Origin of the sequence: Mycobacterium sp. 1245805.9 (assembly GCF_001672915.1) — a bacterium.
Taxonomy (GTDB): Bacteria; Actinomycetota; Actinomycetes; order Mycobacteriales; family Mycobacteriaceae; genus Mycobacterium.
Window position 1 is genome coordinate 1 of the sequence record NZ_LZKR01000121.1, and the last position, 49807, is coordinate 49807.

General features: G+C 69.1%; 45 protein-coding genes, 3 tRNA genes and 1 pseudogene. 21 read left to right on the plus strand and 28 right to left on the minus strand.

Annotated features, from left to right (window positions below; translation table 11 throughout):
- Positions 1-347 precede the first annotated feature (347 nt).
- From A9X00_RS16630 to A9X00_RS16675, 11 genes and pseudogenes are all read right to left on the minus strand, one after another.
- Positions 348-1430: an alkaline phosphatase family protein gene (locus A9X00_RS16630; RefSeq protein WP_232006851.1), complete on the minus strand. Its 1083-nt coding sequence runs from the start codon at positions 1428-1430 to the stop codon at positions 348-350.
- A gap of 36 nt (positions 1431-1466) precedes the next feature.
- Positions 1467-1934, minus strand: a pseudogene (locus tag A9X00_RS31970) (transcription termination/antitermination NusG family protein); the annotation flags it as partial.
- Positions 1935-1963: 29 nt separating this feature from the next.
- Positions 1964-2428: a preprotein translocase subunit SecE gene (gene secE / locus A9X00_RS16635; protein ID WP_067155486.1), complete on the minus strand. Its 465-nt coding sequence runs from the start codon at positions 2426-2428 to the stop codon at positions 1964-1966.
- Between the two features lie 95 nt (positions 2429-2523).
- A tRNA-Trp gene (locus A9X00_RS16640) sits at positions 2524-2596 on the minus strand.
- Between the two features lie 155 nt (positions 2597-2751).
- The gene (gene hadC / locus A9X00_RS16645; RefSeq protein ID WP_067155488.1) at positions 2752-3252 is read right to left on the minus strand and encodes a (3R)-hydroxyacyl-ACP dehydratase subunit HadC; all 501 of its coding nucleotides are present in this window, start codon (positions 3250-3252) and stop codon (positions 2752-2754) included.
- Between the two features lie 24 nt (positions 3253-3276).
- A complete protein-coding gene (gene hadB / locus A9X00_RS16650; protein WP_067155491.1) occupies positions 3277-3705 on the minus strand; it encodes a (3R)-hydroxyacyl-ACP dehydratase subunit HadB in 429 nt (142 codons plus the stop codon).
- Complete coding sequence (gene hadA, locus A9X00_RS16655) at positions 3692-4171, minus strand: (3R)-hydroxyacyl-ACP dehydratase subunit HadA (protein ID WP_067155493.1); 480 nt, start codon at positions 4169-4171, stop codon at positions 3692-3694. The genes hadB and hadA overlap by 14 nt, the downstream gene beginning before the upstream one ends.
- 44 nt (positions 4172-4215) lie before the next feature.
- A complete protein-coding gene (gene rpmG / locus A9X00_RS16660; RefSeq protein WP_066907182.1) occupies positions 4216-4383 on the minus strand; it encodes a 50S ribosomal protein L33 in 168 nt (55 codons plus the stop codon).
- 41 nt (positions 4384-4424) lie between these two features.
- Positions 4425-4498: transfer RNA gene (locus tag A9X00_RS16665), tRNA-Met, on the minus strand.
- 53 nt (positions 4499-4551) lie between these two features.
- Positions 4552-4624 (minus strand) — tRNA-Thr (locus A9X00_RS16670).
- Between the two features lie 95 nt (positions 4625-4719).
- The gene (locus A9X00_RS16675; protein ID WP_067155495.1) at positions 4720-4926 is read right to left on the minus strand and encodes a type II toxin-antitoxin system VapB family antitoxin; all 207 of its coding nucleotides are present in this window, start codon (positions 4924-4926) and stop codon (positions 4720-4722) included.
- A 240-nt stretch (positions 4927-5166) separates the two neighbouring features.
- Between A9X00_RS16675 and A9X00_RS16680 the strand changes: the two genes are divergently transcribed.
- The 3 genes from A9X00_RS16680 (at position 5167) to A9X00_RS16690 (ending at position 7557) form a co-directional block, all read left to right on the plus strand.
- Positions 5167-5880 (plus strand): MBL fold metallo-hydrolase, encoded by a 714-nt coding sequence (locus A9X00_RS16680; protein WP_067155498.1) that lies wholly within the window; start codon positions 5167-5169, stop codon positions 5878-5880.
- Between the two features lie 125 nt (positions 5881-6005).
- Complete coding sequence (locus A9X00_RS16685; protein ID WP_067155500.1) at positions 6006-6839, plus strand: hypothetical protein; 834 nt, start codon at positions 6006-6008, stop codon at positions 6837-6839.
- A 22-nt stretch (positions 6840-6861) separates the two neighbouring features.
- Positions 6862-7557 carry a crotonase/enoyl-CoA hydratase family protein gene (locus A9X00_RS16690; RefSeq protein ID WP_067155503.1) on the plus strand — a complete coding sequence of 232 codons (696 nt, stop codon included), beginning with the start codon at positions 6862-6864 and terminating at the stop codon, positions 7555-7557.
- A gap of 131 nt (positions 7558-7688) precedes the next feature.
- Here A9X00_RS16690 and cynS read toward each other — a convergent pair whose 3' ends face one another.
- The 3 genes from cynS to A9X00_RS16705 all read right to left on the minus strand — a co-directional run bounded on the left by cynS (position 7689) and on the right by A9X00_RS16705 (position 9533).
- The gene (gene cynS, locus A9X00_RS16695; protein ID WP_067155598.1) at positions 7689-8156 is read right to left on the minus strand and encodes a cyanase; all 468 of its coding nucleotides are present in this window, start codon (positions 8154-8156) and stop codon (positions 7689-7691) included.
- A gap of 83 nt (positions 8157-8239) precedes the next feature.
- Complete coding sequence (locus A9X00_RS16700) at positions 8240-8989, minus strand: class I SAM-dependent methyltransferase (RefSeq protein ID WP_067155601.1); 750 nt, start codon at positions 8987-8989, stop codon at positions 8240-8242.
- A gap of 28 nt (positions 8990-9017) precedes the next feature.
- Positions 9018-9533, minus strand: coding sequence for a nitroreductase family protein (locus A9X00_RS16705; RefSeq protein ID WP_067155506.1), 516 nt, complete (start codon positions 9531-9533; stop codon positions 9018-9020).
- Positions 9534-9605: 72 nt separating this feature from the next.
- Between A9X00_RS16705 and recC the strand changes: the two genes are divergently transcribed.
- The 4 genes from recC (at position 9606) to A9X00_RS16725 (ending at position 18638) form a co-directional block, all read left to right on the plus strand.
- On the plus strand, positions 9606-12890 hold the full coding sequence (gene recC / locus A9X00_RS16710) for an exodeoxyribonuclease V subunit gamma (protein WP_067155509.1): 3285 nt from the start codon (positions 9606-9608) through the stop codon (positions 12888-12890).
- Positions 12891-16157 (plus strand): exodeoxyribonuclease V subunit beta, encoded by a 3267-nt coding sequence (recB, locus tag A9X00_RS16715; protein ID WP_067155512.1) that lies wholly within the window; start codon positions 12891-12893, stop codon positions 16155-16157. It abuts the gene before it with no gap.
- On the plus strand, positions 16154-17872 hold the full coding sequence (gene recD, locus A9X00_RS16720) for an exodeoxyribonuclease V subunit alpha (RefSeq protein ID WP_067155514.1): 1719 nt from the start codon (positions 16154-16156) through the stop codon (positions 17870-17872). Before recB ends, recD begins: the two co-directional genes overlap by 4 nt.
- Before the next feature lie 64 nt (positions 17873-17936).
- On the plus strand, positions 17937-18638 hold the full coding sequence (locus tag A9X00_RS16725; protein ID WP_067155517.1) for a TVP38/TMEM64 family protein: 702 nt from the start codon (positions 17937-17939) through the stop codon (positions 18636-18638).
- Positions 18639-18766: 128 nt separating this feature from the next.
- On the opposite strand, the gene A9X00_RS16730 is transcribed toward A9X00_RS16725, so the two are convergent.
- Both A9X00_RS16730 and A9X00_RS16735 read right to left on the minus strand, forming a co-directional pair.
- The gene (locus tag A9X00_RS16730; RefSeq protein ID WP_067155604.1) at positions 18767-19708 is read right to left on the minus strand and encodes a class I SAM-dependent methyltransferase; all 942 of its coding nucleotides are present in this window, start codon (positions 19706-19708) and stop codon (positions 18767-18769) included.
- A 2-nt stretch (positions 19709-19710) separates the two neighbouring features.
- Positions 19711-20661 carry a class I SAM-dependent methyltransferase gene (locus tag A9X00_RS16735; RefSeq protein WP_067155520.1) on the minus strand — a complete coding sequence of 317 codons (951 nt, stop codon included), beginning with the start codon at positions 20659-20661 and terminating at the stop codon, positions 19711-19713.
- Positions 20662-20791: 130 nt separating this feature from the next.
- Here A9X00_RS16735 and A9X00_RS16740 point away from each other — a divergent pair, with 130 nt between their 5' ends.
- On the plus strand, positions 20792-23179 hold the full coding sequence (locus tag A9X00_RS16740) for a lysylphosphatidylglycerol synthase transmembrane domain-containing protein (RefSeq protein WP_067155522.1): 2388 nt from the start codon (positions 20792-20794) through the stop codon (positions 23177-23179).
- A gap of 7 nt (positions 23180-23186) precedes the next feature.
- Here the strand turns inward: A9X00_RS16740 and A9X00_RS16745 are convergent, their stop codons facing one another.
- Positions 23187-25817: a GH92 family glycosyl hydrolase gene (locus A9X00_RS16745; protein WP_067155525.1), complete on the minus strand. Its 2631-nt coding sequence runs from the start codon at positions 25815-25817 to the stop codon at positions 23187-23189.
- Between the two features lie 156 nt (positions 25818-25973).
- Between A9X00_RS16745 and A9X00_RS16750 the strand changes: the two genes are divergently transcribed.
- Both A9X00_RS16750 and A9X00_RS16755 read left to right on the plus strand, forming a co-directional pair.
- A complete protein-coding gene (locus A9X00_RS16750) occupies positions 25974-26648 on the plus strand; it encodes an LpqN/LpqT family lipoprotein (RefSeq protein ID WP_067155530.1) in 675 nt (224 codons plus the stop codon).
- A 76-nt stretch (positions 26649-26724) separates the two neighbouring features.
- Entirely contained in the window at positions 26725-27210 is a 486-nt protein-coding gene (locus A9X00_RS16755; RefSeq protein ID WP_067155533.1) for a hypothetical protein, read from the plus strand.
- On the opposite strand, the gene A9X00_RS16760 is transcribed toward A9X00_RS16755, so the two are convergent.
- The 4 genes from A9X00_RS16760 to galT form a co-directional block, all read right to left on the minus strand.
- The gene (locus tag A9X00_RS16760) at positions 27194-27874 is read right to left on the minus strand and encodes a PAS and ANTAR domain-containing protein (RefSeq protein WP_067155537.1); all 681 of its coding nucleotides are present in this window, start codon (positions 27872-27874) and stop codon (positions 27194-27196) included. The genes A9X00_RS16755 and A9X00_RS16760 overlap by 17 nt on opposite strands.
- A 351-nt stretch (positions 27875-28225) precedes the next feature.
- On the minus strand, positions 28226-28987 hold the full coding sequence (locus A9X00_RS16765) for an enoyl-CoA hydratase (protein ID WP_067155539.1): 762 nt from the start codon (positions 28985-28987) through the stop codon (positions 28226-28228).
- Positions 28987-30081: a galactokinase gene (locus A9X00_RS16770; RefSeq protein WP_067155541.1), complete on the minus strand. Its 1095-nt coding sequence runs from the start codon at positions 30079-30081 to the stop codon at positions 28987-28989. Before A9X00_RS16770 ends, A9X00_RS16765 begins: the two co-directional genes overlap by 1 nt.
- Entirely contained in the window at positions 30078-31172 is a 1095-nt protein-coding gene (gene galT, locus A9X00_RS16775; protein WP_067155544.1) for a galactose-1-phosphate uridylyltransferase, read from the minus strand. Before galT ends, A9X00_RS16770 begins: the two co-directional genes overlap by 4 nt.
- A 134-nt stretch (positions 31173-31306) precedes the next feature.
- Here galT and A9X00_RS16780 point away from each other — a divergent pair, with 134 nt between their 5' ends.
- Positions 31307-33427 (plus strand): FUSC family protein, encoded by a 2121-nt coding sequence (locus tag A9X00_RS16780; RefSeq protein WP_067155545.1) that lies wholly within the window; start codon positions 31307-31309, stop codon positions 33425-33427.
- Positions 33428-33430: 3 nt separating this feature from the next.
- On the opposite strand, the gene A9X00_RS16785 is transcribed toward A9X00_RS16780, so the two are convergent.
- The 3 genes from A9X00_RS16785 to A9X00_RS30815 form a co-directional block, all read right to left on the minus strand.
- Positions 33431-33778 carry a hypothetical protein gene (locus A9X00_RS16785; RefSeq protein WP_156772130.1) on the minus strand — a complete coding sequence of 116 codons (348 nt, stop codon included), beginning with the start codon at positions 33776-33778 and terminating at the stop codon, positions 33431-33433.
- A gap of 99 nt (positions 33779-33877) precedes the next feature.
- Entirely contained in the window at positions 33878-34213 is a 336-nt protein-coding gene (locus A9X00_RS16790; RefSeq protein ID WP_156772131.1) for a hypothetical protein, read from the minus strand.
- Between the two features lie 94 nt (positions 34214-34307).
- Positions 34308-34661, minus strand: a complete 354-nt coding sequence (locus tag A9X00_RS30815; RefSeq protein ID WP_156772132.1) for a hypothetical protein — start codon at positions 34659-34661, stop codon at positions 34308-34310.
- A 107-nt stretch (positions 34662-34768) separates the two neighbouring features.
- Here A9X00_RS30815 and A9X00_RS16800 point away from each other — a divergent pair, with 107 nt between their 5' ends.
- The 3 genes from A9X00_RS16800 to A9X00_RS16810 all read left to right on the plus strand — a co-directional run bounded on the left by A9X00_RS16800 (position 34769) and on the right by A9X00_RS16810 (position 38237).
- The gene (locus tag A9X00_RS16800; protein WP_067155557.1) at positions 34769-35659 is read left to right on the plus strand and encodes an NYN domain-containing protein; all 891 of its coding nucleotides are present in this window, start codon (positions 34769-34771) and stop codon (positions 35657-35659) included.
- A 23-nt stretch (positions 35660-35682) separates the two neighbouring features.
- Complete coding sequence (locus A9X00_RS16805; RefSeq protein WP_232006850.1) at positions 35683-36885, plus strand: MFS transporter; 1203 nt, start codon at positions 35683-35685, stop codon at positions 36883-36885.
- A gap of 122 nt (positions 36886-37007) precedes the next feature.
- Positions 37008-38237: a cytochrome P450 gene (locus A9X00_RS16810; protein WP_067155560.1), complete on the plus strand. Its 1230-nt coding sequence runs from the start codon at positions 37008-37010 to the stop codon at positions 38235-38237.
- A gap of 78 nt (positions 38238-38315) precedes the next feature.
- On the opposite strand, the gene A9X00_RS16815 is transcribed toward A9X00_RS16810, so the two are convergent.
- Positions 38316-39758, minus strand: a complete 1443-nt coding sequence (locus A9X00_RS16815; protein WP_067155562.1) for an amidase — start codon at positions 39756-39758, stop codon at positions 38316-38318.
- A 130-nt stretch (positions 39759-39888) separates the two neighbouring features.
- Here A9X00_RS16815 and A9X00_RS16820 point away from each other — a divergent pair, with 130 nt between their 5' ends.
- Positions 39889-41223, plus strand: coding sequence for a hypothetical protein (locus A9X00_RS16820; RefSeq protein ID WP_067155565.1), 1335 nt, complete (start codon positions 39889-39891; stop codon positions 41221-41223).
- A gap of 6 nt (positions 41224-41229) precedes the next feature.
- On the opposite strand, the gene A9X00_RS16825 is transcribed toward A9X00_RS16820, so the two are convergent.
- Entirely contained in the window at positions 41230-42261 is a 1032-nt protein-coding gene (locus A9X00_RS16825) for a fused (3R)-hydroxyacyl-ACP dehydratase subunits HadA/HadB (protein ID WP_067155568.1), read from the minus strand.
- Between the two features lie 512 nt (positions 42262-42773).
- Here A9X00_RS16825 and A9X00_RS16830 point away from each other — a divergent pair.
- The 3 genes from A9X00_RS16830 to chrA all read left to right on the plus strand — a co-directional run bounded on the left by A9X00_RS16830 (position 42774) and on the right by chrA (position 44706).
- Entirely contained in the window at positions 42774-43067 is a 294-nt protein-coding gene (locus A9X00_RS16830; protein ID WP_197515193.1) for a PepSY domain-containing protein, read from the plus strand.
- The gene (locus tag A9X00_RS16835) at positions 43064-43462 is read left to right on the plus strand and encodes a hypothetical protein (protein WP_156772133.1); all 399 of its coding nucleotides are present in this window, start codon (positions 43064-43066) and stop codon (positions 43460-43462) included. The genes A9X00_RS16830 and A9X00_RS16835 overlap by 4 nt, the downstream gene beginning before the upstream one ends.
- Before the next feature lie 65 nt (positions 43463-43527).
- Complete coding sequence (gene chrA / locus A9X00_RS16840) at positions 43528-44706, plus strand: chromate efflux transporter (RefSeq protein WP_067155578.1); 1179 nt, start codon at positions 43528-43530, stop codon at positions 44704-44706.
- Between the two features lie 10 nt (positions 44707-44716).
- Here chrA and A9X00_RS16845 read toward each other — a convergent pair whose 3' ends face one another.
- On the minus strand, positions 44717-45688 hold the full coding sequence (locus A9X00_RS16845; RefSeq protein ID WP_067155581.1) for a DUF1259 domain-containing protein: 972 nt from the start codon (positions 45686-45688) through the stop codon (positions 44717-44719).
- 146 nt (positions 45689-45834) lie between these two features.
- Here A9X00_RS16845 and A9X00_RS16850 point away from each other — a divergent pair, with 146 nt between their 5' ends.
- From A9X00_RS16850 to A9X00_RS16860, 3 genes are read left to right on the plus strand one after another with little or no spacing between them, the layout of a single operon-like run.
- Positions 45835-46539 (plus strand): response regulator transcription factor, encoded by a 705-nt coding sequence (locus tag A9X00_RS16850; protein ID WP_369830761.1) that lies wholly within the window; start codon positions 45835-45837, stop codon positions 46537-46539.
- Positions 46536-47870 carry an ATP-binding protein gene (locus A9X00_RS32525; RefSeq protein WP_082975340.1) on the plus strand — a complete coding sequence of 445 codons (1335 nt, stop codon included), beginning with the start codon at positions 46536-46538 and terminating at the stop codon, positions 47868-47870. The genes A9X00_RS16850 and A9X00_RS32525 overlap by 4 nt, the downstream gene beginning before the upstream one ends.
- Before the next feature lie 14 nt (positions 47871-47884).
- Positions 47885-48877, plus strand: coding sequence for a cation diffusion facilitator family transporter (locus A9X00_RS16860; RefSeq protein WP_067155587.1), 993 nt, complete (start codon positions 47885-47887; stop codon positions 48875-48877).
- On the opposite strand, the gene A9X00_RS16865 is transcribed toward A9X00_RS16860, so the two are convergent.
- Positions 48874-49807: NRAMP family divalent metal transporter (locus A9X00_RS16865; RefSeq protein WP_067155589.1), on the minus strand; the 934-nt coding region annotated here is incomplete at its 5' end. The genes A9X00_RS16860 and A9X00_RS16865 overlap by 4 nt on opposite strands.

The following is a 49807-nucleotide window of genomic DNA, read 5'->3' on the forward strand; positions in this document are numbered from 1 at the left end:
ATACATCTGCTGGACGTGCTCGGCAGGGGCTCCGGTTTCAGATACGCATACACATACACAGGGTTTATCTGCGCACCATGGGACGATGCCATGTCCTATCCGCAGATGCAGCGGCTCCATCGTGTGTCCGCCGATGTTGATTCGGCCGTTGCAGCGATCGCCGCAGGCATGCGCGACGGTCGTGCGATTGCCGAGCGGTGCTTCCCGGCGTTCCTTGAAGGGGGGGCAGACGGAGCCGCAGACGCCCCCCATCTGACAGCTTGGCGCATGCCCTCAGCCACCGAGGGCATCTCGCCGCAGCCTTTTTGGCCGGCCCGATGTCGATCGAGACGGCGTCGCGGGAAAGATCAGCGCGCGGCGCTGTACACGTCGCTGCCAAAGCCCTGCAGGCCGTTCATGCCGGCATAGCCAAGATGCGATAACCCGAAAACGTCCTCGATGCTCTTGAGCAGGGCATAGTGGTTGTAGGGCGTATTGCTGACCGTGCCCGGCTTGACGAAGGGGGAGAGCACCACCGCGCCGACGCGGCCACCGCCAGGGCCGGTCAGGCCCGGCGCGACCGAGTTTGGCCCGGTCGGCTCACCGCAGCAGGCCGAGGTGTCATTCGTATCCGCTTCGTCGAACGTGATGATCAGCAGGCCATCGGACTGGAACGCCGGTGAGTTGATGATCTGCGGCACCCAGGCCTGCAGGAACCGGTTGACCGCCGGCAGTCCGCCTGCGCTCTTGCCGTCCGCGCAGGTGGGCTCGTCGTGACCATCGTTGCACAGGTTTGGCACGATGAAGGAGAACGCGGGCGTGGTTGCAACGCTGTTCAGATCGGTGGCCAGCGAATCGAGCCGCACCACATGACTGTCGCAATACGACTGGTTGTCGATCACTGAGTGGAAATACATGAACGGGTTGTGGCGCGTCGCGTATCCGTCCGTCGCGATGGCGGAGTGCGTGACGTCCTTGCCATCGAGGGCGGGGTGGGAGCAGGTCGATCTGCCGTCGCGCGTCAGATCGTTGCCCATGTCTTCCATATAGCCGCGCCAAGCCAACCCTTTGGCATCCAGTTGGCTGGCGATCGTGCCGATGGCGGCAGGGTAGACACAGCCGGTTCCAGTCACCTGCCCGTTGGCATCGGGGCTCATGGTGCCCAACCAGTCGGTGTAGTACTGGCAGTCAGCCTGGGTCTGCGCATTGGGTGCCTGACCGCTGATCATGGTCAGGTAGTTATCGTTGCTGTTGTGGCCGGTACCGTAGTACTGAGTCAGCAACGCGCCTTGGCTCGTCAGCGTGTTTGCGAGGTAAGGCGCTTGGCTGCCAGAACCGAAAGTCTGGGTATAGCCCTTGTTCTCCAGCACGATGACGAACACATGGCCGATCCGGCTTGCGGTTGGCGTCACCGGGCCCTGCGCGGGTGGCGAGACCGGAGCCGGCGACACTGCTGCCGAAGGCCCACCTGTCGAGTTGGCTGCATCGCTCGCGCCGCCGAAGCCCGTGACGCCCGGGGTGTTGCGCACCGCGGCCCACGAGTCGTCGGTCAGGTCCATGCGCACCAGGATGTAGCCGGGCAGCACCTTGCGGTTGACCTGCTTGCGCTGGCCGTTCTTGATCTCGGTGACCTCTTCGGTGGGCACCTCGACCTGGAAGATGTAGTCGCCGACATCCAGGTTCTGCACGCGGGTTTCCAGGTTGGCCTTCACCTTGTTCTCGTATCCCGCGTACGAGTGGATGACGTACCAGTCGCCCGGCTTGCTGCGCAGGTCCGCCTTGAGCGCGGCGGCGGGGTCGTCCTCGACCTCCTCGGCCGGCTCGGCGTGAGCCTCCTCGCCGGGCGTCTCGGTGGTCTCTAGGGTCTCGCTGGCCTCGGCGGCCTCGGTGGTCTCGGCGACGTCTTGCACGTCGACCGCTTCACCCGCGGACGTGTCACCGTCGAAGGTAGTCACGGTTTTCGGTCCTTCCTGTAACTCAAAGCTCACCCGAACACCAGCAGCACCAGCTTGGCCAGGCCGAAATCAGCCAGGCCCACCACCGCCACCATGAACGCCAGGAATGCCAGCACCACGGAGGTGTAGGTCAGCATCTGCCGGCGGTTGGGCCAGATCACCTTCCGCATCTCGGCAACGACCTGCTTGAGGTAGTTGTAGACGAACGCGAACGGGTTGACCGAACGAGCGCCGGGCTTCTTCGCGGTCTTGGCCTTAGCCGTCCGAGCCGTCCGGCCCTTCTTGGCCTTGCCCTCCTTGGCGACCTCGACCTCGTCCGGCGACTCGGCGTCGGCGGACGAACCCGAGTCGTCGGCCACGCGTTGCCGCGTCCGCTTGCCGGTCGGCCGTTGCGGCCGGGTCACCACGGCCGTCCGACCGCCGCTGTCGCGGCTTTGCTCAGTCTCGCCGCCGTCGCGTGCGGCGTCGTTGGCAGCGTCGCCCTCGTCGCTCACCGCATGCTCCTTTGTCTGCTAGTTTCCCGCGAACCGTTCCGCATGATGCACTTCTTCCAGTGTCCACCATGGCACGGTCCGCATAGGTCCGTCAGCAGGGGCGACAGGACTTGAACCTGCAACCTGCGGTTTTGGAGACCGCTGCTCTGCCAGTTGAGCTACGCCCCTTCGCGGTTGGCAGGCCAACCTGCGCTTACCTGCCGGGGCTTACATGACACGCGCGCTCCCCGATTACTCGAACCCCGGAAAGCGCGCTGATGCTGGGAAAACCCCGAGGTTCGAGTGTACTCGATACCCCTTATGCGCAGGAAATCCGCGGCAAACTAGGAGGTTCTGATGACCTGCCCGGACTCTTTGTCCCATTTGAGTCGGGCGGATTCTTCGCCCTGCTGACCCATCAGCGTGGTGTAGGCCTCCAGCACGAGTTCGCCGTCGTCGTTGTGGCAGATGTTCTTCGTGACGACGATGTCGGCGCCGAAGCGTTCGACCACCGAATGGATGTCCATCCGGGCCCACAGCTTGTCCCCGGCCAGCACCGGCTTGTGGAAGAGGAACTGCTGGTCGACCTGGACGATCTGCATGGTCTCCATGCCCACGTCGACGTGCCGGAAGAAATCCAGCTGGACGTATTTGGCGAGGATCGTCACGAAGGTCAGCGGGGCGACGATCGCGTCGTAGCCGTGCTCGGCGGCCGCGTCCTCGTCGAAGTAGGCTGGGTGATCGCACTTGATGGCCCGCGCGAACTCGCGGAGCTGCTCGCGGCCCACGACGAAGTAGTCCGGGTACCGCCAGACCATCCCGCGGATGTCGGTTTTGAGAGCCATGGGCTTATCTTCTTCCTAGCCCGCCTACGCCAGTTTGGCCGACGCGATGGCGCGGCCGAAGATTTTTTTGCCGCCGGTGGTGGCGGTGAGGGCGATGGTCACCGACTTGCTCTCGGGATCGACCGACTTCACCCGGCCGCTGAACACCAGCTCGGCGCCCTTGCCGTCGTTGGGCACCGGCACCACCGCGGTGAAGCGCACGTTGTACTCGGTGACCGCGCCCGGGTCCCCGACCCACGAGGTGACGTAGCCCCCGCCCAGCCCCATGGTCAACATGCCGTGGGCGATCGCGGTGTCCAGCCCCACGACCTTGGCGATCTCGTCGTCCCAGTGGATCGGGTTCAGGTCGCCGGAGACCCCCGCGTAGTTGACCAGGTCCTGACGGGTCAGGGGGTAGATCCTCTCCGGCAGCTGGTCCCCCACCTTGACCGAACTGAACTCACGCAGTGGCATCAGAAAATCCCTTTTCTCCATTCTCGCCGGCACGGCCCGCGAGGGTCGTGTAGGTCTCCTGCACAACGTCACCGGCTTCGTCGGTGATGATGTTCTTGGTCACGATGATCTGGGTGCCGTGTGCCTCGCGCATCGAGTCCACCCACACGTCGCAGTAGAGCTTGTCGCCCGCCACGATCGGCTTGGCGAACTTGAGTACCTGGTCGACCTGGACGATCTGTGCGTCCTCGACCGCGATCTTGGCGTGTTCGAAGAAGGCCGACTGAGCCTGGTAGCCGAACACGCAGATGAACGTCAGGGGGGCCACCAACCCCTTGTAGCCGAGTTCGGCCGCCGCATCCTCATCCTGAAAAATGGAGCCGTCGTTTTGCACCGCCACCGCGTACTCGCGGATCTTCTCCCGCTCCACGACATAGTGGTCGGGATAGCGGTAGTGCATCCCGACGATCTTTGCGCTCAAAGACACAGGTCTAAAGCCTACCTAGTCAACCTCAATAAATGTCGCGGGCCCTACCGTGTTTCGCGGTGGGGCTGGTGCTTACCGCAATTCGGGCAGAACTTCTTCAGCTCCATGCGGTCGGGGTCGTTGCGGCGGTTCTTCTTGGTGATGTAGTTACGGTGCTTGCACACCTCGCATGCCAAGGTGATCTTGGGCCGCACATCGGTACTGGAAGCCATGTCCGTTCTCTCTCAAATCGCGCTGTTGTGCTGTTGCCTTGTAGCGATGGCCGGACTCGAACCGGCGACCTAACGATTATGAGTCGTTCGCTCTAACCGACTGAGCTACATCGCCTCGGGGCCACCCCGCCTTGGGGTGTGGGCCGCCTGCCTGCTCGGCGTCCGCCGAGCCCCCTAACGGAATCGAACCGTTGACCTTTTCCTTACCATGGAAACGCTCTACCGACTGAGCTAAGGGGGCCGTTCACCCAAGCGACAGTCCTGCCGCGAGGCCTAAAAGAGGGTACAGCCTGGCGCGCAACGTCACCAAACCACCGACTGCCCCCGGGCGGCTCGTCAACTGGTCGCGTCGCGACGAGGTTGCCACGCGCTGAGATCGCTGAACTCGTCGTACTCCTCGTCGTCCTTGTCTTCCGGGTCCGACTCGGCGAGCAAGGTCCGCAACGCCAGATGGACGGCCTCGCGCGTGTCGGCCAGGTGGAACCGACGAATCGCTTCTTGGACCAGATCGTCGTCGACTTCGATCTCGACCGTCTTCTTCATGCGCCAACAATACCCACTACGGGTGACCTGAACCCGGGCGGCGAGTCGCGGGCAAACCACTAGACCTGATGGTGCGGACCCGCTTCGCCCGGCCGCGCCGCGCTCGCGATCCGCACTGGACCTGATGGTGCGGACCCGCTTCGCCCGGCCGCGCCGCGCTCGCGATCCGCACTGGACCTGATGGTGCGGACCCGCTTCGCCCGGCCGCGCCGCGCTCGCGATCCGCACTAGTCTGGTCGGGTGTCAGAGGACCGGCTGTATTTCCGCCAACTGCTCTCCGGTCGCGATTTCGCTGCCGGTGACATGTTCGCGACGCAGATGCGCAACTTCGCCTACCTGATCGGGGACCGCCAGACCGGGGACTGTGTGGTGGTCGACCCCGCGTATGCCGCCGGCGACCTGCTCGACGCGCTCGAGGCCGACGGCATGCACCTGTCCGGCGTACTGGTGACCCACCATCACCCCGACCACGTGGGCGGGTCGATGATGGGCTTCCAGATGGAGGGCCTGGCCGAGCTGCTGGAGCGAGCGGCCGTCCCGGTGCATGTGAATGCCCATGAAGCCGTTTGGGTTTCGAGGGTGACCGGGATCGGCCTCGGCGACCTCACCACCCACGAGGGCCACGACAAGGTCAGCATCGGCGACATCGAGATCGAGCTGCTGCACACGCCGGGCCACACCCCCGGCAGCCAGTGCTTCCTGCTCGGGGACCGCCTGGTCGCCGGGGACACGCTGTTCCTGGACGGGTGCGGGCGCACCGACTTCCCCGGCGGCGACTCCGACGAGATGTATCGCAGCCTGCAGCGGCTCGCCGCGCTGCCGGGCGACCCGACAGTCTTTCCGGGACACTGGTATTCGGCCGAGCCGAGCGCATCGCTGTCGGAGGTCAAGCGCTCCAACTATGTGTATCGCGCCGCGGACCTTGATCAGTGGCGAATGTTGATGGGCGGCTAATTGACGTGGGGCAATTTTTCGCTGCACTGATTGCGCGGTCGGCAATATCGGCCGAATACCTCTACGATCGGTCCAGCGAAATGTCCCGCCGAAGATCGCTGTGATATAAGCGGAGGGTGGATTCAATGGGGTGGATCCAGGACGGCTGGCACGGGGTGACAAATGTGGGGTCCAGCACCTGGTTGGCGTGGGCGGCGTGGGCCGCCATCTTGCTGGGTATCGTCGCGCTGATCTTCACAAATCGCCAGCTCAGGCTCAACCGGCGGGTGGCCGCGGAGAAGATTCGGCCGCACGTCGCGATGTACATGGAACCGCATCCCGCCGACTGGCACGTAATCGAACTGGTCGTCCGGAATTTCGGCCAGACCGCGGCCTACGACATCCGCTTTTCATTTCCGAATCCGCCGACGGTAGCCGAATACGAAAACGCCGCCGACGGCTACGCCGACGTCGTACAACTGCAGCTTCCGAGCGAGTTGCCGGTGCTCGCGCCCGGCCAGGAATGGCGCATGGTGTGGGACTCGGCGCTCGACCGCGCCGAAATCGGAACGGGCATCGAATCCCGCTTCGCCGGCACCCTGATCTATTACGACCGCCCCGACAAGCCGCGCGGTTGGCGGTTCTGGCAGGGCGAGCGACCCGCCCTGCAGACGAGCGTGGTGCTGGACTGGGATGCGCTGCCGCCGGTCCAGCGCATCGAGTTGATGACGACGCACGACCTGGCGAAACGGGAAAAACAGAAGCTGGAGCTGCTGCGCGGCCTGCTGACCTACTTCCACTACGCCAGCAAGGAAACGCGCCCCGACGTGTTCCGCAGCGAGATCGAGCGGATCAACGGCGCCGTGCAGGAGACGCAGGAGCGGTGGCGCACCCGGCTGCTCGACCAGCCCACCGATGTCGGACTGCGCTGGGGTAACGCCGAAGCGGATCTGGCCAAACACCGCAGCCAGCACGTCTGACGCGGGATCGAAGGAGCAACCCATGACCGGCCCGGTCGCCTACAGCCAGCAGGACTCCATCGCGGTCATCAGGATGGACGACGGCAAGGTCAACGCGCTGGGCCCGACCATGCAGCAGGCGCTGAACGAGGCCATCGACCAGGCCGACAGCGACAATGTCGGGGCGCTGGTGATCACCGGGAACGATCGGGTGTTCAGCGGCGGCTTCGACCTGAAGATCCTGACCTCGGGTCAGGCGCAGCCCGCGATCGACATGCTGCGGGGCGGCTTCGAGCTGGCCTACCGGCTGTTGTCCTACCCCAAGCCGGTGGTGATGGCCTGCACCGGCCACGCCATCGCGATGGGCGCGTTCCTGCTGTCGTCCGGCGACCACCGGGTGGCCGCCCACGCCTACAACATCCAGGCCAACGAGGTCGCGATCGGCATGGTCATCCCGCACGCGGCGCTGGAGATCATGAAACTGCGGCTGACGCGGTCCGCCTACCAGCAGGCCGCCGGGCTGGCCAAGACGTTCTTCGGCGAAACCGCCCTCGCGGCGGGCTTTGTCGACGAAATCGTGTTGCCGGAGGTGGTGGTCAGCCGCGCCGAGGAAGCCGCGCGTGAATTCGCCGGCCTGCACCAGCACGCCCACGCCGCAACGAAATTGCGCGCCCGCGCCGACGCCCTGGCGGCCATCCGCGCCGGAATCGACGGGATAGAGGCCGAGTTCGGGCTCTGAAGCGCCGCGCGCGCTGATGTAGTGAGGAGGCGAACGCGGTGGCAGGTAAAAGACCTGGCCACCGCGTTGCTCGCCTCCTCGCCGCCAGTGTGACACGCACGTCCGGCGCCGTCACTTCACCCTGGCGCGGGTCAGTCGGCGGCTGACGTCCATTGGTAGGGAAGGAATTTCCCGTCGAATGTCACCACCACCCGATCGCCGGAGGCGTGCGGGCGCTTTTGCAGGTCGACGCTGAAGTTGATCGCGCTCATGATGCCGTCGCCGAACTGCTCGTGGATCAGTTCCTTGATCGCGCCGCCGTACACCTGGAGGGCTTCGTAGAAGCGGTAGATGGTCGGGTCGGTCGGCACGGCGGTGGGCAGGCCGCCGCGCATCGGCGGGGCCGCCAGCACGGGCACCGCCGACTCGTCGAGGCCGAGCATCTCGACGAGGACCTTGCCGAGCTCGGCGGGTATCGGGTGCTGGCCCAGCAACGCCGACGTGGTCCACAGCACCGGCCTGTCGATCGCGTCGGCCAGCTCCTGCCAGGTCAGCCCCCTGGCCAACCGCGCGACGACGACCTGTTCTGTGAGTTCGTTTCTCGTCATGCGTATCAGCATTGCACCGGACTGGTACGGGTTCATGTCGGCGGAGAAACACGCTCGGTCAATCTGATCGCCGGCGTGCCGCTACCGACCGAACCTCACCCCGGTTTGGTGGCGGTGACGAGGCGAGTCGAAAACCAGGGGCCGCCGTACCACATCCGCCATCCGAGGTTGCGCCGCTTGACGTTTCGCCAGCCCAGCTCGCGCAGCCGGGCGGCGTGGTTGCGGGTCTCCCACAGGTCGGCGATGGCGAGCCGACCGCCCGGGCGCAGCACGCGAACCGCTTCGTCGAGGGCCTTGCGCCGGCCGGCCCGAGTCGGGATGTTGTGGATCGCCAGGCTGCTCACGATGACGTCGACGCTTTCGTCGGCCAGCGGCAGGTCGGTCATGTCGCCGGTGCGCACCTCGACGCGGTCGGCGACCCCTTCCAGCTCCGCGTTGGTCAGCGTGGCCTGCTGCGAGTTGTCGGTCTGGTCGGCCCGCCAGAGGTCCACCCCGATCGCCCGGCCCCGCGGCAGGCGCTTGGCCGCGGCCATCAACACCGCGCCGCGCCCGCACCCCAGGTCGAGCACCGTCTCGTCGCCGCTCAGCCGCAGCTCGTCGAGCACCCGGTCCCAGACGACGAACTTGCCCGATCGCGTGGCGTAGATGTAGGAGAACATCGCCGCGAGCATCGCCGCGCCCGATCCCCCGGCCAGCGCCGCTCCGGCACGCCTGCCGCGCGCCCAGCTGACCGCGGCCCAGACCGCGAGGGCGGCGGCCTGGGCGCACACAGCTACGCCCTGGGTGCGCGCCGAGATGGTGTGAAAAGATCCGTCGATTCCGTAGTCGCCGCGGTGATCATGCACGAGCACAAGCATATTCGGCCGTCTGCGGTCACCAGCTCCCGTGGTGAACGACCTCGGCGAACGGGCGCCGGTTCGGCTTGCGGATCGGGGTGAGCGGGCGGTCGGCGGGATACCCGATGCCGAGCAGGAAGGCCACCTGGTGGTCGTCCGGCACGCCCAGGATGGCGCGCGCCTTGTCCTGGTCGCCCACCGACGAATGGCCCGTCCCGATGCCGAGGTCGGTGGCCGCGATCATCATCGCCATCGTGGCCTGGCCGATGTCGTAGGTGTCGGTGACCAGCCTGCGCCGGTCCGGCGGCTCGGGCACGACGATGGCGATCGCGGCCGGGGCCGCCGCGATGTGGCCGGCGCCCTGCCAGACCGTGGACAGCTCCTGCAGCTGGTCGCGGTCGGTGACGATGACGAAGTCCCACGGCTGCCGGTTCTTCGCCGAGGGTGCCCGCCAGCCGGCCTCGGCGATGCGGTTCAGGTCCTCCTCCGACACCGGCTGTGGCTGGTACTGCCGGACATTGCGCCGCGCGCTGATCGCGTCCCAAGCTTCCATAGTCGTTTCGAACGGCATGTCGGCGCATAATCATCCCCGCCCGTCGGTGCGGCGTTCTATGGTGGCAGCGCAATGGCCCTCCATCTCCACCGCGCCGAACGCACCGATCTGCTCGCCGACGCTCTCGGCGCCCTGCTGGCCAACCCCCGGGCCGACCCGTTCGCCGAGGAGCTGGTGCTGGTGCCCGCGCGCGGCGTGGAGCGCTGGCTTTCTCAGCGGCTGTCGCACGTGCTGGGTGCCGGGCCCGGCGGCGACGGGGTGTGCGCGGGGGTGGCGTTCCGCAGTCCGGCGTCGTTGCTCGCGGAAATCACCGGCACCGCCGACGACGACCCGTGGGCGCCGGAGGCGATGACGTGGCCGCTGCTGGAGGTCATCGACAGCAGCCTCGACGAGCCGTGGTGTGCAACGCTCGCAACGCATTTGGGCCACTTTCACACCGGTGAGGAGTCGGAGCTGCGCCGGGCCCGGCGGTATGCGACGGCGCGCCGGCTGGCGGGGCTGTTCGCGTCGTACGCCCGGCAGCGCCCGCAACTGCTCGCCGACTGGCTGGCGGGCGACGCGGGAAACCTGGACGAGGACCTGCTCTGGCAGCCGGAGCTGTGGCGGGCGCTGGTCCGCCGCGTGCCGGCCGACCCCCCGCACGTGCGCCACGACAAGACCGTCGAGCGGCTGCGAAAAGGGCCGAGTGACCTGCCGGCGCGGCTGTCGCTGTTCGGGCACACCCGCCTGGCGCGCACCGACGTGCAGTTGCTCGACGCGCTGGCGACCCACCACGACCTGCACCTGTGGCTGCCGCACCCCAGCGACGAACTCTGGCGGGCGCTGGCCGGCGCCCACGGCGCGATTCCCCGCCGTGCCGACGTGAGTCACCGCGACGTGCGGCACCCGCTGCTGGCGACGCTCGGACGGGACCTGCGCGAGCTCCAGCGCGGCCTGCCTACGGATCCGCGGACCGACGAATATCTTCCGAGCCCGGCGCGCCCCGACACGCTGCTCGGCTGGCTGCAGTCCGACATCGCCGCCAATGCCGTTCGGCCCCAAGGGCGCAACCTCGCCGCCGACGACCGCTCCGTGCAGATCCACAGCTGCCACGGGCCGGCCCGGCAGGTCGATGTGCTGCGCGAGGTGCTGCTCGGGCTCCTGCAGGACGACCCGACGCTGCAGCCGCGCGACATCCTGGTGATGTGCCCGGACATCGAGACCTACGCGGCGCTGATCGTCGCCGACTTCGGCCTCGGGGACGTGGTGCACGGCGCGCATCCCGCCCACGGTCTGCGGGTGCGGCTCGCGGACCGCTCGCCGATCCAGACCAATCCCCTGCTCGGTGTGGCGGCGCAGCTGCTGGCGCTGGCGGGCAGCCGGGTGACCGCCAGCGAGGTGCTCGACTTCGCCGAGGCCACCCCGGTGCGCGCCTGCTTCGGCTTCACCGACGACGACCTGGAGGCCATCGCCCGCTGGGTCCGGCAGGCGAACATCCGGTGGGGCTTCGATCAGGAGCACCGGCGCCCGTATCACGTCGACTTCGTGCACAACACTTGGCGTTTCGGCATCGACCGGGTGCTGACCGGGGTCGCGATGTCGGACGACTCGCACGCCTGGATCGACGCCACCCTCCCCCTCGACGACGTCAGCAGCAACCGCGTCCAGTTGGCCGGGCAGCTGGCCGAATTCGTCTGCCGACTGCAACACGTCGTCGACTCGCTCACCGGGGCGCGCCCGCTGCGCGACTGGCTGGCCGCCCTGGCCGAGGGCGTTGCTCTGCTGGCGCGCGTCGACGATTCGGACCTGTGGCAGACCAGCCAGATGCAGCGTGAGTTCGCCCAGGTGCTGGCCGACGCCGGCGCCCGCGCGGACACCGTGTTGCGGCTGCCCGACGTCCGCGCCCTGCTCGACCGGCAGCTGTCCGGGCGCCCGACGCGGGCCAACTTCCGCACCGGCACGCTGACGGTGTGCACGATGGTGCCGATGCGCTCGGTGCCGCACCGGGTGGTGTGCCTGGTCGGGCTCGACGACGGGGTGTTCCCGCGCCTGGGCGTCGTCGACGGCGACGACGCGCTGGCCCGCAACCCGATGACCGGCGAACGCGACATCCGTTCGGAGGACCGGCAACTGCTGCTCGACGCGGTCGGCGCGGCCACCGAGAAGCTGGTGATCACCTACACCGGCGCCAACGAGTACTCCGGCCAGCCCCGCCCGCCCGCGGTGCCGCTGGCCGAATTGCTGGACACCCTCGACATGACCGCGCAGCACGGCGTCCGCGACCGCGTCCTCGTCGAGCATCCGTTGCAGCCCTTTGACATTCGCAACGTCACGCCCGGCGAGCTGGTGCCCAAGGTTCCGTTCAGCTTCGACCCGACCGTGCTGCGCGCGGCGCGGGTGGCCGGCGGCCAACGGGGCGAGCGGCCCCGGTTCATCTCCGGGCCGTTGCCGCCACCGCCCGCCGACGACGTGATCCTCGCCGACCTCGTCGAGTTCTTCAAGGATCCGGTGAAGGGCTTCTTCCGCGCCCTGGAGTTCACGCTGCCCCGCGACGTCGACGGCGTGCAGGACGCCATGCCCGTCGACCTCAACGCCCTCGAGGAGTGGACGGTCGGCGACCGGATGCTCGGCGACATCCTGCGCGGCATGACGCCCGACGACGCGCGGCAGGCCGAGTGGCGCCGGGGCACGCTGCCGCCGGGCCAGCTGGGATGGCGCAAGGCGACCGAGATCCGCGATCAGGCCACCCTGCTCGCGGCCGCCGCGCTGCGGCAGCGGCGGGCCGACGCCCGGGCCTACGACGTCGACGTCGAGCTCGGATCGGGGCGACGGCTCACCGGCACGGTGTCGCCGGTGTACGGCGATCGGCTGGTGTCGGTCACCTATTCCAGACTGGACGGCAAGCACCTGCTCGAGTCGTGGATTCCGTTGCTGGCGTTGATCGCCCATGACCCGGGCCGCGACTGGTCGGCGGTGTGCCTCGGCCGCGCTCGGCGGGGCACCACCCCGCGGGAGGAGGGGCTGGGGCGGCCGGCCGGGGATGCCGTCGACGTGTTGCGCGAGCTGGTGGCGATCTACGACGCCGGGCGCCGGGAACCGATTCCGTTGCCCGTCAAGACATCCTATGCGTGGGCGGCCGCCCGGCATTGCGGTGACGACCCGATCCGCGAGGCCGAATACCGCTGGAAATCCGGCAATTATCCGGGCGAGAACGAGGCGCCCGCGCACGTGCGGGCGTGGGGCAGGGACGCGCGGCTGGAGGCCCTGATGCATGCTCCGCGGCCCGGCGAGGAGCACGACGGCGAGGACACCCGGCTCGGCGCCTACGCGGCCCGGCTCTGGCTGCCGATGCTGCGCGCCGAGCGGAGGCCGGGCTAGATGGAGCGCTTCGACCTGCTCGGCCCGTTGCCCGCCGAACGCTCGACGACGGTGCTGGAGGCCAGCGCGGGAACCGGCAAGACCTTCGCGCTGGCCGGCCTGGTGACCCGCTACCTCGCCGACGGCGCGGCCACGCTCGACCAGATGCTGCTCATCACCTTCGGCCGGGCCGCCAGCCAGGAGCTGCGCGAGCGGGTGCGGTGTCAAATCGTCGACGCCGTAGCCGCTTTCGACGACCGCGCCGATCCCGAGCAGGCGGCGCGCAGGCAGCGCCTGCGTGACGCGCTGGCCGGATTCGACGCGGCGACCATCGCGACCACCCACCAGTTCTGCCAGCTGGTGTTGCGCTCGCTCGGCGTGGCCGGCGACACCGCCGCGAGCGTGACCCTGATCGAGAGCCTCGACGAGCTCGTCACCGAGATCGTCGACGACCTGTACCTGGCCCACTTCGGCCAGCAGCGCGACGATCCGGTACTGGCCTACCGCGACGCGCTGCGCCTGGCCCGCGAGGTGGCCAACAACCCGTCGGCGCAGCTGCGGCCGCTGGAGCCCGAGCCCGGCTCGCGGGCGGCGGTGTGCGTCGGCTTCGCGAAAGATGTTCTCGCCGAGCTGGATACCCGCAAGCGCCAGCTGGGCGTGCTGAGCTATGACGACCTGCTGAGCCGGCTGGCGGACGCGCTGGCCACCGAAGATTCACCCGCCCGCGTGCGGATGCAGCAACGCTGGCCGATCGTGATGGTCGACGAGTTCCAGGACACCGACCCGGTGCAGTGGCAGGTCATCGATCGCGCGTTCAGCGGGCGCTCCACCGTCGTGCTGATCGGCGACCCGAAGCAGGCCATCTACGCGTTCCGCGGCGGCGACATCGACACCTACCTGCGGGCGGCCGAAACCGCGGGCGAGAAGAAGACGCTGGGCACCAACTGGCGCAGCGACGCGGCCCTGGTGCAACGCCTGCAGGTGGTGCTGCGCGGCGCCCAACTCGGCGACCCCGCGATCGTGGTGAACGAAGTCGAGGCGCACCACCGGGGCCATCGGCTCGCCGGCGCCCCGCACAACGACCCGTTCCGATTGCGGGTGGTGCCGCGAACCGCGTTGGGCCGCAAGGGTTTGGCGAACATGCCGATCGACGAGTTGCGCGGCCACATCGGCGCCGACCTGGCCGCCGACATCCGCGCCCTGCTCGCCGCCGCCGCGATGTTCGACGGCCGGCCGCTGCAGGCCCGCGACATCGCCGTGATCGTGGAAAGGCACAAGGACGCCGCCGCTTGCTTCCTGGCGCTATGCGATGCGGGCATCCCGGCGGTGTACACCGGCGACTCCGACGTCTTCACGTCGGACGCCGCCGAAGATTGGCTCTGCCTGCTGGAGGCGTTCGATCAGCCGCACCGGCCCGGCATGGTCCGCGCCGCCGCGGCGACGATGTTCTTCGGCGAGACCGCGCAATCGCTGGCGGCCGGCGGTGATGCATTGACCGACCGGGTCGCGGAAACGTTGCGGGAGTGGGCCGGCCATGCCCGCGAACGCGGGGTCGCGGCGATCTTCGAGGCCGCGCAGCTGCGCGGCATGGGTGATCGCGTGTTGTCCTGGCAGGACGGCGAGCGCCACCTGACCGACCTGGCACACATCACGCAGCTGCTGGGAGACGTTGCGCACCGCGAGCACTACAGCCTGCCCGCGCTGCGTGACTGGCTGCGCCGCCAGCGCGACGAACGCAGCGGCTCGGCCGAACGCAACCGGCGACTCGACAGCGACGCGGCCGCCGTTCAGATCATGACCGTGTACGTGAGCAAGGGGCTGCAGTACCCGATCGTGTACCTGCCGTTCGCATTCAACCGCGGTGTGCCGAAACGCGACATCGTGCTGTTCCACCACGACCGGGTGCGCTGCCTGCACGTCGGCGGCCGGGACAGCCCCGACTTCGCGAGGGTCGAGGCGCTGGGACGACAGGAGGATGCCGGCGACGCCAGCCGGCTCACCTACGTCGCCATGACCCGCGCGCAGTCGCAGGTGGTGGCGTGGTGGTCGCCGGCCTACGACGAACCCAACGGCGGCCTGTCACGCCTGCTGCGCGGCCGCCGGCCGGGCGAGTCGTTCGTCCCCGACCGCTGCGAGCCGGCCAAGATCTCCGACGACGACGCGATGGCCCGGCTGCGCGAATGGGAGGCGGCGGGCGGCCCGGTGATCGAGGAGTCGGTGGTGGCCCGGGCCCTGCCCTCGATGCCCCCCGAGCCGGTGCCGTCGGACCTGGACTACCGCCACTTCCACCGCAGCATCGACACCGGCTGGCGGCGCACCTCCTACTCGGGTCTCATCCGGGTGACCGAGACGTCGGCGTCCGCCGGGGTGAGCAGCGAGCCCGAGGTCACCGAGCTGGACGACGAGTCCGGGTCAGTTCCGTTGTCGGAGAACGCCTCCGGGCCGCAGCTGCCCTCGCCGATGGCGGACCTGCCGACGGGCGCGAAGTTCGGCACCCTGGTGCACGCGGTGCTGGAGACCGCCGACCCGCTGGCCGCCGATCTGGCGGCCGAGCTCGAGTCGCAGATCCGGAAGCACTCCGTGTGGTGGCCGGTCGACGTGCCGCCCCAGGCGCTGGCCGCGGCGCTGGTGCCGATGCACGAGACCCCGTTGGGACCGCTGGCCGGCGATTTGACGCTGCGGCAGATCGGCCTGCGGGATCGGTTGCGGGAGTTGGACTTCGAGTTCCCGCTGGCCGGCGGCGATCTGCGGGTGGCGGCACCGGAGATTCTGCTGGCGGATGCGGGAGAATTGTTGCGCGAGCACTTGCCCGCCGGCGATGCGCTGGCCTCCTACGCCGACCGGTTGGCGGGCCCGGCGCTGGGCGGCCAGCCGTTGCGCGGCTACCTCACCGGCTCGGTCGATGCCGTGTTGCGCATTCCCGAGCGCGCGGGGCATCGCTATGTGGTGGTGGACTACAAGACCAACTGGCTCGGCGATCCGGAGCGGCCACTGACGTCCGCCGATTACGACCGGTCGCGGCTCATCGAGGCGATGCTGCACTCGGACTATCCGCTGCAGGCGCTGTTGTACAGCGTTGTGCTGCACCGGTTCCTGCGGTGGCGGGTGTCCGACTACGACCCCGCCCGGCACCTCGGCGGCGTCCTCTACCTCTTCGTGCGCGGGATGTGCGGCGCGGACACACCCGTCGTCGACGGGCATCCGTCCGGGGTGTTCAGCTGGCGACCGCCCCCGTCGTTGGTCGCGGCGTTGTCGGATCTGCTCGACGCGGGTAGGGCGGTCGCGTGACGGTGCAGGCGATCGCCGCCGACGGATTGCTGCGGGTATTCGGCGATGCCGGCGTCTTCGAGGCCGCGGATGTCCATGTGGCGCAGCGCCTCACCGCGCTCGCCGGTGAGCCCGACGAGCGGGTGGCGCTGGCGATCGCGCTCGTCGTGCGCGCGCTGCGGGGCGGTTCGGTGTGCGTGGACCTGCGGGCGGTGGCGGCGCAGCTCGGCATGGCCGAGCTGCCGTGGCCCGCCGCCGACGATTGGCTGGCCGCGGTGCGGGCCAGCCCGTTGCTCGGATCGCCCCCCGCGCTGCGGCTGTTCGGTGACCTGCTCTACCTGGACCGGTACTGGCTCGAGGAGGAGCAGGTGTGCGCCGACCTGTTGGCGCTGTCGGTGTCCGGGACGGTGGGCGACGCGCCCGCGCTGGAGCGACTGTTCGCCAAGCCGAAGTACGACGAGCAACGAACGGCCGCCGAAATGGCGCTGTCGCAGGCGGTTACGGTGCTGACCGGGGGACCCGGCACCGGCAAGACCACCACGGTGGCGCGGCTGCTGGCGCTGCTGGTCGGCCAGGCCGAAAGCGCCGGGGCTCCGCGGCCGCGGATCGCGCGGGCCGCGCCGACCGGCAAGGCCGCGGCGCGACTGGCCGAGGCGGTGGCCGTCGAGGTCGAGAATCTCGAGGATGCGGCGGACCGGGCGCGCCTCGCCGGCGTGCAAGCCACGACGCTGCACCGGCTGCTGGGTTCGCGGCCGGATACGTCGGTGCGGTTCAAGCACAATCGCGGCAACCGGCTGCCGCACGACGTGATCGTCGTCGACGAGACGTCGATGGTGTCGTTGACGATGATGGCCCGGTTGCTGGAGGCCGTGCGCCCGGACACGCGACTCATTTTGGTGGGCGATCCCGACCAGCTCGCCTCGGTCGAGGCCGGCGCCGTGCTCGCGGACCTGGTGGAGGGGCTGGCCGCCCGGCGCGACGTGCGGGTGGCCGCCCTGCGCACGCCGCACCGATTCGGTGAGTCGATCGGCGCGCTGGCCGAGGCGATCCGGACCGGCGACGAAGAGCGCGTAATGGGGTTGCTGCGTGCCGGCGGCGCGAATATCGAGTGGATCGACTCCGACCGCCCCGCCGACCGGCTGCGCGACGTGCTGGTCTCCCACGCGCTGCGGGTGCGGGAGGCCGCGGTGCTCGGCGCCGCGGGCGAGGCGTTGGCGACGCTCGACCAGCACCGGCTGCTGTGCGCGCACCGGCGCGGGCCGTATGGGGTCTCGCACTGGAACCGGCAGGTGGAGCGCTGGCTCACCGAGGAGACGGGCCAGCCGGCGTTCGCGGCGTGGTACGCCGGCCGGCCATTGTTGGTGACCGCCAACGACTATGGGCTCAAGGTCTACAACGGCGACACCGGCGTGGTGGTGGCCGGCCCCGACGGGCTGGTGGCCGTCATCGCCGGGGCCTCTGGGCCGCTGGACTTCGCCCCCAGCCGGCTGGCGGACATCGAGACCATGCACGCGATGACCATCCACAAGAGCCAGGGCAGCCAGGCCGCCGAGGTGACGGTCCTTATGCCGCCTGAGGATTCGCGGTTGCTGACCCGTGAGCTGTTCTATACCGCGGTGACCCGGGCCAAGGTGAAGGTCCGGGTGGTCGGTTCGGAGCCGTCGGTGCGCGCCGCGATCGGCCGGCGGGCGGTGCGGGCGAGCGGGCTACGCCAGCGGCTGCAGGCGGCCCGCTGATGGCTCAGGCCACCTAAGGCCCACACTCGGCGGCCGAGCCCGGTGCGGAAGAATCGCGGTCACCATGGATGACGATCCCCCACCTGCATCCCGACGCCGCCACATCGTGCGGCTCGCGGTGTTCGGCGCGTTCCTGGCTGCAATGTTCTACCTGGTGGCCATCGCACGAGTCATCGACATCGAGGCGATACGGCGCGCGGTCTCGGCGACGGGACCGGCGGCGCCGCTGGCCTATGTCGCGGTGTCGGCGGTCCTCGGCGCGCTGTTCGTGCCGGGCTCGATCCTGGCGGCGGGCAGCGGGATGCTGTTCGGTCCGCTGCTGGGGGTCTTCGTGACGCTGGGCGCGGCGGTCGGCACCGCGGTGGTCGCGAGTCGCGTCGGCCGCCGGGCCGGCCGGGACAGCGCGCGGGCCCTGCTCGGGCAGCGACGCGCCGAGCGCATCGACGCGCTGATCGAACGGGGCGGGCTGTGGGCGGTCGTGGGCCAGCGCTTCGTCCCGGGCATCTCCGACGCCCTCGCGTCCTACGCGTTCGGGGCTTTCGGGGTTCCGTTGTGGCAGATGGCGGTGGGCTCGCTGATCGGTTCGGCGCCAAGGGCTTTCGCGTACACCGCGCTGGGCGCCTCCATCAGGCACCTGTCGTCACCGCTGGCGTACGCGGCGATCGCGGTGTGGTGCGTGAGCGCCATCGTCGGCGCGTTCGCGGCGCGGCACGGATTTCGGAAATGGCGCGGGCAGGCCCGGGGCGGCGTGGACGAACAGGCGTAAGTCTCGTCACCGAACGTGCAACTGTTGCGAAATTCGTCGCAGAAACTCGCAGCAGTTTCACGCTCGACGCTCGGCGCAAAGGCGCAAAGGCGCAAAGGCGCCGGAGCGCCCATGCGCCGGGTCGCTGACTACGCCCGCTGCGCGGCCACGAACAGGTTCCCCGGCACCTGGTCGGCGACCTCTTCGGGGACCTTGCGGCCGTAGGAGGCCATCAGCTCGTCGGCCGACTTGACCGTCACGGCCCAGCCGTGCCGGGCGAACCAGTCGCCGACCTCTTCGCGCTCCTCGAAGTAGAACAGTTCCTCGTTGTTGGGGATCTGGCGCTGCGGGTCGAGCTTGGTCACCAGGGCACGGATGCGCTCCATCCGCGCGCGACGGTTGGCGCGGAACTCGGGATCGAGGAACTTGGGGCCCAGCGCTTCCACGGCGACCCGGCTGCCGGCGGCGGCGAGCGCGTCGACGCGTTCGAAGAGCAGCTGCTGGGCCGCGGCAGGCAGGTAGGGCATCAGGCCCTCGGCCGACCAGGCGCTGGGCGCCGAGGCGTCAAAACCTGCCTGCCGCAACGCCGTCGGCCAATCCTGACGCAAATCGATCGGGACGGCGACGCGGTTGCAGGCGGGCCGCGCCCCGTGCTCGTCCAACGTCGACGACTTGAACTCCAGCACCCGCGGCTGGTCGAGCTCGTACACGGTGACGCCGTCCGGCCACGGCAACCGCCACGCCCGCGAGTCCAGACCCGACGCCAGGATCACCGCCTGGCGGATGCCCGCCTCGCCCGCGTCGACAAAGAACTGATCGAAAAACGCCGTGCGGCACGCCATGTAGCCGACCATCGCCTTCATCTGCAACTGCAGGCTCGGTTCGGCCTGGAGGACCTCGGCGGGCAGCTTGGAGGCCGAATACCAGTTCCACAGCCCGTCACCGGCGGCGTTCAGGAAGACCCGCGCGAACGGATCGCTGATCAACGGGTTCTCGCTCTCGGTTTCCACCGCGCGCGCCGAGGCCACGCCCAACGCGGTCGCCCCCACGCTTTCGGTGATCTCCCAGCTGTCGTTGTCCGTCCTTGCCACGCTCACTCCCTCTCATTGCGTTCGGCGGCCACGAAAAGCGTCTTCGGGGCGGCGTCCTCGACGTCCTGCGGCGGCCGGCGGTCGTAGCGGGCCATCAGCTCCTCGGCCGGCGTGACCGTCACGTCCCAGCCGTGCCGGTTCAGCCAGTCGCCCACGTCCTCGCGCTCCTCGAAGTACCACAGGTCCTGGACGTCGGGGATGTCGCGGTCGGGCTCGAGCCTCGCCATCAGGTCGCGGACCCGCTGCATCCTCTCGCGTTGCTTCGCGTGCGCGGCCTCGTCGAGGAAGTCTGGGCCGTGCGCCTCCACGGCGATCCGGCTGCCGGCGGCGCCCAGGGCGTGGACACGCTCGAACAACAACTCCTCGGCGGCCGCCGGCAAGAACGGCAACAGCCCCTCGGCCGACCACGCGCTCGGCACCGACGGGTCAAACCCCGCCTGCCGCAACGCGGCCGGCCAGTCGTGGCGCAGGTCGATCGGGACGTGCACCAGGTTGCACGTGGGCTCGGCGCCGTGCCCGCGCAGCGTCGAGGACTTGAACTCCAGCACGCCGGGCTGGTCGAGCTCGTAGACCGTGACGCCGTCTGGCCAGGGCAACCGCCACGCCCGCGAATCCAGGCCCGCGGCCAGGATCACCACCTGCCGCACGCCCGCGCGGGTGGCGTCGAGGAAGAACCGATCGAAGAACGCGGTCCGGGCGGCCATGTAGTCGACCATTCGCTTCATCTGCGGCACCAGGTCCGGTTCGGCCTCGGCGATCTCGGCGGGCAGGTCGGGCGCGGCGAACCAGTTCCACATGCCATCGCCCGCGGCGTCCAGGAAGACCCGCGCGAACGGGTCGCTGATCAGCGGGTTTTCGCTCTCGGTTTCCGCCGCGCGGGCCGCCGCGACGCCCAGCGCCGTGGCGCCGACGCTCTCGGTGATCTCCCAGGTGTCGTTGTCGGTTCTGGCCACCCTCGTGTCCCCCAATTCGAATAGCTCAACTACCTATATACCTTCGCCGACCCTACGCGCGTCGAATGTGAACAAGCTGTCCGTGAGGTTCATCCGCGCTGGCCCGCAGGTATCCGGTTAAGGTCTCGACATGCGGGTTGACGGGCGCGAAATCAGCGTTTCGGGCAACCTGCTGCAACCGATCACCCGGCGGACCAACGACATCCTTCGGCTCGCAGCGACCGTGGTGTTCTTCGCGATCGTCATCGCCGGCTCACTGATCACCCGGCCGCAGTGGGTGGCGCTGGAGAAGTCCATCTCGGAGATCGTCGGGGTGCTGACGCCCACCCAGTCCGATCTCGTGTACCTGGTGTACGGCGTCGCGATCCTGGCTCTGCCGTTCGCGATCCTGATCGGTTTGGTCGCCGCGCGGCAATGGAAAATGCTCGGCGCCTACGGGGCCGCGGGTCTGCTTGCGGTGCTGCCGCTCTCGATCGGCGGCAACGGCATCTCGGCGCCGCGTTGGCATTTCGACCTCACGGATCGGCCGCAGACCGTGCTGGCACAGATCCTGGACGACCCGCGGTGGATCGCGATGCTCGCGGCCGTCCTGACCGTGTCGGGTCCGTGGCTGCCCGCGCGCTGGCGGCACTGGTGGTGGACGCTGCTGCTGGCGTTCGTGCCGATCCACCTGTTCATCAGCGCCATCGTCCCGGCGCGCTCGCTGCTCGGACTGGCGGTCGGGTGGTTCGTGGGCGCGCTGGTGGTGCTGGTCGTCGGGACCCCCGCCCTCGAGGTACCCCTGGAGGCCACCGTGCGCGCGCTGGCCAAACGCGGTTGCGTGGTCTCCGAGCTTCGGGTGGTCCGGCCCGCCGGGCCGGGGCCGCTCGTGCTGTCGGCGGGCTGCTGGGATTCCGATTCGGGCCCCGACGAGGCGTTGATCGAGCTTTACGGCCCGCACCAGCGCAGCGGCGGCGCATTGCTTCAGCTGTGGCGCAAGCTTCGGCTGCGCGCCAGGGAGACCGCGCCCCTGGTCGCGTCGATGCGCCGCGTCGTCGAACATCGCGCGCTGATGGCCATCGCGGTCGGTGACCTGGGCCTGGCGAACACGTCGACAATCGCCGTGGCCCCCCTCGACCGCGGCTGGATGTTATACTCCCACAGGCCCATTCGGGGAACCCCGCTCGACCAGTGCGCCAAGACGACTCCGGTCGAACGCGCGTGGGAGTCGCTGCGCGCCCTCAATGACCACCAGATCTCCCACGGCGACCTGCGGGTCACCACGATCACCGTCGACGACGGCACGGTGCTCTTCGGCGGGTTCGGCAACGCCGAGTACGGGGCGACCGAGACCCAACTCCAGTCCGACATCGCACAACTGTTGGTGACGACGTCGGCGCTGTACGACGCGAAGTCGGCGGTGGGCGCGGCGATCGACACGTTCGGCAAGGACACCGTGCTCACCGCATCGCGCCGGCTCACGAAATCGGCTATGCCCAAACAGGTTCGGCGATCGATTGCCGATGCCGGTGCCGTCATCTCCGGCGCCCGCGCCGAGGTGAAGCGTCAAACCGGTGCGGATCAGATCAAGACCGAAACGATCACCCGGTTCACCCGCCGCCAGGTCATCCAGCTGGTGCTGCTGGTCGCGCTGGTGTACGTCGCGTACCCGTTCATCAGCACCATGCCGACGTTCGTCGCCCAGGTCAGTAGGGCGAACTGGTGGTGGGCACTGCTGGGCTTGCTGATATCGGCGCTGACGTACGTGGGCGCGGCGGCCGCGTTGTGGGCGAGCGCCGACGAATCGGTGGTCTTCTGGAAGCTGTCGATAGCCCAGGTGGCCAACACCTTTGCCGCGACCACGACGCCGGCCGGGGTCGGCGGCCTGGCGCTCAGCACGCGCTATTTGCAGAAGGGCGGGGGGCTGTCCGCGGTGCGGGCCACCACCGCGGTGGCGCTGCAACAATCCGTGCAGGTGATCATGCACCTGGTGTTGCTGATCTTGTTCAGCACCGTCGCGGGCGCGTCGATGGACCTCTCGCACTACGTCCCGAGCGCCACGGTCCTGTACCTGATCGCCGGTGTGGCGCTGGGCATCGTCGGCACGTTCCTGTTGGTGCCCCGGCTGCGCCGCTGGCTGGCGACGGACGTGCGTCCGAGGCTGAAGGAGGTGGCCGGCGACCTCGTCGAGGTTGCCCGGGAGCCGAAGCGGCTGGGCCTGATCGTGCTCGGTTGCGCCGGGACGACTCTCGGTGCGGCGCTGGCACTTTGGACCAGCGTCCAAGCGTTCGGCGGCGGCGCCTCGTTCGTCACCTGCACGGTGGTGACGATGGTCGGCGGGACGCTGGCCTCGGCCGCCCCGACGCCGGGCGGTGTCGGCGCCGTCGAGGCCGCCCTGATCGGTGGCTTGGCCGCGTTCGGCATACCCGCGGCCGTCGGCGTGCCGTCGGTCCTGCTCTATCGCGTGCTGACCTGCTGGCTGCCCGTGTTCGCCGGCTGGCCGGTGATGCGGTGGCTGACCGAGAACGAGATGATCTGACCCGCGGTCACGGCGCGTCGGGGCCGCTGCGAACGAGCACGGAAACGACTGACCCCCTGATGGTTTCGCCGGCCGCGGCGCTGAGGAACACCGCGTAGTACCCCTCGGGCACCGACTGCGCCACCGCGATCTGAACGTCCGCGGTGGCCGATCCGTCGGCGCCGAACCGCCCGGACGACGGCGCCACCGTGACCCCGGCGTCCGAGGACGTGCCGGTGACGCGGTAGGCGTCGACGCCGTCGACCATCCGTTGCAGGTCGACCTTGACCTTGCCGGTATGCCCGGGCGCGATCGCGACGGAGGGGTGCGAGACGTTGACGGTCACCGCCGAGCTTCCTGCGCCGAACGACGGCGGCGCGGAGGATTCGCCGGTGCCCCACGACTTGTTCGGGTAGGCCGCCAGCGAAAACTTGAGATCTCCGCCGTCGCGCACCACCCGGTCCGGGATCCAGGTGCGGTCGGTGGCCTCCCCGTCGACGGACAGCCCGTCGATGTATTTCAGGCGGTGCGGTCCGGACGCGCCCGGGGCGGAGATCCGGATGGATCCGCCTTGGGGAAGGGTGATTACGGCGCGGTCGAACAGCGGCGTGGCGACGGTGAGGATCGGCGTCCCCGGGGTGCTCGGGTACAGGCCGAGCGCCGCCCAGACGTACCAGCTGGACAGCGCGCCGAGGTCGTCGTTGCCGGGTGCGCCGTCGGGCGTCGGGCCGAACAGTCCGCGGACCCGGTCGACCGTGAGCTGAGTCTTCCAGGGCTGGCCGACGTAGTTGTACAGCCAGGGCACCCCGAAGCCCGGTTCGTTGCCGGCCCACAGATACGGCTCCTTGGGACCCACGTTCAGCTCTTCGGTGAGCCGGTCGAGCCGGCCGGCGACGGTGGTTCGGCCGCCGAGAGCGGTCACCAGGCCGGCGACGTTGTGCGGCACCCACCAGACGTATTGCTCGGCGTTGCCCTCGTCGAACCCCTCCTGGCCGAAACCCGAACCGGACTCGACGAATCCCGGGCCGGGGGGAAAGAATCCCATCGCGTTGCGGGGCGAGACGTACCGGGTGCTGGGGTTGAACAGGTTCTGCCAGTACTGCGCCCGGTACTGGAATTCGGCGGCCGTCGCCGCGTCGCCGAGCGATTCGGCGAAGCGGGAGATGGCGAAGTCATCGACGGACCATTCGAGCGTGATCGAAGCGCCCGCGCCGAATCCCGCCGTGTCCGGTAGGTAACCCAACCGCAGATAGGTGGCGATGCCCGGTCGCTCCACGTAGCCGTCCAACCCGGTGCCGCCCTCGGTCGCCGCTCTCACCATGTAGCGCAATGCCGCGTGGGCGTCAAAGTCCTTGGCGCCGAAGGCGTACAGGTTCGCGATGAGCGGCACCACGCTGTCTCCGGTCATCTCGCCGGTTGCCGAATTCGCCAGCGCCCAACGGGGAAACGAACCGCTCTGCTCGGCGTCGTTGACCAGCGACTGGGCCATGTCGCTGGCCTGCTTTGGGAAGAGCAGACCCTGCAGGGCGGCCAGGCCCCGGTAGGTGTCCCAGTCGGAGAAGTTGGCGTACTGGGTGCGCCCCTTTTCCACGGTGTGGATGGCGCCGTCGAAGCCGATGTAACGCCCGTCGGCGTCGTTGAAGGTGTTGGGGTGCAGCAGCGAGTGGTACAGCGAGGTGTAGAAGGTGTCCAGGTTGCCAATGTTGCGCCCGGCCACCGCGATACACGACAGCGTGGCCCGCCATTCGGATACCGCGGCCGCGCGCACCTGATCGAAGCCGGCCTCGCCCTCGGCCGCGAGGTTCGCGCGCGCGCCGTCGAGGCCGACGTAGGAGATCGCGGTCCGCACCTCGATCGTCGCGCCGGGCGGGAACTCGACGTAGCCCCCGCTGTAGGGCGACGCCGCGCTGCGCGCGCCGGCGACCACCGAATAGCCGTCCCAGGCACCGTAGGACACGAACGGTCGGCTGAACTTCATCGCGAAGTACACCGTGTAGGTGTTCCTCTTGCCGCAGAACCCGCCGCTGGTCGCCCACCCGGTGATCGTGGTGTTGTCCTCACCGATCTGGATGGTGGCCCGCGAATTGCCCGCCAGCGACGCGCCGGAACGCACGTGGAACAGGGCGGGCCAAACGTTGCGCGGGTACCGGAAGCGGCCGACACCGGTGCGGGTGGTGGCGGTGAGTTCGGCGGTCACTCCGGTGCCGGGGAACCGAACCGTGTAATACCCGGGCTGGCCCTGCTCGGTGTCGTCGTGGGCGATCCGTTCCCAGGCGTTCCACGGCTGGGCGCCGATCGGGGTTGTGGTCGGAAGCATCGAGATGTCGCCGAACGCGGCGCAGCCCACCGAGGCGTGGGTCATGCTGAACCCGCTGGAGCGCGAGTTGTCGTAGTTGTAGCCGGCGTAGTTGCCGACAGTGTCCGGCGAATACTGCACCATTCCGAACGGCGCGGAGGCGCCCGGAAAGTTGTTGATCTCCCCCACCGTCTCGCCGCCCGTCCCGGTGCCGATGAGCGTGTCGACATGCTCGACAGGATCGGTCACCAACGGGGGTTCGCCGTCGTAGGCGATCGGCGGGGCCGCCGCGACGAAGGTCAGGAGCACGGCGCCCGCCGCGACCAACGCGATGAGGGCCCGATAGCGGGCGCGTGACCGCATAGCTGTTCTCTTACTGCATAACCGCCTCGTCGCGGGTTATTTCGGCGATGCCGCGCGTCCGCGGAAATTCACTAGCAACGTTTTGCACCTTCGTCGGCTAGTCTCATTCCGCGTGGCTGGCGCTGGTACCGGCCCAAGCTTGGGGAGATTTGATTGATGAAACACTTGACCGCAGCAACCGTTACCGTCGCGCTGAGTCTGGCGCTCGTGGCGTGCGGCTCTAGCAACAAGTCATCGCCGTCGACGTCGACATCCACCTCGACGTCAACATCGACCTCAACGACCACCGCGAAAACTTCCTCGACGCCAAGCGCGCAGGGCGGCCCGACGATCGCGGACTACATTCGCGACGCCCACATCACCGAAACCCCGGTGCACCACGGCGATCCCGGACCCAACGTCGACCTGCCGGTGCCCGCGGGCTGGCAGATCAACCAGAACGCCGGCACATCCTATGGGGGCATCGTCCAGACGCAGCCGTCCAATCCGTCCGACCCGCCGACCATCTCGGCGCTCTACTCCAAACTGACCGGTGACGTCGACCCCGCGAAGATCATCGAGTACGCCCCCAACGAGCTGCTCGGCCTCCCCGGCTATCAGGGCACCGGCAACGGCCGGGCCACCACGCTCGGGGGTTTTCAGGCCTGGCAGCTCAAGGGCTCCTACCAGAAGGACGGTAAGACGCGTGCCGTCGCCCAGAAGACGGTGGTCATTCCCAGCCAGGGCGCGGTGTTCGTGCTGCAGCTCAACGCCGACGCGCTGCAGGCCGATGAGGCGCCGTTGATGGACGCCGCCAACATCATCGACGACCAGACGACCATCACCCCCTGATCGTCGGCTGCCTTTTGGGGCGCCGCGGCGGCGAACTTCCTACGCCGCGGCGCCCGATTGGCCTTACGGTGTTGGCATGACAGAACAGTCGCACGCGATAGACGCCGGGCACCCACCGTCGGCGGTCCTGCGCCTCGTCAACCCCGTGCTCGGGTTCCTGCTCCGCACCCCGCTCGCCGGGCCCGCACGCAAGCAGCTGATGGTGCTGAGCTTCACCGGGCGAAAGACGGGGCGGCCGTTCACAATTCCCGTCAGCGCCCACGTAATCGACAATGATCTGTATGCCCTGACGGGCGCCCCGTGGAAGCAGAACTTCCGCGGCGGCGCGGCCGCCACCGTCGTCTATGACGGCAAGACCACGGCCATGCGCGGCGAGCTCATCCGCGACCGCGCGATCGTCTCCGACCTTTTCCACCGCTGCGCCGAGTCCTACGGCGTGCAGCGCGCTCAGCGAATGATCGGGCTGAAGTTCCGCGACCCGCGCATCCCGACCCGCGAAGAGTTCGCCGAAGCCGTCGACCGGATGCACCTGGGCGCGGTCCGCTTCACTGCGGCCGACTAGTCGCGCGCTGATGCGCGGTGAGCAGCTGCTGGTCGAATCGCGAGTGCGAGGTGATGGCCTCCCGGCCCAGCGCGGCGAAGTCCTCGACGATCTGCCGGGCGAGCGGCCATAGCTTCATATTGCGCGCCTGGGAAAGCGATTTGAGCAGATTGAAGGCCGCGTCCTCGTCGACGCCGTAGACCAACATCAGCATGCCCTTGGCTTGGTCGATCACCCCGCGACGCTCCGCGATCGCGGCGACTTGCGCCGTGATGGCGTCCTCGGATTTCCTGGTGGACGCCGGCGTGACGTCGATGTAGAAGCCGTGGCTTCCGATGACCTCGCCGCTCTCGTCGCAAAACTGATCGCCCACCACGACCACATGGTGCACCGCGCCGCGGGTGTCGACGATGCGGTGCCGCGCGCTGAACGGCTGCCGATTCTTGACCATGTCATCGATGGTCGCGGCCACCTGGCGACGATCGTCGGGGTGCTTGTGGGCCAACACCAGCTCGGTAGTCGGCGTCACCGTTCCGGGTTCGTAGCCGTGCATGTGCTGCACCTGCTCGGACCATTCCCAGCGTTGGTCCTCGAAATAGAAGCGGTACCAGCCGGCGCGCTGCGGTGTACCGCCCGCCAGCGCCTGTTCGACGGCCGCGGCTTGGCCGTCTAATTCCCTGGCCATGGCGTGCGCTTCCGCAAGAGGGCGTCACTTTCCTGCAGACGACGCTCCGACATCTGACACAGTTCGCGGGACCGATCGACCTGCTGCCGCGCGCGCTGCAAGGACGTGGCGACGGAAAGCCGCAGCAACCTGCTGGCCTCCGTGCCGGCCCGGGTCGGCGTGAAGCTTCGCCGGAGCCTTTCGCGCAGCACCGCGGTGCGTTGGGCCGTTCGCGCCCGATGAGCCTTCTGCCGGCACGCCGAAGAGCAGTAGATCGCGTCGGACCGGCCGGAGAACCCGGCGCCGCACATCGGGCACGCACCCCTGGTCATAGCCGTTAAGTTACAGCTATGGCCGCCGTGACGGCTAGCGTCACCGCTGTCGGCGGTTGCGCTCGGCCACCCTGCTGAAGGCCTGGTCCAGGCCTGCGGCGGGGGCCTGCGAGCCGGCGATGCTCAGCTCGGCCGCGAGCGCGGGTTCGACGACGGCCGCCGATCCGCGTCGGTAGATCTCCTTGAGCCCCCGCATGGTGGCCGTCGGCACGGCCGCGATCTGGGCGGCCAGCTCGAGCGCGCGGGGCAGCAGGTCGGCGTGGGCGACGACCTCGGTGACCAACCCGATCTGTTCGGCCCGGCGGGCGTCGACGATTTCCCCCGTCATCGACATGCGGCGCGCCATTGCCGCGCCGACGACCTGCGGCAGCCGGGCGGTCATGCCCCCGCCGGGCAGGATGCCCACGTGCGCGTGGGTGTCGCCGAAGATGGCGCGCTCCGAGGCGATCAGAAAGTCGCAACCGAGCGCGATTTCGAGGCCGGCGGTAAACGCCGGGCCGTTGACGGCGCCGATGACCGGCGTGCGCATCTCGCCGACGCGGGTGACGCAGTTGTGCGATTCGTACACCTCGAAGTAGTCCCGGCCCCCGGCCGCCGCCTCCTTCAGATCGACCCCCGCGCAGAACGCGGGGTCGGCACCCGTCAGCACGACGACGGCCACGCCGTCGTCGTCGTCGGCGGCGCACAGCGCGTCGAACAGGGACTCAACGAGGCTGCGGCCCAACGCGTTACGCGTGTCGGGCCGGTTGAGGGTCAGCACGCGAACGCCGTCGTGGTCGGCCGACGCCAGGGGCTCCGTCATTATTCCCCCTCCAGCGCCGCGCCGGCGCCCGCACGGGTCCGGGTGATGATCGGGCGCGGGTGACCGGCGGCGAGCGCCGTCCGCCGCACCGAATCGGCGACCGCGTCCGCCCGGCGCTCCGGCACCAACGCGATCACGCAGCCGCCGAACCCGCCGCCGGTCATCCGGGCGCCGAGAGCGCCGGCGCCCACCGCGGTGTCGGCGATCAGGTCGATGTGTTCGGTGGTGATCTGGAAGTCGTCGCGCATGGAGACATGCGAGGAGGTCAGGATGTGGCCCGCTTCGATGAAATCCGAATCACCCAATGCCGCAACGAAATCCAGCACCCTGCCGTTCTCGGTGAGGACGTGGCGCGCGCGGCGGGCATCGATCGGGTTGCCGACGGCGCCCAACTCCGCGCGCCCGCGATCCCAGACTTCCCGCAACGACGACGCGCGCAGGTCGGCGGCCGCGCGCTCGCAGGACTTGCGGCGGGCGGCGTATTCGCCGCCGGCGTGGCTGTGCCGGGCCCGGGAGTCGATCAGCAGCAGCGCGACCCCCGACGCTTCGGGGTCGAAGGCCACCGGCGTGAGGCTGAGGTCGTGAAAGTCGATCAGCAGCGCCGTCGACGGTTGCCCGAACAGCGAGGCCAGCTGGTCGAGCAAACCCGTTGGCGCGCCGACGTAGTCGTTCTCGGCGCGCTGGGCCAGCCGCGCCTGCTCCTTTTCGTCGATGCGCATGCCGGCGGCCGCCGCGATCGCGCCCAGGACCGCGCATTCCAGCGCCGCCGACGAGGACAAGCCCGATCCCATCTCGACGTCGCTGGTGATCCACATCGTGCCGCCGGGTATCGGCTGGCCGGTTTGACGCAGCGCCCACACCACCCCGGCGACGTAGGCGGCCCAGTCGGTCACCTGGCCGGGGAAGGTGTCGAGCGGAAACCGCACCGCGCCCTGCGCGCGCTGGCTGTGCACGGTGATTCCATCGGTGCGGTCGGGGGTGAAGGTCACCACGGTGCGCTGCGGCAGCGCGATCGGCAGCGCGAAGCCGAGGTTGTAGTCGGTGTGCTCGCCGATCAGGTTGACCCGCCCGGGAGCGGCGTAGCGGACCGTCATCCAAGCTCCCGCAGTCGCGCGGCCACGGCCTCGGGCGTGACGTCGCTGATGAACGCGTCCATCGCCGACTCGGAGGCCGCCAGGTACTTGAGCTTGGTCGCGCTGCGCCGGATCGACATCAGCTCGACGTGGAAGTAGCCATCGGCCTGGGCGTCGGTGGCGGCGAACTGATGCAGCGCCGAGATGTAGGGCAGCGGGGCCGAATACATGCGGTCGAACCGCCCCAGCACGGCGAGGTAGAGGTGCGCGAACGCATCGAGTTCGTCCTCGCCGAGCTCGACGAGGTTGTGCACGAACCGGTTCGGGTAGATGTGCACCTCGACCGGCCAGCGCGCCGCGAACGGCACGAACGCCGTGAACAGCTCGGTGCGCGCGACGATGCGGGAGCCGTCGGCCACCTCGCGCGCCAGCAGGTCGGCAAAGAGGTTGGAGCCGTGGCGAATTCGATGCTCGCGCGCCTGCGCCAGCATGGCCGCGGCCCGCGGCGTCAGGAAGGGGTAGCCGTAGATCTGGCCGTGCGGGTGGGTCAGCGTCACCCCGATCTCCTCGCCGCGGTTTTCGAAACAGAACACCTGCTCGATGCCCGGCGTGGCCATCAGGTCCGCGGTGCGGTGCCGCCACGCCTCGACGACCAGCCGGGCGTGCGCTGGTTCCAACTCCGCGAACGACCCGGCGTGGTCGCTGGAAAAGCAGATCACCTCGCAGCGGCCGCGGCCCGGCGCCCAGACGAAGCCGTCACCGGCGGGCGCACCGACGGGCTGCCCGTCGCCCGACAGGCTCGGGAACCGGTTTTCGAACACCACGACGTCGTAGTCGGGGGCGGGCACCTCGCTGGTCAGGCCGGTCGGTCCGGGGCACAGCGGGCACTGGTCGGGGGGCGGCTTGTAGGTGCGGTCCTGGCGCAGCGCCGCGACGATCACCCATTGCCCGGTCGCGCGGTCGAACCGCAGCTGCGAGGAGTCCGGCGCCCGCGGTGGCAACGGCCTGCGGTCCTCGACCGGCGCCGGGCGGTGGCCGGGCAGCGCGAAGAACAGGAGGTCCCGGCCGTCGGCCAGCGTTGCCCGCGTAGGCGCCCTCACGACGTCGAACACTAGCGTGGGCCGCCCGGCGCGGTTCGGGTAACCATGGGGTGTCCGGCCGACGAGGGGGTCATCTGATCACTGTTCTTTACCAACGGGCCCGAGACTGGTGGATCGGGTCGGATCCGGGCCTGCTGCGGCTGCGGATGGCGACGAGGACCACGGCGGCACTCGGTTGTTCGCTGCTGATCATGTACCTGGTGACCAAGGCGGCGGGCCAGCCGTTGACGGTCGCCCTGCTCGGCGTCGTCATCATCATGGTCGCGGCGCGATCGGTCAACGAGCCCGACCCGCGTCGGCAGCGGGTCACCATGGCGCTGCTGCCGCTGCCCGCCACGGCGTCCATCACCGCCGCCGCGGCGCTCGCGCCGCACCCCATCGCCGGCGACGCCGCGTTCGTTGCCGTGGTGTTCGCCGCGGTCTACATCCGCCGCTTCGGGCCCCGCGGGAGGGCGTTGGGCATGGTCGCGTTCATGTCCTATTTCTTCACTCTCTATCTGCGAGCGAGCATTTCGGAGTTGCCCTGGATGATCGGCGCGGTGCTGGTCGGGACGCTGTGCACGTTCGTCATGAGCGCCTATGTCCTGCCCGACCGGCCCGAACGCGTGCTGCGGGCCACCGTTCGCGCGTTGCGGGCGCGGATGGCGATCGTCGTCGACACCACCGCCGACGCGGTGCGCACCGGCCGGTTGGACCAACGGCGCCGCCGCCGGATGCGCGCCCGCACCATCCGGCTCAACGAGACGGCCCTGATGGTGCAGGGCCAGATCGAGGACAAGGCAGATCCCGCCGTGCTCTGGCCAGGGGTCACCAGCGAGCAGCTGGCCCCGTGGCTGTTCGACGCCGAGCTGGCGATCGAATGGGTCGCCACGGCGGGCCGACGGGCGGCCGTCCTCTCCGCCGACATTCCAACCCATGCCCGCGTCGAGCTGGTCGGGGCGCTGGCGCAGCTGGCGCGGGCGATCCGCACGGCGGAGGCCGGCGGCCTGCGCCGGGCCGCGAGCCGGGCGCAGCGGATCCTCGACGAGCACGCGGACGTCGCCGCCGTGCGCCGGCTGGCGCTGGCAATCATCAATGCGGCCCGGGCGACGGCCGAGGTCCGTGCCGTCGTCGAGGGCGCCGCCGCCGCGCGGGCCGGCGCGCTTCAGGGCGCCGAGGAGCTGCCGCCCCCGGCGCCGGGCGGCGCCGACGTGGGCGAGACCACCGAACAGGGCCTGCGCCCCACCACCCGGCAGGCCATCCAGGTGTCGGTCGCCGCGTCGCTGGCCATCCTCACCGGTGAGCTGGTGTCCCCGGCCCGCTGGTACTGGGCGGTGATCGCGGCGTTCGTGATCTTCGCCGGCACCAACTCCTGGGGCGAAACGCTGACCAAGGGTTGGCAGCGGCTGCTGGGCACCCTGCTGGGCGTGCCCTGCGGCGTGCTGGTGGCCACGCTGTTCACCGGGAACACCACCGCCTCGCTGGTGGCGATCTTCGTCTGCCTGTTCTGCGCCTTCTATTTCATGACCGTCACGTACAGCCTGATGACCTTCTGGATCACCACGACGCTGGCGCTGCTGTATGGTCTGCTGGGCCAATTCTCGTTCGGGGTGCTGATGCTTCGGATCGAAGAGACGGCGATCGGGGCGGTCATCGGCGTGGCGGTGGCGATCCTGGTGCTGCCCACCCACACCCGGACGACCATCCGCACGGACAGCCGCGCGTTCTTGACCGCCTTGTCCGCGCTGATCGAAATTTCCACGGCGACGATGTTCGGCGGCGACGAGACGGTGAGCCCGACCGAGCAGGCGCGCCAACTCGACCGGGCGCTGCAGCAGTTCCGGGTCAGCGCCAAGCCGCTGCTGGCCGGGGTGGCCGGGCTGGCCAGCCGGCGCAGCATCCGGCGGGCGTTGCGGATTTTCGCCGCGTGCGATCGTCACGGGCGAAGCCTGGCGCGCAGCGCCGAGCAGTACCAGGACCCGATCGGATCAGAAAGCCTGGCAACCGATTTCATGGCGGCGGCGGCGCAGACCCGAAGCAACATCGACGCACTGTGCGCCGTGATCGACGGCGCCGAGGGCGTGCGGGTCAACTCGGCGACCGACGATCTCGACGCCGCCGAGACCGCGGCCCGGCAGCAGGACGGCGAGGGCGAGCCCGGCGCCGATGCGCGGCGGTTCCTCACCGCGGTGCACGCGCTTCGCCAAATCGATCGGGCCATCATCACCGGGGCCACTAACCTCGGCGCGCGCGACGGCTACAAGGTTCCGAGCCCCGCGGCGCGCTGAAGCTCACGCGTCGTCGACCCGCCGCTGGCCCAAGGCCCGGCACGCTGCTTCGTGAGTGCGCTCGGCGTTGGCCAGCAGCCGGTCTCGCACCCGTGGCCACCAAAGGATCTCGAGGGCAAAGAGTCCGACCATCAGCCACGACACCGTGGCGACCCGGGGCGTCGCAAAGACGCTGTCGATCGCCGCAAGGACAAGCAGCGCCGCGCCGCCCAACCACACCAACCACTGCCAGCGGCGTGCTTGCCGACCGGCGTCGCGCAAAGCGCCGGCATACTCGACGGCCGCGGGTGCCAGTCGCGCCTCGGCGAGCTGGTGGCCGCGGCGCACCTCTGCAAATGCCAGGGCTGCCATGAAAACACCGGGTGGATCCCAAGGCACACCGCCCGGAACACGGGACCACCGCGCCACACCCATGCCGGGACCAAAAGCATGCTGCGATTGTCGCGCCTGCTACAGCCCGGGCAAACAGAGGGGAAAGTAGCAGGGCTGGTTGGGCCCCTGGGCTTTCCGGGTGAGGTCCAGCAACCTGATGATCGCCATTCCCAGCATCCCTTCTATCTCCGGCTGCTGGTCGGGAGGGAGATTCCGCGTCTCCCGATCTACGACGGTGGCCTGCTGTTGCAGTCCCGTGAGTCGCTGGTTTCGCTGCGCAGGGGTGAGGCTGTCCCACGTGTCGTCCAACTCGGTGATCTGCCGCAGCAGTTCCTGTACCTCAGCCTTGGGGTCGGCCTGAGGCGAGGGTGGCTGCAGCGGGTAGAAGTGGCTCGGCGCAGGTTGCGCCGTCACGTCGGCCTCTGCGGGAGTCGCTGTCAGGATCGCGCCGACTAACAGGAGGGCCGTGATTCTCGTTGAGACGAAACGCATTTGGTGTCCCTCCGCACTACGGCGCGAACGCGCAGATCAATCCGAGCACCCGCTCGCATTCCTCGCGGGTGCGGAAGACGGGTGGGGGCGGTGGCGGCGGAGGTCCCTCGACGATGTTGTCGGGACAGCCACCGTAGTACCCGGGTGGACACTGCTCGTGATAGACGTGGCAGACGTTCAGGTCCCACCCGGTGGCCCGCAAACCGGGCCATACGTAGTCGCCCGGACACCAGCGCATCCCGGGCCCGTGGTAGCACCCCGTCCTCGACGAGCAGTGGTCGTCGTCGGCGCGGGCGGTGCCCGTGGGCGCCCCCGCTCCGGCCAGGGCCAAACCTGCCGAGACGAGGACTCCGGCGAGGACTCGCTTCATGCAGTTAGGTTGTGGCACAATGCTTGCCAAATTTTCGCCGATTTCTTGCGAAATTCTTGCGTTGGCCGATGACGATGCGACTACTCGGGCCTGACAAGATTGCGGGCATGACCGAACCGGCGATGGCCCGCGTGGCGGTCTACCTCGATTTCGACAACATCGTGATCTCGCGGTACGACCAGGTGAACGGGCGCAACTCGTTCCAGCGGGACAAGGCCAGCGGGCTCGATCCCGAGCGGCTGGCCCGGGCCACCGTCGACGTCGGGGCGATCATCGACTTCGCGTCGTCGTTCGGGACGCTGGTGCTCACCCGCGCCTACGCGGACTGGTCGGCTGACGTCAACGCCGGCTACCGCGGACAGCTGGTGGCCCGCGCGGTCGATCTGGTCCAGCTGTTCCCGGCGGCGGCCTACGGCAAGAACGGCGCCGACATCCGGCTGGCCGTCGACGCGGTCGAGGACATGTTCCGGCTGCCCGACCTGACCCACGTGGTGATCGTGGCCGGCGACTCCGACTACATCCCACTGGCGCAGCGCTGCAAGAGGCTCGGCCGGTACGCGGTCGGCATCGGGGTGGCCGGCGCGTCGAGCCGGGCGCTGGCGGCCGCCTGCGACGAGTTCGTCATCTACGACGCGTTGCCGGGGGTGCCGGTGTTCGAGCCCGAGCCGGGCGGCGCCGGCCCCCAGGCCGCCAAGCCGAAGAAAGCAAGCGGCCGTGGCAAGGCGGACAAGCGCGAGGAACCCGAGGAGACACCCGACCCGCAGGCCGCCGCCACCGCGCTGCTGACCCGCGCGCTGCAAATCGGGCTGGAGAAAGACGACGCCGACTGGCTGCACAACTCGGCCGTCAAAGCGCAAATGAAACGGATGGACCCGTCGTTCAGCGAGAAGTCTTTGGGATTCCGGTCATTCAGTGACTTCCTGCGTTCTCGCTCCGACGTCGTCGAGTTGGACGAGAGCTCGACGACCCGGATGGTGCGGCTGCGCGGCAAGGACTGAGCACCTCCCCTACGCTGACGACCGTGACACGGGAAGCGATCCGACCGCGACGCTCGTGGCCCGCCTGGCTGACCCGCAATGTCCGGGTGCTCTCCGCGGTTTCGTTCCTGCAGGACGCCGCCAGCGAGCTGCTGTATCCGCTGCTGCCGATCTACCTCACCGCCGTGCTCGGTGCGCCCCCGTCCGTGGTGGGGGCCGTCGAGGGGGTGGCCGAGGGCGCGTCGTCGCTCACGAAACTCGCGGCGGGCCCGCTGGGCGACCGGTTCCCGCGGCGCCCGCTGATCGCCGCCGGCTACGGGATGGCGGCGCTGGGCAAGGTCATCATCGCGGTGGCCGGGGCGTGGCCGGGCGTGCTGGCGGGTCGCGTCGTCGACCGGCTGGGCAAGGGCATTCGCGGGGCGCCGCGGGACGCACTGCTGGTCGACGGCGTGGACGACGCCCAGCGCGGCCGGGTCTTCGGCTTCCACCGCGCGATGGACACCCTGGGCGCCGTCGCCGGTCCGCTGCTGGGGCTGGCGGGCTACGAGCTGCTCGACCACCGGATTCCGCCGTTGCTGTATGTCGCCATCGTGCCCGCCGTCCTCAGCGCGGCGCTCGTCTTCCTCGCGCGCGAGCGCAGCCGTCCCGCCCCGCGAACGCGACGGCGGTCCCTGTGGGCCGGTGTGCGCACCTTGCCGTGGCCGTACTGGCGGGTGACGGCACTGCTCGTCGGCTTCAGTTTGGTGAACTTTCCGGACGCGTTGTTGTTGTTGCGGCTCAACGAGATCGGCTTCTCGGTGGTCGAGGTGATCCTGGCCTACGTCGGATACAACGCGGTGTACGCCCTGGCCAGCTACCCGGCCGGATCGCTCGCCGACCGCATCGGCAAACCGGCGTTGTTCGGGATCGGTCTGACGTTCTTCGCGATCGGCTACACCGGGCTGGGGCTCGCCACCGACCTGGTGACGGCGTGGCTGCTGATCGGCGCCTACGGCGTGTTCACCGGCTGCACCGACGGCGTCGGGAAGGCCTGGATTTCGGGTCTCGTCGGCGAGGAGCACCAGGCGAGCGCCCAGGGGGTGTTCCAGGGCGCCACCGGCCTGGCCGTGCTGGTGGCGGGGTTGTGGGCGGGCCTGCTGTGGGGTGCGAACGGGCAACTGCCGTTGCTCATTTCGGGGATCGCGGGCGGTGTGTTCGCGGTGGTGCTGCTCGGCGGCCGGCTGGCGCGCCGTGTGACACACGGGTGACTTCCGGCGGCAATACACCAATGGCAGTGGCGTATGGCGACCTGGGGGTTGGGCAACCGATTTCGTTGACAGCCGCGCGGCATGGCCATACATTCTGAGAAACTCGTCGCGAGGAGACCGTCATGACCGTCGGTGCCGCTCCCCCAAGCGTTTTCGATGCCGGCCTGCCGACGCTGGAGTACGACGCCGAGGAATCGCCCGCCGACGTCTATCCCCGCCTGCAGGCGGCGCAACGGCAGGCGCCGGTCGCGCTCGGACCGCACGGGCCCGAGGTCCTGTCGTATCACCTGGTGCGGTCCGTCCTTCGGGACCCCCGGTTCCTGATCCCGCCCGGCATCAACCTGCTCGTCCAGGGCGTCACCTCGGGGCCGTTGTGGGACAAGGTGGTCAACAGCCTGCTGTGCCTGGAGGGCGATGCGCACCATCGGCTGCGCAGCCTGACGTCCAGGGCGTTCACGCCCCGCGCGACGCTGCGCCTGCACGACACCATGGTCGCGGTGATGAACGAGCTGGTCGATCGGGTCATCGACGCGGGTCGTTGCGACGTGGTCGCCGACCTCGCGCGCCCCTACCCCGTCCCGATCATCTGCGCGTTGCTCGGCGCGCCCCGCGAGGACTGGCAACAGTTTTCGTTGTGGGCCGACGACGTCTTCAAGGCCTTCAGCTTCACGGTCGATGTCCGCGAGGTCGAGCCCGTCGTGATGCGCGCGTGGCGACAGCTCGACGACTACGTCGACGACATGGTCGCGCGGCGCCGCACCAGCCTCACCGACGACCTGCTGTCCGACCTCATCCGCGCCGAGGATGACGGCGATCGCCTGAACGCGGCCGAACTGCGCATGCTGGCCGGGGGCCTGCTGCTCGCGGGCACCGACACCACGCGCAACCAGGTGGCCGCCTCGGTGCACGTCCTGTGCGAACACCCGGACCAATGGGCGCTGCTCAAGGGAAACCCGGACCTGGCGATGCCCGCGGTGGAGGAGACCATGCGCCACTCGCCGATCGCGAGCGGCACCCTGCGGCTGGTGGCCCAGGACGCCGAACTGGACGGGTACGTCTTCCCCGCCGGCACCATGGTCCTGGTGAATACCGCTGCGGCCAACCGCGATCCGGCGGTCTACGACGAGCCGGACCGCGTCGACATCACCCGCCAGGGGGCGCCGCCGATCCTGACGTTCGGCGGCGGTGCGCACTACTGCCTGGGCGCCAACCTGGCCCGGCGCGAGATCGCCGAGGCGCTCAACGTCATCGCGGCCCGGCTGCTGAACCCGCGCATAACCGGGCCGGTGCCGTGGAAGCCGATGGTCAGCCTCAGCGGCCCGCTGAGCCTGCCCATCGAGTTCGACACCTAGCGACGGACTCTGCGCGAGCAGACGCGGAATCGCACGATCTCGCCCGCGGGGATGCGATTCTGCGTCTGCTCGCGACGGTCAGGGAATCGCCGGATGCAGCGACGCCCAGGGGTGGGCCGATTCCAGTTGCGCCGCAACACGAATCAGCACATCCTCGCGCCCGTAGGCCGCGGCGAGCTGGACACCGATGGGGAGGCCCTCGGCGTTGCGGTGCAGGGGCAGGCTGATGGCGGGCTGCCCGCTCATGTTGAACGGCGGGGTGAACACCGCGAACTGGCCGGCGCGGCGCATGGGTGCCGTCGGGTGCGCCGGATCGTTCTCGAATTCCGCCAGGGGCGGCGGCGGTTCGGCCACCGTCGGCGTGAGCAGTAGGTCCCAGCCGTCGGCCCACCACTGCTGCAGCGCCCGCCGGAAAGCGTGCACCGCATCCAATGCCACGGCGTAGTCGATCGCGGTCAACCGCTGCGCGCGCTCGACGTGCACCCAGTTGACCGGCTCGATGTCATCGGCCGTCACCTCCCGTCCGAGCGTCTGGCCGAACCCCCGCGCCGCCATCGCCAACTGGGTGGCCCACAACGCCATGAACTTGGGCACCAGGGAGGTGTCGGCGAGGCACGCCGGCCAGGCCGGCTCGACAATATGGCCGAGGCCCTCCAGCATCGACGCCGCGGCGCGCACCGCCGAGACGCAGTCGTCGTGCAGGAAGTCCCCGCGCGGATGCACATCGAGCAGCCCGATGCGCAACCGGCCGGGGTCGGCGCCCACCTCGTCGGCGTACGGGCGCTGCGGCGGCGGGGCGATGACGGAGTCGCCGACACCCGGGCCGTGCACGGCGTCGAGTAACCGCGCGGTGTCGCGCACCGTGCGGCTGACGCAGAGCTCGACGCCCAGGCCGGCCTCGGCGCGGACGGGGCCCGTCGTGATTCGTCCCTGGCTCGGCTTGAGGCCCACCAGCCCGCAGCACGACGCCGGGATCCTGATGCTGCCGCCCCCGTCGGAGGCATTGGCGAACGGCACCATCCCGACGGCCACCGCCGCGGCGGCGCCGCCGCTGGATCCGCCCGGTGTGCGGTCGAGCGCCCACGGGTTGCGGGTGGCTCCCCAGGCCAGCGGCTGCGTGGTCGGCAGGCTGCCCATCTCGGGGCTGTTCGTCCGCCCGGCGATCACCAGGCCGGCCGCCTTGAACCGGGTGACCAGCGTCGTGTCGGCGGTGTCGATCTTGGCCGCCTCTTTCAGCGCGACGTTGCCGTTCGACATCGTCTGGCCCGCGAAGCTCGTGTACAGGTCCTTGAGCAGGAACGGGACGCCGTGAAACGGGCCTTTGGGCAGGTCGGGGCCGGCGGCGACGGCTCGGGCGTGCTCGAACCACTCGATGACGACCGCGTTCAGCGGGGGGTTCGACCGCTCGATGCGCTCGATCGCCGCTTCGAGCAGCTCGCCCGGCGTGACCTCGCCCTTTGCCACCAGCGCCGCCTGGTCCGTGGCGTCCATCCAGCGGGTCTCGTCGGCAAGGCTGCTCATGGCTTTTGGTGTACCACGTGTGACCAAGACGCCCGCGCACAATTCGCGGTCGGTCGGGGCCGGCTTTACGCTCGGTGGTTACAGGAACTTAACGGGGGTTTTGTTGATGCGTGGGATCCGGGGGCGGACTATGCCCGCACATGGGCTTGCCCTGATCGCGGCGGCCGGCTGCCTCGTCGTGGCGTCCTGTTCGGCAACCGTGGACCCGCCCGCGGCCACGCCGACCACCTCGAGTTCGACCGCGACGACGACGGCCAGTGCGGCGCCCGCGCCGCCCCCGGTGACGGGCCCGCTGGAGCGGGACTGGAAAAGCTACGGCGGGACGGCCTACGTCGGCTGCCCGGAGAAATTCGTGGAGCGCAAGTCGGCGCTCGAGGACATTCGCCCCAAGGTGTTCGACACGAAGACGGGTCGATACGTGGCGCCGGGCGTCCCCCCGGTCCCGGCCGGCGAAAGCCTATCGGGCGGCATCTGCGCGCTGACGGGCACGGCCGACAACATCAGGGTCGTGTATGTGGTGACGACGACCAAGGCGGCGCAGGGATCGCAGCCCGAAGTCACCAAGGCCACGGCCTACGCGTTCGACCTCAAGACGAGCCAGCCCCTGGTGACCAAGGAGCTGGCGCCGCCGACGCCCGACCTGAAACTGACACCGGCGAACGAGTGGGGTCTGGCGGCGACCGCGACCGGTGTGGCGTGGGTGAACGCGTTCACCGACGGGCACAGCGCCGCGTCGCCGCCGCGGACCGTCATCCTCTCCGGGACCGACCTGTCGATGATGTGGAACGACCCGCAGCCCGGACGGGTGTGGCAGGACGTGCTGTCGTTCCAGCGCAGCACCGGCAACACCGAGGCGGCGAAGGCGTCGGGAGCGGAGCTGCGCCGGCCGAGCGGGGAACCGATCTATCAGGACAACGACATCTGGACCGTCGACGGCGAGTTGTCCGACGGCCCGGACGCACTGGTCAAGATCACCCACTGGGATTCCTACAACCCACCGGTGGTGTCGACGATGTTCTATGACCTGAACGCGAAATCCCTTATCAAGGTTGGTGATTCGGATCGGCTTTCCGGCGGCGGACTGTCCGCCACGTTGTCGGACGGGAAATTGTTCGTCGACGGCCTCAAATCGGACAATTCGCAGTTCGGGTTCGGGGTGTGGAACCTGCGCACCCAGCACTGGGATTTCTTGAAGACGCGTGATGACGCGAAGAAGATGTCGATCGCGAAACTGGCGTACTTCCAAGACCACCTCTACATCACGAACGTCGGCAACACGTACGCCGTCCTGGCCCTGCCCGCCCCCGATCCGGTCGCGACGACGTGGTCGGTCCGGCCGTTCGCGCGGATATCGGGCTGGACGCTGGTGTGTCGCGGCGAGAACGCGGCCGCCCTGAACGGGGACTGCAAGGACATCGTGATGGTGCAGGACCAGGACGGGCACTTTCCCGGACCGTGGTTCTGAGCGGAGTCAGCGAAAGCGGACGTTCAGCGTCGCCATGCCGAAGATCTTCTGGCCACCGGCCTTCGCCGCGACCACGACGACGCCGCTGCGGGTCTCCGGGTCCAGGGACTTGACCCGCCCGGTGAACTCGATGTCGGCGCCCTCGGCGGCCGACACGATCGCGGGCTGGGACAACCGCACCGCGTACCGGGTGACCGCGCCGGGATCGCCCGTCCACGCCGAGGCGAATCCGGCGCCCAGGCCCATGGTGAGCATTCCGTGCGCGATGACGTCGGGCAGGCCGGCCAGCTTGGCGATGCCCTCGTCCCAATGGATCGGATTGGCGTCGCCGGCCACGCCGGCGTAGTTCACCAGGTCGCCGCGGGACAGTCGGGCATGGTGAGTCGGTAACTCGTCGCCCACCGTCACGTCCTCGAAGGACGGGGTCCCTGGCGTGCGGGTCGCGCCGGCTTGGGCGATCCGAACCTCACCCTCGGGGCGCACCGTCTTCTGGTATCCGGCAGCGGCTTCGCCGATCGCGACGATGTCCACGTCGTGCATCATGATTTTCGGCACGGCCAGCTTGATCGCCGGATCGACGTCTTCGGCGGTGATGCCGACGACGGTGGTGTGCAGCGTGTGCACCCGCTCGCCGTCGGCGTCGGTGAAGGTGTTGGTGACAGTGATGAAATCTCGGCCCGCGGTCCTGCGCACCGACGCCAGCTCGACGTCGACGAGGAGCTCGTCGCCGGCCACGATCGGGCGGTGCTGCTCGAAAACCTCTTCGGTCTGCAGGTAGGTGTCGTAACCGACGACCACCGACTCGAACATCCGGCGATTGCAGGCCATGCCGGGCACCGACGTGAACGTCAGCGGCGCCACCAGGCCGGAATAGCCCAGCTCGGCCGCGGCGGCGACGTCCCAGTGCGCGGGGTGATAGTCCTGCACCGCGCGGGCGTATTCGCGGACCTTCTCGCGGCCGACCAGATAGGTGCCGTCCATCTGGTAGTAGTGGCCGACCCGCGATTCCAGCGCCGTCGCTTCCGCTGCTGCGGTCATGAATGCTCAACTTTCCTACCGGCCTGTTTGCTGAGGACCGGCCGGAACACCCTAGCGCGCCGCCACGTGGGTGACGCCTGCAGGTCACGCCGCTTGACCGTCGATACCCTACGGGGGTATAGTTCTTGGCATGAACGAAACTGGAAATTGCGCCTGTAAATCAACCGGCTGTGGGTGCGGTGCCTCCGCGTGCACCCAGACCGCTGGCTGCCAGTGCGGCCATCCGAACTGCACCTGCAACGACTGATCACTCCCTCGCTAAGGCCCCGACCCCGTCGGGGCCTTAGCTATTTGTCGATGGGCAACGTCATGCCGCGTATACCCTTCTCGCCCAACGTGATCGATGGACGAGTGCGGTCAACCACGCTTTGCACCTGACCAGGTCGGCGGCGATGATCCTGATGGCCTGGGGCACCGGCATGCACGACCGACCAGATTCATCGTGGCTTCATGTACCGGCACTAGCGTCCCTCCCGCAACGGGCTTCCGGAGGAGAAGGGATGGATGGATCGATGAGACTCAGAACGAAAATGGTCCTCGGTGCGGCCGGCGCCGCCATCGTGGCGTCGGTTGGCATCGGCATCGCCAATGCCGACAACGGCGAGGTCACCGGCCCGGCCGCGGACCAGGCCCGGGCCGCGGCGGTTCAAGCCATACCGGGCAAGGCCGGGAAGGTCGAAAAGGAAACCAACGAGGGAGCCGCCTATTACGGGGTCCTCATCACCAAGACCGACGGCACCCAGGTGGAAGTGCACCTGGACCAGGGGTTCCACTTCCTGGGCACCGAAGCCCCGGATAACGATTGACCAACAGCCAAACGGTGCGCGCGCCAATCAGTCTCGCCGCAGAGGCAAGTAGCTCTGGCGCGGCACCCATCGCGCTCACCGCCGCGTTGACCGGCGTGCTCGCACTCGCGGCGGCGGCGTGGCGGCTGCCGCGGTCCGCCTGGCCGGACGTAGTGACCATCGGCGTCCTCAGCGGGGCCGCGGTCTTCCTGTGGCGGATCTCGGCCAACATGCCGCAGCTCAACAGCGACGGGCTTCCCGGCTTTTCCGCCAACGACTGGCTGGCACCGATAGTGACGTACGTCTTCCTCTCGGCCTACGCCGATCTCCGGTCGCCCGCCGATCCGCGGCGCTACGGCCAAGCCCGCGCGCTTGCGGTTGGCGTAGCGCTGCTGGTCAACGTCATCGCCATTTGAACGAAACATAGCCTCACGGCGCTCAGCGGTCGCCCATCGAATGCGAACGAGGTTACATACTCGATATGAGTGAGCCCGACGAGGAACCCGGCGCCGCCGTGGGGTTCGGGCGGATCCTCGCCTACTTCCTGAAGCTGGGCGCGATCGGGTTCGGTGGACCGATCGCCACGGTCGGCTATATGCAGCGTGACCTGGTCGAACAGCGGCAATGGATCAACCGTCAGGATTTCCTCGACGGCGTAGCCCTGGGCCAAACCATGCCCGGCCCGCTGGCGGCGCAGGTCGCGATGTGGGTCGGCTACCTGCGCCGCGGCGCCCTTGGCGCGGCCGCGGTCGCGGGAGCCTTCGTCGCGCCCTCCTTCGCGATCGTGGTGGCCGTAGCCGCCGTCTACTCCCACTATTCGGGCTCGCACGTCGTGCAGGCGTTGTTCTACGGAATCGCCCCGGCCGTGATGGCGATCATCACGATCGCCGCGATCAAGCTGATCAAACTGACCGATGGCCGGGACTGGCGGCTGTGGAGCATCAGCGCCGCGGTGTTTGCGCTGACCGCACTGACCGGCTCCGAACCGGTGCTCGTCATTGTCGGCGCGGGCCTGTTGATGATCCTTCTCGACGCCCGGCCACGCATCCGACTACGCCGCAAACCCCCGGAAGACGTTGCCGGAACGGGCGATAACGCCAGACCCGTACCACTGTTCATCGGGCTCGGCACGCTGGCCGGCGGGGGGACGCTGGCGTCGCTCGCGTTGTTTTTCCTCAAAACCGGGGCCATCGTGTTCGGGTCCGGGCTTGCGATCGTGCCGTTCATGCGCGCCGGCGTCGTCGATCAGCACCACTGGCTGACCAACAGCCAGTTTCTCGATTCCGTGGCGATCGGGCTGATCACCCCCGGACCGGTCGTGATCAGCGCTGGATTCATCGGCTACCTGGTCGCCGGATTGCCGGGGGCGATCGTCTCGAGCGTCGCCATCTTCACTCCGATCTACCTCGGTGTCGTCGTGCCCGGCCGCTGGTTCTTGCGCCACCGCGACAATGCCCAGGTGCGCGCCTTCGTCGCCGGCGCGGCCGCCGCGGCCGGCGGGGCGCTGTGCGGTGCCGTCGTGGTGCTGACTCGCCAAGCCGTCACCGACTGGATCACGGCCGGCATCGCCGTGGTGACACTCGGCGTGCTGTGGCGATTCAAGGTCAAAGAGCCTTACGTCGTCGTCGCAACGGGAGCGCTTGGCCTCCTGCTGTTTTGAACGTCGTGCCTTATCCCGACCGCAGATTGGTCGCGTCCAGCGCCGGGCGCAGCGCCTTGGCAAGCGTCACGGCATCGTCGACCGCCCAGTAATGCATGTAGAACAAACGGGGTTCCTCGTTGAGTCCATGGTTGTGTAGTTCGACGATCTGGATGTTGCCGGCGCGCAATGCCTGGATGACCTTCTGCACCTCCGGAGCGATCAGGATGAAGTCGCCGTTGATCGCCGCCCGGCCGCCGCCGACGGGCTGGAAGTTGATGACGGTCGTCAGGTTCAGCGGCACCGCGGGCAGCGCGTGCCCGTCCTCGACGATGGTGTCCTTGCGGGCGATGCTGTACTTGAACAATCCGCCGTCGGCAGTTCCCTTGCGGCCCAACGCCTGCTCGATGCCTGCGGTGTCGATGTCGACCGGCGGTTGCTGCGCCGGCGTCGGGGTGGCCGGGCCGATCGACGTCGCGTCCAGCGCGGCCTTGAGCCCTTGGGCGAGCTGCACGGCGTCGCCCATGCCGTGCACATGGGTCCACCACACCGGCGGGGTTTGTTGCAGCAGATGCTTGTGCAGCCCGGTCTGGGCGATGCCGTGGGCCTGTAGCGCGTCGGTGACCTTCGGTAGTTCGGCCTCCGTGACCACCAGGTCGCCCATCAGCAGCGTCTGGTTGTCGTCGTAGCGCGCGAACGCCGCATAACCGCCCAGCGACAACCCCGGTTTGATCGCCACGTTATCGGTGGTGACCTGAAGATCGTTGCGCACCAACGCGACTCGATAGGCGGTGTTGTTGTCGCCGAGCTTGCCGACGCGTCCCAGCGTGTCGGCCACCGGCTTCCAGTCGGCATCGGTCGTGGTCGCCGCCGACTGGGGATTGCCTGATTGGCTCGTGCTGCTGCCGGCACCCTTGGAGCCCGAACCGCAACCCGCCAGCACCAACGCCACCAGGGCGGCGACCGCGACGGTACGCGTGGGGCTCACTCGTTTCCGCGCCATAGCGCACGGTCTAGCCCCCTTTGATGAAGCCACGATGAAGCGCGGCACGGCGTCCTCATCCTGGCTTCATCAACGCCGAGTACACCTCGTTTAGCCCGCTAGGGACGATGATGGAGTCGGGCGCGACACCGACCGCAGAGGAGGTGGTGGCAACCGTGCGTGTGCTGGTGGTCGAGGACGAGCCCAAGATGGCCGACCTGCTGCGCCGCGGCCTGATCGAAGACGGCTACGCCGTCGACGTCGCGGCCGACGGTCCCAGCGGCTACCACGCCGCCACGGCCTGCGACTACGACGCGGTCGTGCTGGACGTAATGCTGCCGGGCATGTCCGGCTTCGACATCTGCCAGAAATGGCGGAGCCGGCAGAATTGGGTGCCGGTGCTGATGCTCACCGCCCGCGGCGCCGTCGTCGACCGGGTCGCCGGGCTCGACGGCGGCGCCGACGACTACCTCACCAAGCCGTTTCACCTCGAAGAGCTCTTCGCCCGGTTGCGATCGCTGATCCGCCGCGGACCGATCCCGCGGCCGACCGTGCTGATCGTCGGAACGCTGCGGGCCGACCCCGCCAGCCGCAAATGCTGGCGCGGTGACATCGAAATCGAGCTGACTACAAAGGAATTCGGGCTGCTCGAACTGTTGATGCGCCGGCCCGGCACGGTGCTGACCCGAGAGCTGCTGATGGAACACTGCTGGGACTTCGCCTACGAATCACGCTCCAACGTCATCGACGTGCACATCCGCGCGCTCCGCGACAAGATCGACCGGCCGTTCGGGGTGCGCTCCATCGAGACCGTCCGCGGCATCGGCTACCGGATGCGCGCCGATGGCGGCGCGCCCGAGAAAGCGGGATGATGGTGCGCCGCTGGCCGATTCGGATCAGGCTCGCTGCGGCCTTTACCGCAGTGATGGCGTTGGTGCTGTTGGCCGTTGCGATGTTCACCGTCGACCACACAAGGGAATCGCTCGATGCGGCGATCACCGAGTCACTGTCGACTGCGCTGGCCAACCTGCGCCCGATCGCCGCGGACGACGATCCTTTGCTGGCCGGCGGCGACCCCGACACCGCCCAGCAGATCGTCGCGGCCGGCGGGCAGGTCCTGACCGCGACCTCGAATCTCGCCGGGCAGCCCGCACTGTCGCCTTCCCAGCTAGACGCCGCTCGGCGGGGGCAGGTGATCGCCGATCGCCCGCGTCTGGGCAGCATGGAGGGCCCGGTACGGGTAGTAGCGGGCCCGGGACCCGGCGGGCGCGTCGTCGTGGCGGCACAGAGCCTCGCCGACCGCGATGCCGCGGTCGCGGATCTGCGTGACGAGCTGGCCGTAAGTTTCCCGATCCTGTTGTTGGCCACCGCTATTGGCGCGTACCTCCTGGCGGGCGCCGCGCTGCGCCCGGTCGAACGCATGCGCGCTCGCGCCGCCGGGATCAGCGCCACCGACGCGCACGCCCGCCTGCCGGTTCCACCAGCCCGCGACGAAATCCAGCAGCTTGGAACGACATTGAACGAGCTGCTGCAGCGGCTACAAGACGCGCTGGAGCGAGAACGCCAGTTCGTGGTCGATGCGGGTCACGAGCTGCGTACCCCGCTGAGCTTGCTGACCACCGAACTGGAGCTGGCCTTGCGGCGCCCACGAAGCAACCCGGAACTGCTCGCGGCGGTGCGCTCGGCCCTGCACGAAACCACTCGGCTGTCCCGGCTGGCGCGCGACCTGCTCACCGTCGCAGACACTGGCCGCTTCGCCGACGCGCCGAGCATCGACCTGGGTCTCCGCCTGCACGAGATCGGCGACCGTTATCGTCACAACCTCAACGGGCAGTTCGACATTGACTGCACCGCGGGTCAATACATCCGCGCCGACCCCAATGATGTCGATCGGATCATCGGCAACCTTATCGACAACGCGGGCCAGCACGGCGCCCCACCGATCGCCATCCGGGTCCAGGCCACCGCGGACGGCGTCGAGATCCGCATCACCGACCACGGCCCCGGCTTCCCAGCCGACTTCCTGCCTCACGCCTTTCAGCGATTCACCCGCGCCGACAGCGCGCGAACCACCGGGGGCACCGGGCTCGGACTGGCGATCGTCGAGAGCCTCACGCAGCGCAACCATGGCACCGTCAGCGCCGCCAACAACGACGACGGCGGCGCTGAAATCACCGTCACGTTTCCCGCCGAGCCAAAGTAACTTATTATCTGCGTATGCATGCAGATAGCCACGGGCACGACCACGGGCATGACCACGACCACGCCCACGGAATTCGTGGCATCGTCGCGCAGCTCTTGATGCCGCACAGCCACGACGCCGCCGACAGCGTCGACACCGCCCTGGAATCCAGCGCCATCGGCATCCGGGCGGTCAAGGTCAGCCTGGTCGGGCTGGGCGCGACCGCGATCGTGCAGGTGGTCATCGCCGTCGTCTCCGGATCGATCGCCCTGGCCGCCGACACCATCCACAACTTCTCGGACGCCCTGACCGCGGTCCCGTTGTGGGTCGCGTTCGCGCTGGGCACCCGCCCGGCGACGCGCCGCTATACCTATGGCTACGGCCGGGCCGAGGACATTGCTGGCTTGTTCGTCATCGGCATGATCACGCTGTCGGCGCTCGTCGCCGGCTACGAAGCCATCCTGCGTCTGATTCACCCCGTCGCCATCGAGCACGTCGGCTGGGTCGCCGCCGCCGGTGTGATCGGCTTCCTCGGCAACGAAGTCGTCGCCATGTACCGGATCCGAATCGGCCGCCGGATCGCCTCGGCCGCCCTGGTCGCCGACGGCCTACACGCCCGCACCGACGGATTCACCTCGCTCGCCGTGCTTTTCGGGGCCGGCGGCGTCGCGCTGGGGTATCCGCTGGCCGACCCGATCGTCGGCCTGGTCATCACGGTGGCGATCCTGGCCGTGCTGCGCAGTGCCGTGCGCGACATCTTCCGCAGGCTGATGGACGCCGTCGACCCCGCGCTCGTCGACACCGCCGAAGCCACGCTGGCCGCGCGCCCCGGCGTCCGCGGCGTGCGCAGGGTTCGGATGCGCTGGATCGGGCACCGCCTGCACGCCGACGCCGAGCTCGACATCGACCCCGACACCAGCCTCGAGAATGCCCACCGCATCGCGCACGACGCCGAACACCAACTCACCCACGCCGTGCCCCGGCTCGACAGCGCGCTCGTGCACGCCTACCCGGCGCACACCGGCTAGGTGAAGCCGAGGGCCTGCGGGACCATGTACAGCCCGAAGCCCATCACCACCAGGCACAGCGCCCACGCGATGTACTTGCGCGGTCCCCGCATGCGCCACTCGTCGGGCAGCGCGCGGGATTCCAGCGCCAGCAGCAGGCCCAGCACGATCGGCAGTAGCAGGGCGTTCATCACCTCGACGTCGACGGCGAGGTTGACCAGGTCGACGCTGGCCAGCACGAGCGCGGCGCCGATCACGTGCGCGAGCCCGTACGTGATGTAGAACTTCGCGGTCGCCCGGTTGGGCCGCTGGTTGAGGGTGTGCTTCCAGCCGAACACCTCGGACAGTCCCCACGCGCCGGCCAGGGACGCCACGATCGCGGCGATCAGCGCCGCGCCGAGCATGCCCAGCCCGAACAGGACCGTGCCGCCGACCCGGCCCAGGTATGGCGTGAGCGCGTTGGCGATGTCGCCGACGGTGTTCAGCGCGGTGTCGCCGCCGTGGGCCCCGATGGTCGAGGCCACGGTGACCACCACCGAGATCATGATCAGCTGGGTGAGCACGGCGCCCGCGAGGGTGTCGTGGCGCGCCTGGCGGATGGTGGCCACCGACAGGTGCTTATCGACCACCGCGCCCTGCTGGTAGAAGACCATCCAGGGCATGATGACGGCGCCGACGTTGGCCGCGATCAGCAGCAGATACGACGAGTTGCCCAGCGGCATCGACTTCAGGCCCTCCACAAAGGCTTTGGGCTCCGGCCGCGCCATCACCATGGCGACCAGGAACGCCAGTTCGGCCGCGCCGATGACGAGGCCGATGCGTTCCACGCGCCGGTAGCTGCCGGTCAGCGCCAGTGCCAGCAGCGCCGCGGTCGCGATCGGGATGCTCACCCAGCGCGAGACGCCGAACAGCTCGCCGACCCCGGCGACGCCGGCGAACTCGGTGAGCAGC

Excerpts from the sequence above, each read along its gene's own strand:
- hadC (WP_067155488.1), bottom strand. The coding sequence starts at position 3,252 with ATGGCTCTCAAAACCGACATCCGCGGGATGGTCTGGCGGTACCCGGAC.
- hadB (WP_067155491.1), bottom strand. The coding sequence starts at position 3,705 with ATGCCACTGCGTGAGTTCAGTTCGGTCAAGGTGGGGGACCAGCTGCCG.
- rpmG (WP_066907182.1), bottom strand. The coding sequence starts at position 4,383 with ATGGCTTCCAGTACCGATGTGCGGCCCAAGATCACCTTGGCATGCGAG.
- A9X00_RS16675 (WP_067155495.1), bottom strand. The coding sequence starts at position 4,926 with ATGAAGAAGACGGTCGAGATCGAAGTCGACGACGATCTGGTCCAAGAA.
- A9X00_RS16685 (WP_067155500.1), top strand. The coding sequence starts at position 6,006 with ATGGGGTGGATCCAGGACGGCTGGCACGGGGTGACAAATGTGGGGTCC.
- A9X00_RS16690 (WP_067155503.1), top strand. The coding sequence starts at position 6,862 with ATGACCGGCCCGGTCGCCTACAGCCAGCAGGACTCCATCGCGGTCATC.
- cynS (WP_067155598.1), bottom strand. The coding sequence starts at position 8,156 with ATGCTGATACGCATGACGAGAAACGAACTCACAGAACAGGTCGTCGTC.
- A9X00_RS16705 (WP_067155506.1), bottom strand. The coding sequence starts at position 9,533 with ATGGAAGCTTGGGACGCGATCAGCGCGCGGCGCAATGTCCGGCAGTAC.
- recC (WP_067155509.1), top strand. The coding sequence starts at position 9,606 with ATGGCCCTCCATCTCCACCGCGCCGAACGCACCGATCTGCTCGCCGAC.
- recB (WP_067155512.1), top strand. The coding sequence starts at position 12,891 with ATGGAGCGCTTCGACCTGCTCGGCCCGTTGCCCGCCGAACGCTCGACG.
- A9X00_RS16725 (WP_067155517.1), top strand. The coding sequence starts at position 17,937 with ATGGATGACGATCCCCCACCTGCATCCCGACGCCGCCACATCGTGCGG.
- A9X00_RS16740 (WP_067155522.1), top strand. The coding sequence starts at position 20,792 with ATGCGGGTTGACGGGCGCGAAATCAGCGTTTCGGGCAACCTGCTGCAA.
- A9X00_RS16745 (WP_067155525.1), bottom strand. The coding sequence starts at position 25,817 with ATGCGGTCACGCGCCCGCTATCGGGCCCTCATCGCGTTGGTCGCGGCG.
- A9X00_RS16750 (WP_067155530.1), top strand. The coding sequence starts at position 25,974 with ATGAAACACTTGACCGCAGCAACCGTTACCGTCGCGCTGAGTCTGGCG.
- A9X00_RS16755 (WP_067155533.1), top strand. The coding sequence starts at position 26,725 with ATGACAGAACAGTCGCACGCGATAGACGCCGGGCACCCACCGTCGGCG.
- A9X00_RS16760 (WP_067155537.1), bottom strand. The coding sequence starts at position 27,874 with ATGGCCAGGGAATTAGACGGCCAAGCCGCGGCCGTCGAACAGGCGCTG.
- A9X00_RS16765 (WP_067155539.1), bottom strand. The coding sequence starts at position 28,987 with ATGACGGAGCCCCTGGCGTCGGCCGACCACGACGGCGTTCGCGTGCTG.
- A9X00_RS16770 (WP_067155541.1), bottom strand. The coding sequence starts at position 30,081 with ATGACGGTCCGCTACGCCGCTCCCGGGCGGGTCAACCTGATCGGCGAG.
- A9X00_RS16780 (WP_067155545.1), top strand. The coding sequence starts at position 31,307 with ATGGCGACGAGGACCACGGCGGCACTCGGTTGTTCGCTGCTGATCATG.
- A9X00_RS16785 (WP_156772130.1), bottom strand. The coding sequence starts at position 33,778 with ATGGCAGCCCTGGCATTTGCAGAGGTGCGCCGCGGCCACCAGCTCGCC.
- A9X00_RS30815 (WP_156772132.1), bottom strand. The coding sequence starts at position 34,661 with ATGAAGCGAGTCCTCGCCGGAGTCCTCGTCTCGGCAGGTTTGGCCCTG.
- A9X00_RS16800 (WP_067155557.1), top strand. The coding sequence starts at position 34,769 with ATGACCGAACCGGCGATGGCCCGCGTGGCGGTCTACCTCGATTTCGAC.
- A9X00_RS16810 (WP_067155560.1), top strand. The coding sequence starts at position 37,008 with ATGACCGTCGGTGCCGCTCCCCCAAGCGTTTTCGATGCCGGCCTGCCG.
- A9X00_RS16815 (WP_067155562.1), bottom strand. The coding sequence starts at position 39,758 with ATGAGCAGCCTTGCCGACGAGACCCGCTGGATGGACGCCACGGACCAG.
- A9X00_RS16820 (WP_067155565.1), top strand. The coding sequence starts at position 39,889 with ATGCCCGCACATGGGCTTGCCCTGATCGCGGCGGCCGGCTGCCTCGTC.
- A9X00_RS16825 (WP_067155568.1), bottom strand. The coding sequence starts at position 42,261 with ATGACCGCAGCAGCGGAAGCGACGGCGCTGGAATCGCGGGTCGGCCAC.
- A9X00_RS16830 (WP_197515193.1), top strand. The coding sequence starts at position 42,774 with ATGAGACTCAGAACGAAAATGGTCCTCGGTGCGGCCGGCGCCGCCATC.
- chrA (WP_067155578.1), top strand. The coding sequence starts at position 43,528 with ATGAGTGAGCCCGACGAGGAACCCGGCGCCGCCGTGGGGTTCGGGCGG.
- A9X00_RS16845 (WP_067155581.1), bottom strand. The coding sequence starts at position 45,688 with ATGGCGCGGAAACGAGTGAGCCCCACGCGTACCGTCGCGGTCGCCGCC.
- A9X00_RS32525 (WP_082975340.1), top strand. The coding sequence starts at position 46,536 with ATGATGGTGCGCCGCTGGCCGATTCGGATCAGGCTCGCTGCGGCCTTT.
- A9X00_RS16860 (WP_067155587.1), top strand. The coding sequence starts at position 47,885 with ATGCATGCAGATAGCCACGGGCACGACCACGGGCATGACCACGACCAC.